Consider the following 55,749-nt stretch of genomic DNA (forward strand, 5'->3'; position numbering starts at 1 on the left):
GCGCCAGCGGTTTCTCCATCGAACGCCTGCAAAACCTGCAAGCAGAGCTACAAGCACTGCGCAGCCACCTGCAAAACAGCCTCACCTGACTCCACCCTCTCCCCCTGTAGGAGCTGCGGCACGCTGCGATCTGTTGACCTTGGTTTTTAAGATCAAAAGATCGCAGCGTGCCGCAGCTCCTACAAGTGTTTCAGCCAATCAACACGAATCATTTTTTAAATTTATCTTGCGCGCTAAATATTAGCGCGATATATTCACTTCGCACTTACTTAGCGCGCAAACAATTAGCGCAACACATCACACCCTACGAGGCTCTCACCATGCAAACTCTCTACACCGCAATCGCAACCTCCACTGGCGGCCGTGATGGTCGCGCGATCTCCAGCGACAACATCCTCGACGTCAAACTCGCCACCCCGAAAGAACTCGGCGGTGCTGGCGGCGCGGCGACCAACCCTGAGCAACTGTTTGCCGCCGGCTACTCGGCCTGCTTCATCGGCGCACTTAAATTTGTCGCCAGCCAGACCAAACGCAAAATCCCGGATGACGCGTCGATCACCGCCCACGTCGGCATTGGTCAGATCCCCGGCGGTTTTGGTCTGGACATCGATCTGCACATCAGCCTGCCAGGCCTGGAACAAGCCGACGCGCAATCGCTGGTCGACGCCGCGCACCAGGTCTGCCCGTACTCCAACGCCACCCGTGGCAATGTCGACGTCCGCTTGCACGTCACTGTGTAAACAAAGCAAAAGATCGCAGCCTGCGGCAGCTCCTACACCGATCCCTGTAGGAGCTGCCGCAGGCTGCGATCTTTTGATCTTTCTTTCAGGCACAAAAAAGCCCGACTCAATGGTCGGGCTTTTTCTTTCCGCAAAAACCGGTGCTTATTTAGCACGGCCTTTGTAGGAACCGCCTTCGCGGGTGTCGATTTCGATCTTGTCACCGATTTCGATGAAGTCAGCAACTTGCAGCTCAGTACCGTTAGCCAGTTTGGCTGGCTTCATGACTTTGCCGGAAGTGTCGCCACGAGCCGAACCTTCGGTGTAGTCAACTACGCGCACGATGGTGGTCGGCAGCTCTACGGACACCAGACGCTCTTCGAAGAAGATCGCTTCGCAAACATCGGTCATGCCTTCTTCAACGAAAGGCAGAACGGCTTCGATGTCTTCAGCGTTCAGCTCGTACATGGTGTAGTCAGTGGTGTCCATGAACGTGTAGGTGTCGCCGCTGATGAAGGACAGGGTCGCTTCTTTGCGGTCGAGGATTACGTCGTCCAGTTTGTCGTCAGCGCTGTAAACGATCTCGGTCTTGTAACCGGTCAGCAGGTTTTTCAGCTTGGTCTTCATGATCGCGCTGTTACGGCCCGACTTGGTGAATTCAGCTTTCTGAACCAGCCAAGGATCGTTTTCGAGACGGATCACGGTACCGGGTTTCAGTTCTTTACCAGTTTTCATTGCGAATATCCGAATTTGGATGGGATTTACAAAAATCTAGGCCGCGTATCATATCCAATTTAGGTAAAACTGTACCAGCGCTGCGGCAAGATCGGCCTGCAAGCCTTGTTCCAGACACCATTTTTGCGCATTTTCCTGCAGTTCTGGCCAGTGTTTGCGGCTTGCCAGCCAGTGTTCACCGATCGGCTGACCGGCACTCCACGCCCGCCACAGACCGTTCATCGCCTCAGCAGCGGCCGGCGACAAGCCTTTTGTGTAAAGCGCGAGGAAGGCGTCGAGCTTGTCCAGATGGATGTCTTCGTCCTGCTGATAGATGTGCCAGAGCATCGGCCGCCCCGCCCATTGCGCACGCACGAACGAATCTTCGCCACGCACTGCGTTGAAATCGCAACACCACAGCAGATGATCGTATTGATCCTGTCGGACGAACGGCAGCACTTGCACGGTCAACGACTGGCGCACATGAATCGCGCCGACACTCAGCGTTTCCACGTCCAGCCACTGGGCGACATCACCCAGCACGCGCCCTTCTGGCACCAACAGATGCGTCGGCTGACTGTCCGCCGCCAACACATCAAGCCAACTGGCCAGCCCTGCATTCTCGTAGGCAAACAGCGAGATCAGTTGCGCCCCCTCGGCGCGATCAATCCCCAGACCTTGCAGGAATGTTCGCTGCGCCTGAGCGTCCTGCTGAAATTGCCTTCGACGTTCCAGCAATCCGCGTTCACGCAGCAAACCGCCTGTCCCCGGCTGGAATCCCGGAAAAAAGAAGAACTTCTGCACGGTTTTGTATTTGACCGACGGCAGCCCGTGGCAACCGATCACCCAGTCTTCGGCGCTCAGATAGTCGAGGTTCATCCACAGCGGCGGCTTCTCGCGCTCGGCCATGGCGTCCATGTAATCACTCGGCAGCTGACAGGCAAACGCAGCGATCACCACATCGGCCGCCTCGGTGTGCAGCCACTCGCTCGGCCAGTGCCGCACCTCGACGCCTTGCTGAAATTGTTGCGCGACGTTGATATCAATCTCGGGACAGATACGCTCAAACGCACGCAGATCATCGACCCACAAGCGCACCGGCAAAGCATGCTCAGCGACCAATTGCCGAGCGAGACGCCAGGTCACGCCGATGTCGCCATAGTTGTCGACCACGGTGCAGAAAATATCCCAGCGGGGTTTCAGTTCCGACATTCAAGACTCCCGTTGGCAAAAGCTGCAATTGTCCGCATAAATCACCTCGCGCAGAAGAGCCGACGGCGATTAATCTTCGTGCGACAATCGCCGCTCGCCCGCAATCATCCGCCAGGAGGCAGCCATGCCCTACCGCCCAAACCCGCGTCGCCCCTTGCCTGTTCAGCTTAGTGCGTTGCGCCTGACCGGCAGCATTGCCTTGGGCATGTGGCTAGGCTTTCTCGCCATCGCGCTGACTTGCTGGGTGCTTTCCCGTTTTCTGTTCGCTGAACAATTGGCGCCGGTCGCTCAAGCCGTTCAGCAAGTCGCCAAACCACCTGCGGCGATTCCGGTTCAGCCGGACATTCCGCCGCAAAGCCAACTGTTCCAGCAGTACGAAGAAAACCTGCGCAAAAATGAACAGCAGGCTCGTCTGGATCAGGCGCGCAACAGCAGCCGCAATCAGTCGAACCCCAACTGCCAGTTCTGGCTGCAGCAAGATCAGACGGCTCCAAGCGAAAAATCCCGCGCCAACGTTTTGCAATTCTGCGATTGACCATGAACAAGCACACTGTCCACCAACTGATTCTCGACAAGCTGCGCATCGACCTCGACATCGCCGAACGTGCGGCGCAAACCGCCTACGAAACCGCGACCCACGAAGAGAACATCGCCGAAAACAAGTACGACACGCTGGGACTGGAGGCGTCGTATCTGGCGGCGGGTCAGGCGAAACGGGTCGAGGAAATTCGGCAGTCACTGGCGCTGTGCCAGAACTTGACGTTGCGTGCCTACGACGAAAATCGCGGCATCGAAGTCGGCGCCCTGCTCGGTCTGGAGGATGAAAAGGGTCGCGAGCAATGGCTGTTTCTGGCGCCGGATGCGGCAGGCCTGAAGGTCGACGTGGTCGGTCAGCCGATTACCGTCATCACGCCGCGCTCGCCGCTCGGCAAAAGTCTGCTGGGCAAGTGCGAAGGTGATGAGGTGGAGATTCTGGTGGCGGGCACCCGGCAACAGTTTGCTGTCACCGAGGTGCTCTGATTCAACGGATCAGTGAACCGGCAGTTCGACGCCGTCGAACAGTTCTTCCAGTTCCTGCTTGTTGTGGCACTGAATGGCTTTGGCCATCACTTCGCGGGTCAGGTGCGGCGCAAACTTCTCGATGAAGTCGCACATGAAACCACGCAGGAAGGTGCCGCGACGGAAACCGATCTTGGTGATGCTCGACTCGAACAGCTCGCTGGCGTCCAGCACTACCAGGTCGTTGTCGAGTTTAGTGTCGACCGCCATTTTCGCGACGATGCCCACGCCCAGCCCCAGACGTACGTAGGTTTTGATCACGTCGGCGTCGGCAGCGGTGAACACCACTTTCGGCGTCAGGCCGCGATGGCTGAAGGCTTCGTCGAGTTTCGAACGGCCGGTGAACCCGAACACGTAAGTCACGATCGGGTATTCGGCCAGTGCTTCCAGAGTCAGCTTCGGCAGCTTGGTCAGCGGGTGACCTTGCGGCACGACCACGCAGCGGTTCCAGCGGTAGCACGGCATCATCACCAGATCGCCGAACAGTTCCAGCGCTTCGGTGGCAATGGCGAAATCGACGGTGCCGTCAGCGGCCATTTCAGCGATCTGCATCGGCGAACCCTGGTGCATGTGCAATGCGACGTCAGGGTATTGCTTGATGAAATTGCTGATCACCGGCGGCAAGGCATAACGCGCCTGGGTGTGCGTGGTGGCGATCGACAGGGTGCCCTTCTTCTCGTTGGAGAATTCCTGAGCGATCTGCTTGATGCTTTCGACCTTGCGCAGAATCTCACCGGCGGTGGTGATGATGCGCTCGCCGGCCGGGGTGACGCGGGTCAGGTGCTTGCCGCTGCGGGCAAACACTTCAACGCCGAGTTCGTCTTCCAGCAGACGGATTTGTTTACTGATGCCCGGTTGCGAGGTGTAAAGGCTTTGGGCTGTAGCGGAAACGTTGAGGTCGTGGTGCGCCACTTCCCAGATGTAGCGCAATTGTTGAAGCTTCATATGTATCCCTCAAAGCAGATAGACGCCACGGGCATCAGCGACGGTATATAACTATATTAATGGTTTGAAGAATAAATCTAGAACTTTTTTGTCAAAGTGCCATTATTCTGCTTCAGCGATCCTCACTGCGCCGACGCTCAACCAGCGGCACCAGATAAACCGGCACCTTCGATAACTGCAGAACCCGCGCCGCCGTTCGCCCCAACGGCGTTTCCGCGCCCACCCCATGGCTATGACTGCCAACGATCAGCAAGTCGACAGAGAGTTTCTGCACCTGGTCGAGAATCACCTGTGACGGATCACCCTGCAGCACGCGCACCGCGCGAATGCGCTGCAAGTCTTGTTCGCCTTCATCGCCCAATTCTTCACGAAAGCTTTCCAGCACCCGCTGCTCGATATTGGCGATGACTGTTTTCAGACCTTGGCTATGAAATTCGTTCAATGCCTGCTCATCGAGATAGCTCTGCAACACCGATTCGGCGAACAGCCCCATCGGCTCCACCGCGTGCACCACGTACAGGTCAGCATTGAACGTTCGCGCCAACGCCAGGGCATGCTGCATCACTAACGGTGCGTACAGACCGAGGTCAGTGGCATACAGCATCGAACGAATCATATGACCTCCTCGCAAGCCAACATGGCGGAGATTTGATTCAGCTTAGCAGTGCCTTGGCGACTACGACGTGCGGCGCAACGTCTTGAACCGTTTGGGCTTTAGACCGCTGGTTCGTTGCTGATGCCGTGGGGGACATGGCCCGTGGCAACCACTTCGCGGGCCGCCTCGCAATGCCCGGCCTGATCGTCGAAAAACACGTCAGCGGCGAACGCTTCGAGGAACGCCGATTTGGTCAGACCGCCGAGGAACAGCGATTCGTCGAGACGAATATCCCACTCGCGCAACGTGCGAATGACCCGCTCGTGCGCCGGTGCCGAACGCGCGGTGACCAGCGCCGTGCGGATCGGGCAATCGTCATCGGGGAATTCGCGCTGGAGCAGATTGAGTGCGGCCAGAAAGCCTTTGAACGGGCCGCCACGCAACGGTTCGCGGGCTGATTCGCGTTCCTTGGCCTGAAACGCTTCCAGCCCGCCGGACTGATACACACGCTCCGACTCGTCGGAAAAAATCACCGCATCACCATCGAAGGCGATGCGCAATTCGTCGCTGGCGGCACGGCTGGCACCACCGGACAGAATGGTTGCCGCCGCAAAACCAGCGTCCAGCGCCGCACGCACATCTTCGGCATGGGTCGACAGAAACAAATCACAACCAAAGGCTTTCAGGTACGGATAAGGACTGCGCCCGCCGACAAACGCCGCGCGGGAAATCGCCAGCCCGTAATGGTGAATCGAGTTGAACACGCGCAGGCCAGTGTCGGCGCTGTTGCGCGACACCAGAATCACCTCGACCCGCGCGCGGCCGAGGCGACTGTTGAGTGCCAGGAGTTTTTCCACCAGCGGGAAGGCATCGCCGGGCGCGAGAATCTCGTCTTCGTGTTCGATCTGATATTGCCGATAGGCTTCGACGCCGCTCGACAGATACACCTTGTGGCTCTCGCTCAGGTCGAACAAGGCCCGCGACGAAATCGCCAGCACCAGTTTGTCATCGATGTTTTTGGCCATGCGTTCCCCGCCCCTTACAAAAACCGACCTAAACGTTGCGTCGGTCGATAAAGCTTAAATTGCGGTACAGCGCTTCGATTCGCGGCAAGTCACAGCCTGCCGCTTTCGCTGCCGCCAGTGGTCGAGCGTAGATCGCTTCGAGCTCCAGCGGACGCTTGTGTAAAAAATCGTGGTACATGCTCGGCCAGTAGTCGGGCATTTTCTCGGTCATCGTGAACAGGAAACCGGCGTAACCGGGCGGCATGTCGTGGCCGCAGGCTTTGGCGCCCTCAACCACTTCGGCCATCAATGCCTGGATGTGCGCGCGGCTGTCGGCATCGGCCATTAACGGCGTGGTGCCCGCGCCGAGCAATACCGAGAGACCGTTGTAAGGGATATTCCAGACCAGTTTCTGCCAGCGCGCCTGGTGCAGATTGGGCATCGCTTGCGAATCAAGACCGGCGGTACGGAACAGCTCGGCGCCCTGCTCGACGATCGCCATGCGCGCAACATCATCAATCGCCGAGCCGCTGTGATAACCGACGTTGACTGCGCCGAGCGCCTGATGCGTCACCAGACCCGGCCCCTCGCGATGCACGCAGATCAGACACAGACCACCGAGCAGATGCAACGAATCAGGCAACAGCGGGCGCAAACTGTCTTCAACGTCCAGACCGTTTTGCAGCAACAGCACTTTCGCATCCGGCTTGGCGGCTTGAATGATTGCCGGCGCCAGATCAGCGTTGCTGGTGGTTTTTGCGCCCACCAGCAGCCAGTCACACTTGGGCATGTCTTCAGCTGACGAATAGGCTTGCGCCGGGTTCAACGTCATCTGGCCATGCACCGCGCTGTTCACCTGCAAGCCGCGCTCGGCGACTGCCGAGAATTCGCTGCGCAACAAAAAGTGCACATCGAAACCGGCTCGCGCCAGCATCACACCGTAAAATCCCCCGATTGCGCCGGTACCAATAATCCCGATCACCGGCTTATTCACTGCCGCCATCATGGCAACTCCTCTGCAATTCGACCCAGCGCCTGCGCCAATGCTTCGTTGAGTGCATCGGCGGTCAGGCGTGCGTGCACCGCCCCAAAGAACTCGCCGTCGCGCACCACAAACAGCGCCGGCAAATGAAAGACCTGATAACGCTCGACCAAACCACCGTTGTCGCCGGCGTCGATCCAGCATAAGCGATCGGCCGCCAGCGCCATCCCCGGCAATACTTCGCGGGCATAGCGGCAACTCGCGCAGCCGACACTGGTGAAAATCACCAGGGAAACGCCGCTCATCGCCAGCAGCCGTTGGTCGGCGTCGAAATCGGTCAGTTCGGATTCGACCACTATACTGGGGGAAACAATGTCAAATGGCCGACACAGGGAGTCTGTGCTCATGGGACGTTTCATTCCTCATCCGGACGAGGTGCCGGTTGAATTAACCTTGCTCAAGCCTGAATGTATTTCCAGGCAACAGCTGCACACTATCAGCCTCGGCGGCATCGCTTGCAATTACCACCGTGCCTGGCGCCATGGCACGGCGCTGCAAGTGCGCATGCCGACGCTCAACACCGACATCTGTTATCCGGGCTACGTGGCGTGGTGTTTGCGGCGTAAAAAAGGTTATCTGGTGGGCATCGCCTTTACCGATGAGCAGACGCTGTTCAGCGCACGAATGGGTGAGCAGGTGTGTCAGATCGAGCGCTACTGCCGCATGAACGAAACCCACGATGATCTGCAGGAAATTCAGGCTGTGGCCCTGCAATGGGTCGAGCAACACGCCGATGAGTTCTCCCATGACAGCGTGCGCAAGGCTTTTGCGCAGCCAGCGCTGGACTAAAGCACCTTTTGCCCATTGTCGAGCAGGCGCTTTACGCGCTAAGGTTCCGCTCCCCGACGCGCTTAAATCTGCTGTGCTCCGCCGCGCGGGGATCGCTGGCGGCCGGCACCCGTGACCTGACGAGTAAACGATGGCTGATTTACCGATCAACGACCTAAACGTCGCCTCTAACGAGACCCTGATCACTCCTGATCAGCTCAAGCGTGATATCCCTCTGAGCGACGCCGCCCTGCGCACCGTCACCAAGGGCCGCGAAGTCATTCGCAACATTCTTGATGGCACCGACCACCGTCTGTTCGTAGTGATCGGCCCGTGCTCGATCCACGACATCAAGGCTGCTCACGAATACGCCGATCGCCTGAAGGTGCTGGCGGAAGAAGTCTCCGACACCCTGTATCTGGTCATGCGCGTGTATTTCGAGAAGCCGCGCACCACCGTCGGCTGGAAAGGCCTGATCAACGATCCGTATCTGGACGACTCGTTCAAGATTCAGGACGGCCTGCACATCGGTCGCCAGTTGCTGCTGGATCTGGCCGAAAAAGGCCTGCCAACCGCCACCGAAGCCCTCGACCCGATCTCCCCGCAATATTTGCAGGATCTGATCAGCTGGTCGGCCATCGGCGCTCGCACCACCGAATCGCAGACTCACCGTGAAATGGCTTCCGGCCTGTCCTCGGCGGTCGGCTTCAAGAACGGCACCGACGGCGGCCTGACCGTGGCGATCAACGCCTTGCAGTCGGTCTCCAGCCCGCACCGTTTCCTCGGTATCAACCAGGAAGGTGGCGTGTCGATCGTCACCACCAAAGGCAACGCCTACGGTCACGTCGTGCTGCGCGGTGGCAACGGCAAGCCGAACTACGATTCGGTCAGCGTTGCCCTGTGCGAGCAGGCGCTGAACAAAGCCAAGATCAAGCCGAACGTGATGGTCGATTGCAGCCACGCCAACTCCAACAAGGATCCGGCCCTGCAACCGCTGGTGATGGAAAACGTCGCCAACCAGATCCTTGAAGGCAACCAGTCGATCATCGGCCTGATGGTCGAGAGTCACCTGAACTGGGGCTGCCAGGCGATTCCGAAAGACCTCGCCGACCTGCAATACGGCGTGTCGATCACCGATGCCTGCATTGACTGGTCGGCCACCGAGACCACCCTGCGCAGCATGCACGCCAAGCTCAAAGACGTGCTGCCGAAACGCCAGCGCAACTGATCGACGTTTCGCAGGCATAAAAAAACGCCGGGCAATGCCCGGCGTTTTTGTGTGTGCGGTTCAGATCTTCGCGGCGCGGCGCTGGTGGCGCTCCATATAGCGCTCGACGTAGGAGCACGACGGAATCACCGTGTAGCCCATTTCTTCGGCGTACTGCAGCGCGCTTTCGGTCAGCGCTGCCGCTATGCCTCGGCCACGCAGGGCGTTGGGCACGAACGTGCGATAGATATCCAGGGTCTGTTTCCCCAGATCCATATAGGTCAGATAGGCACGATGACCGTCCACATTGGTCTCGAACTGATGACCAGCCTGGTCATGGTGGATGGACAACGCCTCGCTCATCACTACTCCTCGCGGGTCTTGAATTCTGACCCCTACCTTACCGATGTTTTTCCGGCGAAGGAACATCTACGCCACCCCGTGCCTGTTGGACACCGAGAAGAGCCACACCGATCTCGCGCAACCGAGCACCTGATAAATAGTAGGCACCATTGGCAAAAATGCTCAAGGTGCGCTCGTCATCAAGCCAGTTGACGGGGGTTGCTCCGATGGACGCAGGGGTGGCGTGGGAGAAGATCTTCCCGGGCCGCTCACCTGAACATTGCCGGATGTTGAGACTTAAGACGTGCAGCCTTTTTTAAAGTCACCTCACGAAACATAAAGATAGGTGATGCACCACGCAAAATCGCAATGAAAGTATGGACGAATTGATATAGACAGACTTTAGCCAAGACTGCAAAAACAACCATCACAACGGGAACTTTTTCCCATTAACTCGCTCAGCGCGGGGCTTGTAGCTGTTTATTTTTTAAACAGCGCAGTTAAAAGTTGCTCGAAAAAGAATCAACGCCTACAATTTTTTTTGCATCTTGCGCTACGTCAGTTTACTTACTACAAGTAATGGGTAGTATGTACGCCGGCTATTTCCTCAATCGGAGGAGACAGTCACTTAATTGAAAGTCCTTGAAGGGGAACACGATGAACAACGTTCTGAAATTCTCTGCTCTGGCTCTGGCCGCAGTTCTGGCTACCGGTTGCAGCAGCGCATCGAAAGAAACCGAAGCACGTCTGACCGCTACTGAAGACGCAGCTGCTCGCTCCCAGGCTCGTGCAGACGAAGCTTACCGTAAAGCTGATGAAGCTCTGGCTGCTGCTCAAAAAGCACAACAGACTGCTGACGAAGCTAACGAGCGTGCTCTGCGCATGCTGGACAAAGCTAGCCGCAAGTAATAGTCCTTCGGGATTGTTATCAAGCCGATCCGATGTCTGGATCGGCTTTTTTGTGCCTGGTACTTTTGTCCGGGCAATAAAAAACCCGCCGACGCTTTGGGCATCGACGGGTTCTTGATCGCCAGCTTACTGCTGCATATCGATCGGCGCACTCGAGACAATCGGTGCCGACGCACTCGGCGTGCCGATTTCTGTCGGCAGACCATCTTCAGCGGCGACCACGTCGCGCACTACATCCCAATTTACCCGCAGGTTACTGGTGACGTCTTCACGCTTGAGCATCGCATTGATGACCGCCGTGTGTTTGTCGACCACCGACGGGTTGCCCTTGTCGTCAATCGGCGTGTGCGCTTCCAGGTACACCTTGCCGCCACTGCTGCCGAACTTGTAGGCATCATTGATGATGCGCACCGACGTGCCGACCGGCACCATGCTGGCCATCTCCAGCACGTTGTTGTTGAACATGCGGAAGCAACCGTGGCTGGTACGCATGCCGATACCGAATTTCTTGTTCGAACCGTGAATCAGGTAACCCGGCGTGCCGAGGTTGAACTTGAACGGCCCCAACGGGTTGTCCGGGCCGGCCGGCACAACGTTCGGCAGCGGATCGCCATCAGCGGCGTGTTCAGCCTTGATCGACGCCGGAGGCGTCCAGGTCGGGTTCGGCGTCTTCGCGGTGATGGTGGTGTGCGCGATCGGCGAGCCCCAACCCTCACGGCCAATCCCCAGCGGGAACGTGTAAACCACGTTCTTGCCCTTCGGGAAGTAGTAGAGGCGGTACTCGGCGAGGTTGATCACGATGCCTTCGCGCGGGCCCGGCGGCAGGATGAAACGGGTCGGCAAGACGATTTCAGTGCCGGCGCCCGGCAACCAGGCATCGACGCCCGGGTTGGCCGCGACCATTTCCGAATAGCCCAGATCGTAGGTCGTGCCCAGATCGGCGAAGGTGTCTTCGTACTTGGCTTTGATCACCTGCACCTGACCGATGATGTCTTCACCGGGTGGTGGCAGGGGAAACTCCAATGCAGCAACGGGACCGGCCACACACAGGGCGGCAAGTGACAGGCAGCGGGTGACGGCAGGCAAGCGCGGCAACATCCGGAAAATCCTTCGCATGATCAACAAGGGTATAAGAGCGCGATTGTACACCGCACTTTGAAATTTCGGGGAGACCACCCTGCAGCAGGCGATGCAAGGTGCTTTGGGTGGGAGCGAGCCTGCTCGCGAAGGCGGTGTGTCAGTCGCCAGAAGTGTTGACTGACACGGCCTCTTCGCGAGCAAGCTCGGCTCCTACAAGATCAAAGCTCGAAACGCAGCTCCGGCCAGATCGGCGACGTGCCACGCTTCTGCGACTCCAGAATCGCCCGGCACAGCGAGCACAGACGCTGATCCTGAAACACCCGGCGATCAACACTCGACCAGCGCGGTTGCGCCGGCAGCAGGCTGCCACACAGGGTTCGATCAGCCGAGCCACCGAGTTCGAGCTGACGCGTCACCAAATGCACCCGCACTTCCTGGCAGGCGAACAGATCCAGCTGCTCGTCAGGCTCGATCAGTTGGTAGGCAAACAGGGACCAGGCAGAACGCGACATCTGGGGCTCCGAATAAGGGGGCGCCACATTAGCCGAAAGCCTGCCCTTAGAAAAGCCTCATAACAGCGGTTTTAGCGTCGGCCAGACATTTTCCAGCAACTTGCCCTGAGCCCCGACCGCCGGGTGTAATCCATCGGCCTGCATCAAGTCCGGATGACCGCCGACGCCGTCGAGGAAAAACGGCACCAGCGGGATTTTTTTATCGTCGGCGAGTTTGCCGTAGACCTCGGCAAAAGCATCGGTGTACCGCTTGCCGTAGTTGGGTGGCAGCTGCATGCCGAGCAACAATACCTTGGCGCCGCTCTGGCGCGAGCTGTCGATCATCGAGGCAAGATTTTGTTGCAATTGAGTTGGCGGCATTCCGCGCAAGCCATCATTGCCGCCCAGTTCGAGGATCACCAGTTCCGGCTTATGCTCTGCAAGCAGCGCCGGCAGGCGCGCCTGGCCTCCGGCACTGGTGTCACCACTGATCGAGGCATTGACGACTTTATCGTCGAAACCCTCCTGTTTGAGCCGTTGTTCGAGCAACGACACCCACCCCAAGCGGGTATCCAGCCCGAAACCGGCGCTGATACTATCGCCAACGATCAGGACAGTACCCGCCGCTGCGTTCTGGGCCATGCACATAACGGCCAGGCCAGCACTCAAAAACCACACACGCATCGGATTCTCCATGGGCTCAAGCATTCTCACCGCGAAGAACCTCAGCAAAGTGGTTCCCAGCGCGGAAGGTGAACTGACTATCCTGCACGAACTCAGCCTGGAACTGAACAAGGGCGACAGCCTGGCCATCGTTGGCGCGTCCGGTTCCGGCAAATCCACCCTCCTCGGCCTGCTCGCCGGCCTCGACCTGCCGAGCAGCGGCGAAGTCATCCTCGCCGGGCAAAGCCTGAGCAATCTCGATGAAGACCAGCGCGCACGCATTCGTGCCGAGCACGTTGGCTTCGTATTTCAGTCGTTTCAATTGCTCGACAGCCTCAATGCGCTGGAAAACGTCATGCTGCCGCTGGAACTCGACGGCCGCAAAGACGCGCGTGAGCGTGCGAGCGAATTGCTCCAGCGCGTCGGCCTTGGCCAGCGCCTGACCCACTCGCCGCGCCAGCTCTCGGGTGGCGAGCAACAGCGTGTGGCAATTGCCCGAGCGTTTGCCGCCGAGCCTGATGTGCTGTTCGCCGACGAACCCACCGGCAACCTCGACAGCCACACCGGCGAGCGCATCAGCGACTTGCTCTTCGAGTTGAACAAGGAACGCGGCACCACCCTGGTGCTGGTGACCCACGACGAACGCCTGGCCCATCGCTGCCGGCGCCTGATCCGTCTTGAAGCCGGGCTGTTGGTCGCCCCTCTGGAGCCTTGATGGCACGTTTGCCGCTGTTGCGTCTGTTCAGTCTCGCCATTCGCCAATTAATGCGCGATGCCCGCGCCGGCGAATTGCGCGTGTTGTTCTTTGCATTGGTGGTGGCCGTGGCGGCCAGTACCGCCATCGGCTACTTCGGCGCACGTTTGAACGGCGCGATGATGTTGCGCGCCACCGAGTTTCTCGGCGCCGATCTGGTGCTTGAAGGCAGCTCACCGGCCCGCGAGGAGCAAATCAAAAGCGGCACCGAGTTGCGCCTGAATCATGCGCAAGTGGTGGAGTTCTCCAGCGTCATCGCCACCGATAACGGCATTCAGTTGTCGAGCATCAAAGCCGTCGATCGCGCCTATCCATTACGCGGTGAACTGAAAAGTGCACCGGCACCCTTCGCGCCTGAAGACATCGGTGGCGAACCGCAGCCCGGCGAAGCCTGGGTCGAAGCACGCTTGCTGACCGCACTGGATCTGAAGATCGGCGACAGCATCGACGTCGGCATGAAGACGTTGAAGCTGACCCGCATCCTGACTTACGAACCGGATCGCGCCGGCAACTTTTATAGCCTGACCCCACGGGTCCTGATCAACCTCGACGACCTCGCCGCCACCGGCGTGGTGCAACCGGGCAGCCGGGTGAGTTATCGCGAACTGTGGCGCGGCGAACCGCAGGCGCTGGAAACCTATCGGCAACTGATCAAACCGGGCATTGCGGCCAATCAGCGCATTCAGGATGCCCGCGACGGTAACCGGCAAATTGGTGGCGCGCTAGGCAAGGCTGAACGTTATCTGAACATGGCCAGCCTGGTCGCAGTGCTGTTGGCCGGCGTTGCAGTGGCATTGTCGGCGAACCGTTTTGCCAGTCGCCGTTTCGATGCCAGCGCGTTACTGCGCTGCCTCGGACTGTCGCGCCGGGAAACCATGCTGCTGTTCAGTATTCAACTGACCGTACTTGGCTTGCTCGCTGCCCTCAGCGGTGCGCTGCTCGGTTGGCTGGCGCAGTTGGGCTTGTTCGCGCTGCTGCATGATTTGTTGCCGAGCGATGTACCTGCGGGCGGATTGTTTCCGGCGATTGCCGGGATCGGCACCGGGCTCGTAGCCTTGGCCGGTTTCGCCCTGCCGCCGCTCGCAGCACTGGGTCGCGTACCGCCGCTGCGAGTTCTGCGTCGCGACATGCTGCCGATTCCGTCGAGCACCTGGATGGTTTATGGCGTGGCACTCGGCGCGCTCGGCTTGATCATGTGGCGCTTGAGTCTGGATCTGCTGCTGACATTTGCCTTGCTCGGCGGCGGTGTGGTTGCCGCGCTGGTGCTTGGCGGCTTGCTGCTCTTACTGCTGAAAAGTCTGCGCCGGATGCTCGCCCGCGCTTCGTTGCCGTGGCGCCTGGGTCTGGGGCAGTTGCTGCGTCATCCCTTGGCCGCCGCCGGTCAATCGCTGGCCTTCGGTTTGATCCTGTTGTCGATGGCGTTGATCGCGCTACTGCGTGGCGAACTGCTCGACACTTGGCAAAACCAGTTGCCGAAAAATGCCCCTAACTACTTTGCCCTGAACATTCTGCCCGCCGATAAACAGGCGTTCAGCGATCACCTGATAAACGTGTCAGCCCAAGCGGCGCCGCTTTATCCGGTAGTGCCGGGCCGACTGATCAGCATCAACGGCGATCCGGTACAGCAGATCGTCAGCAAGGATTCGGCGGGGGATCGTGCGATACAACGCGACCTGAGCCTGACCTGGGCTGCCGATTTGCCCACCGGTAACAAAATCACCGCAGGGTCATGGTGGAGCGGACAACCGTCGGACGACGTACCCGGTGTGTCGGTCGAAGGTAAAGTCGCAGAGAGCCTGAAACTGAAGCTTGGCGATCATCTGGTGTTCACTGTCGGCGGGGTCAATCGTGAAGCGAAGGTCACCAGCCTGCGCGAGATCAACTGGGATAACTTCCAGCCGAACTTCTTCATGATCTTCCAGCCGGGCACCTTGAAAGATCTGCCAGCGACCTACCTGACCAGCTTCTATCTGGCGCCGGGTCATGATCAGCAGATTGTCGAGCTGTCGCGCGCCTTCCCGGCGGTGACCATCCTGCAGGTCGAAGCCCTGCTCGAACAGCTGCGCAGCATCCTCGCCCAAGTTACCTTGGCCGTGGAATATGTGTTGTTGTTTGTTTTGGCGGCCGGGATGGCGGTGTTGTTTTCCGGCCTGCAAGCGACGCTGGATGAACGTATTCGCCAAGGCGCGTTGTTGCGTGCGCTGGGCGCGGAACGGCAATTGCTGATCAAGGCGCGGCGCATCGAGTTCGGTTTGCTCGGCGCGGTCAGCGGTTTGCTCGCGGCCATCGGTTCGGAAGTGGTGAGTCTGGTGCTCTATCGCTACGCCTTCGACCTGCCGTGGCATCCGCATCCATGGTTGTTGGTGCTGCCATTGATAGGCGCGGCGCTGATCGGTGGCGCCGGTGTGTTCGGTACGCGCCGGGCGCTCAACGCAAGTCCACTGACAGTGTTGCGCGAGGGTTGATAGACTCCAGCGGACTTAACCACAAGAAGTTGCCATGAGTCGTTACCGCCCTCCCCGCCCCGCTGGCACCGCGCTGATCACCCCCGAAGGTGAAGCGCGGATGCGTGCCGAATTTCATGAGCTGTGGCATGTGCGTCGCCCGCAGGTGACTCAGTCCGTCAGCGAGGCTGCGGCGCAAGGTGATCGCTCTGAAAACGCCGAATACACCTACGGCAAAAAGATGCTGCGCGAGATCGACAGCCGCGTGCGCTTTCTGACCAAACGTCTGGAAGCACTCAAGGTGGTCAGCGAAAAACCCAGCGACCCGAACAAGGTTTACTTCGGTGCGTGGGTCACGATCGAGGACGAAGACGGCAAGCAATCGCGTTACCGCATCGTCGGCCCCGATGAACTGGATCTGAAACTCGGTTTGATCAGCATCGATTCGCCACTGGCCCGCGCCTTGATCGGCAAGGCGCTGGACGCAGAGGTGCGCGTGCAAACGCCGACCGGAGAACAGTTCGTCTACATCGTGGCGATCGAATATCTCTGAAAAGTCAGCGGCGGGTGATCAGGCCTTGCCGCGCAACGCGGGTCAGTTGCTTGATCATTTCCGGCGCGTCTTCCGCGCTTGGCGCCTGAATCACTGCCAGATCAAAACTGTCACTGGCAAACCGCGCCAGCGACTCGCCGTCTTCGACAAACTGGATCAGGAATGCGGCAGGGCCGCCGCTGCGGCGTGGCCAACCATCGAGATAACGCAACAGCGTCGGCTGATGTTTGCCGCCAAGCAGGATTTTCGGGTTGCGTTGAGTGATATGCGCGGTGATCGGCGCGGGACGTGCAGGAGGGCGTAGTGCATTCATTGGTCGTGTCTCTGCCTCAAAAGTCTGCATGGCAGGTGAGAGGCAACACCGAACCAGCGCTTTAGCGGTATTTCGAAGCCCTGTTCTGGCTTCTGACGGCAACTGTTGAAGTCACCTGGCGCCCCGCAAGTAGCTGTTTAAATCGGCGCATAAACACATGCTAGATAACGTGACCGTACAGTGTCAAGAATCAGCAGCTATAAGCGACATCACCACTGCAAGGTGATGCGGCTTTCGAATTCGCGCTCCTCGCCAGTGACCGGGTCGATGAAGCGCAGGCCCTGCGCCAACAGTTTCAACGGATTGGCGTAGTCATCTTCAACGTCTTTCAACACATCCGGGTAAAACGGATCGTTGCAGATGCTCGCGCCCAATGCGCTCATGTGCACACGCAGTTGATGTTTTTTGCCGGTGACCGGGTACAGGCCATAGCGCCACAGATCGCCGTTCTTCTCGCGAACTTCGACCGCCGTTTCCGTGTTGCTGACGCCCGGCCCTTCCTGCATGCGGAAAAACGGCTCGCCATCGACCAGACGACTTTTGTGCACCAACGGGAAATTCAGCTCAGGCAGCGCTGGCGCGATGGCTTCGTAGCGCTTGTCGATCTGCCGGGTCGGGAACAGTGACTGATACGCCGAGCGCGTTTGCGGATTAGCCGAGAAGATCACCAGCCCGGCGGTGTGCCGGTCGATGCGGTGCAGCGGCACCAGATGAGGATTGTCCAGACGCCGAATCAAGCGTCGCAGCAACGTCTGTTCGACGTACTCGCCAGCCGGGGTCACTGGCAGGAAATGCGGTTTGTCCGCCACCACCAAGTGTTCGTCGGCGTAGAGAATCGACTCGACCACCGGGATCGGTTTCTCGTCCGGCACTTCACGGAAGTAGTGAATGCGCAGACCTTCCTTGTATGGCAGATCCACCGAGATCGGCTGACCATTACCGTCGAGCACCCGACCACGGGCGATACGATCCAGCCACTGCTCACGGCCGATGGCCCGGAAGTGCTCGCACAAACAATCAAGCACCGTCGACCAGGAACCCGGTGGCAGATACAGGGTGCTGGCCTGATTGTGTGCAGCGGAAAATGGAGATATGGACATACGAAAATTCTAACCCTCAGTGCAGGCCGGCATTATCCAACACTGAGGGAAACGAACCTAGCGCAGAATCCTCACGCCGGAATCGACTTGAGCGCCGCCGCCTCAGTGAACTCCTTGAGCCAGCGCAACACCTCGACCGCCTCCCAGCGACCCGGGTCATACAAGGCGTAGAGCAAGCCCTGATAACCGACTACGTCGAGTTGCTTGTGATAACCGGCACGCTGAAACAGCGCCTCGATCTCGGCAAAGCACGTATTGAAATGGACTTTATTGAAGGGCGTCTTGCCTTCCGTGACCAAGCCGTCGAGGCGCAATTCGGCGACGGCCTCGCGCACCACGTCAACCGACATCCGGTTCACGCTGTTCTTCAACTGTTCGACATTGACCACGGTTCATCCCTCTGACGTCCGGCTCACCTGCTCACACCCTGCAAAAAACACAGAAAGCAGCAGGCCAACCCAATTACTGTATGAACATACAGTAACCGAATATTTGGCAAACTGCCAAGGAATGGATGCGCGGTCGCGACCGGCGGGGAGGATGCAGAAAACCGACTATTGAAGGAACGCTACAACCTGATCAGCATTGAACGGCCAGCCCAACTCCGCGCCGGTGTCGACGCGGCGCAGCACTGGAATGCGCAGGCTGTAAGCCTCGAACCACGACTCGTCGTCAGCAATGTCGACCAGTTCAACCAGCAAACCGTGCTCGACAAAAGGCATCAGCTCGGCTTCGGCCAATTCGCACAAATGGCATCCAAGGGTGCCGAACAGCTGACATTCAGGAGGCATGATGGGCTCGACCACAAAAAGAGTGCGCCTATTCTAGGCCGCAGCGCAAAACCCGTCGACCCACCGCCGCCCAAAGGCTTGAGCCTTTCCGACAGCGCTTGCGCGCAAAACCCTGATGCAAATCAGTCCGCATAAATCGCAATTACGTAATCCTCCCGCTCTTTTTGCCTCTACGCTTGAACAGCCAGAGCCTGACATCGGAGTGTCTAGTGTTTGCCAACCTGTTGATCATCCTCGCCTCGTCCCTCGTGGTGATTGCCCTGTTCCGCCGTCTGCGATTGCCGCCGGTGCTGGGTTACCTATTCGTGGGTTTGCTGGTCGGGCCGAGTGCGTTCGACTGGGTCAACGAGAGTGAGCATCTGCCGGACGTGGCTGAATTGGGCGTGGTGTTCCTGCTGTTTTCGCTCGGGCTGGAATTTTCTCTGTCGAAGATGATTGCGTTGCGCCAAGTGGTATTCCGGCTGGGCAGTCAGCAGGTGCTGATCAGCACCGCGCTTCTGGGTCTGATCCTGATTTTGCTGGGCATGCCGGTGACGCCCGCTTTGTTGCTCGGCGCCGGGCTGTCGTTGTCGTCCACGGCGATTGTCACCAAGGAACTCGGCAGTCTCGGCGAAGTGTTCAGCAGCCACGGCCAGAATGCGGTCGGCGTGTTGCTGTTTCAGGACGTGGTGGCGGTTTTGCTGCTGACGCTGGTGCCGGTGTTCGCCGGCAGCAGCGCACAGGCCTGGTACTGGGCCCTGCCGCTGACGCTGGCGAAAACCGTGGTGCTGTTTGTCGGTCTGCTGCTCGCCAGTCGCTGGTTGCTGCCACGGCTGTTTCATGAAGTGGCCGCTTCGCGCTCGGCCGAGTTGTTCGTGCTGCTGGCGCTGGTGATTGTGCTGCTGACGGCATGGCTGACGCACTTGCTTGGTTTGTCCCCTGCCCTCGGCGCGTTTCTCGCCGGCATGTTGCTCGGCGAGAGTCATTACCGGCATCAGATCGAAGCCGATATCCGGCCATTCCGCGACATCTTGCTCGGGGTGTTTTTCGTCAGCATCGGCATGCTGATCGACCTGCAACTGTTTGTCAGCGATGGCTTGCTGATTCTCGGGCTCACGGTCGGTTTGATGGTGATCAAGGGGATCGTCGTCGCGCTGCTGGTGAAGTGGCGCGGTAGCGATAGCGAAACCGCGTGGCGCAGCGGTCTCGCCTTGGCCCAGGGCGGCGAGTTCTGCTTCGCGCTGATGGCGCAGATGCAGCAAAGCAGTCTGCTGCCGGAAAGGCTCGGCGCCTTGCTGCTGGCGGCGACGTTCTGCTCGATGGTGCTGACGCCGCTGCTGTTACGCGCCGCACCACGCATCGCCGCCGCCCTGCACCGCAAGCCAAATCAGGAAGCGCAGATCGAAGAAATCAGCGCGCTCAACGCTGACCTCGACAAGCACGTGGTGATCTGTGGCTACGGTCGTGTCGGCCAATCCATCGGCCGCTTCATGCGCAACGCCGGACAACCGTTCATTGCTTTGGACAATGATCCGGTTCGCGTTCAGGAAGCGGCCTCTGGCGAGAGCGATGTGCATTATGGCGATTCCGCGCGCGGTGATCTGCTCACCGCCGTCGGCCTGTTGCGCGCCCGCTTATTGGTGATCGCCGTCGATCAAAGCGATGTCGCCCTGGGCATTCTTAAAGAAGCGCGCCGACTCAACACGCACATACCGATTCTGGTGCGCACCCGCGACGACAGCCAATGGAGTGAACTGAAAGCCGCCGGCGCCACCGAAGTGGTGCCGGAGCTGCTGGAGTCGAGCCTGATGCTCGCCTCACACGCGTTGATCATGCTCGGTCTGCCCGCACATCAGGTGCAGGAACAGGTCGATCAGGTGCGCATCGACCGCTATCGCCTGTTGCACGGTTTCTATCCCGGTGCCGACGATGAAGAAGCCTAGTCCTGACTCACCGCGCCAATCTTGTGCAGCGACAGATCGGCGCCGTAATACTCTTGTTCCTGACTCAGGCGCAGCCCATGCAAGGCCTTGATCGCGCCGTACACGACAAAGCCACCGATCAGTGCCACCGCAACGCCGAGCGCGCTGCCGAGCAACTGGCTGATCAGGCTGACGCCGCCGAGTCCACCGAGCGCGGTCTGGCCGAAGATGCCACAGGCAATCCCGCCCCATACGCCACACAAACCATGCAACGGCCACACACCCAACACGTCGTCGATACGCCATTTCACCTGCGCGGCGGTAAAGCACCAGACAAACAGTGCACCGGCAATCGCGCCGGTGACCAATGCGCCCACCGGGTGCATCAAGTCGGAACCGGCGCAGATCGCCACCAACCCGGCCAAGGGGCCGTTGTGCAGGAAGCCCGGGTCATTGCGACCGACGATCAACGCCGCCATGGTGCCGCCAACCATCGCCATCAACGAGTTGACTGCCACCAGCCCACTGACGCCTTGCAGCGTCTGCGCGCTCATCACGTTGAAGCCGAACCAGCCGACAATCAGAATCCACGAACCCAGCGCCAGGAACGGAATGCTCGACGGTGCAAACGCCACCAAGCGTCCATCGCGATAACGTCCATTGCGCGGGCCGAGCAACAACACCGCCGCCAGCGCCAGCCAGCCGCCCATCGCATGCACCACCACGGAACCGGCGAAGTCATGGAACGGCGCGCCGAACTGCGCCGTCAGCCACGCTTGCAGGCCATAGTTACCGTTCCAGATCATCCCTTCGAAAAACGGATAGATGAACGCCACGATCAGTGCCGTCGCGCACAACTGCGGAACGAAGCGCGCGCGCTCGGCAATGCCACCGGAAATGATCGCCGGGATCGCCGCCGCGAAGGTCAGCAGGAAGAAAAACTTCACCAAGCCATAACCGTGATCAGCGTTGAGTACCGCCGCCGGTTGCATGAAGGTCACGCCGTAAGAGAGCCAATAGCCTATAAAGAAATAGGCCAGGGTCGAGACGGCGAAATCGCTGAGGATTTTCGCCAAGGCGTTGACCTGGTTTTTCTGGCGAACCGTACCGACTTCCAGAAAGGCGAAACCGGCGTGCATCGCCAGCACCATCACTGCACCGATCAAAATGAACAAGGTGTTGGAACTGTGCACCAGGGTGTCCACAGCGCTTTGCAGATTTTCCATAAGCAGGCAGACCTAAAGGCGAAAAAGGCACCAAAGCGGTTCATGCGGGCATTTCATGCACCAAGTTGCGACCACGCAGTCACTGAAGGGATTTGTCCAGTGAACTGCTTTGGCGCACGAGGTCGATGTCCTGACACGTACCGGGATTATTTGAGTTAAGGTTTTCCAGCGCGCACGCCCGGCAACAGCGCACAGCGACCGGGCCACGCACCACGAGATAGCAAAAGTTGTACCAGTCATTTGTACTGAACCTTCGCGCAAGGCTCATACTCGAACGCATCAGAAAGCCAACTACGGAGATCCACCCATGGCCAGCATCAAGGCAAAGACTGCTCAAGAAATCCTGATGAACGACTTCCAGACACTGGTCGCCGACACCGAACGGTTGCTCGAGCACACCGCCACCCTGGCCGGCGATCAGGCAGATGAACTGCGTGAGCAGATCCACGACAGCCTGTTGCGCGCCCGCGAGACCCTGAAGCTGACCGAAGACACCCTGCGCGAACGCGGTCAGGCTGCGGTTTCCGCTACCGAAGACTACGTGTCGGCCAACCCTTGGCAATCGGTGGGGATCGCCGCTGGCGTCGGCTTCCTCATTGGCCTGCTGGCCACTCGGCGCTGATCATGTCGATCGGTGAATCCGGCCCGACAGCGGGCACCGCCTCCTCCACGCGGCGTCTGGGCGCCGCCGTTCTCGGTCTGCTGCACAGCCATGTCGAATTGTTCGGCATCGAATTGCAGGAGCAGAAATCACGTACCGTCAGCCTGTTGCTGTTCGCAGGCTTGGCGCTGGTCTTTGCCCTGTTGTTGCTGGTGGGTTTATCGACGTTGGTGATGATCATCTTCTGGGACACCTATCGTCTTGCCGCGATCATTGGCCTGTGCGTCTTTTACACCCTGGCCTCGATCTTCTGCGGGCTACGCCTGAAGGCCGCGATCTTCGATGAGTCCTCACCCTTCCACGGCACGCTCGAAGAGCTGGCCAACGACCGGGAGCGCCTATTGCCATGAGCCTGCCTCAACTTCCGCACAATGGTTCGCGACGGGAAATGCGCAAGGCACTGATCCGTCTGCGCATGGAAATGCACCGTCAGGAAATCCGCCACGAAACCGCACAAGTGCTGCAACCCCTGCAGCGCATGCGCGGCATGACGCAAAATCTGCAAGGCGGCTTCGGCATCAAACACGCCCCGTTATGGGGTGTGGCGGCGGTAACGCTGCTGGGTTTCATCACCGGCAAAGGCGCGAAAAGCGGCGGCGTCGGTGGTCTGACCCGTCTGATCCGTCTCGGCACCAGCCTTGGGCCATTGATCAGACTGGTCATGCAAAGCTCTGGCAAACGCTGAACTGACGCATCTGGCTACATTCTTGCAACACCGGCGGGATGAACCTCTTATCCAGAGGTTCAATCCTGCACGCCTACCCGGTCGGCAGGGTTCAACCAGAACAAGAACGACTAAGGAGGCCCCGTGATCGACGGGCAACCGCTCGCCTGCTTTCAGCCTTTTATCGATACTGCCACCGGACGCATTGCCGGCGTTGAAGCATTGGGCCGCCTGCGTCAGGCTGATGGACAACTGAATTCGGTCGGGCCGCTTTTCGCCGACCCGCGCGTGCCGGCCATCGGCCTGCGCCGCCTCGACCGGCAGATCCGTGACAACGCCTTGAGCCGTCTGCATGAAGCGCCGGCAGACTGGTTTCTCAGTCTGAACATGTCGCCACGCTGGATCAGTCGTCTGCGCCCCGACCAAGCCTTGCCCAGCCTCAAACAACTGGCCCGGCATGGCGTCGATCCGCAGCGCATCGTTTTCGAAATAACCGAATTGGGCGGCAATAGCCAACGCCTGGCCGAAGTGGTCGCGCGCTATCGTCAGGCCGGAGCGCGAATCGCCATTGATGACTTTGGCGCGGGCTATTCGCAGCTTGATCGAGTGCTGGCCTTGCAGCCAGACATCCTCAAACTCGACATGCGCCTGTTCCAGGCGGCCGCGTTGGGCGGGCCCAGCAGTGACGTGGTCAAAGCGCTGGCACAGATGGCAGAAAAGACCGGCTGCTGGATCATCGCCGAAGGTGTCGAGACCGAAGCGCAGCTGAATTTTGCCTTGGAGTGCGGCTCGCGCTACGTGCAAGGTTTTCTGTTCGCACGTGCCCAGCAAGACTTCTTCCCCGCCGATGCGTTTGTGCAACGCTTCGCTGAACTTCGCCAACGCTATGTCCGGCAGAAACTCAACGAACGCGGGCGATTGATGCAGATGCGCCAGCAACTCAGCGAGCTGATGATGATCCTGCAAACCTGGGCTCAAGCACGCGCGCCCTTGGCTGCATTGCCGCAACTGGATGCCTTTCCGTGGCTGCTGCGGTTTTACCAATGCGACCGCCACGGCACACAACTGACGCCCAATCTGGAATGGCGGCAGAACGGCTGGTTCGCCGACAACCGCTATCTGGGGCACAACTGGTCGTGGCGCCCGTACTTCTATCATCTGCTCGCCGAAGGCTGGGAAGAACGCCGTCTGACCCTGTCGAACACCTACCGCGATGCCACCAGCAACCAGTACTGCCTCACCGCCGGACAGTTTTTCGACAATGGTGAACGACTGCTGCTGATCGATATTGATGCGGCGGGACTGTAGTTCCGCTTGCAGGCACGGGGCTGAACCGGGAAGCTAGGGCATCAGTTATCCAGACGGAGAGAATCAGCCTTGGATTGGCAGACCCTGCTCAACCGCGAACGCCTCGGAAAGCCGCTGCACAGCCCGCAAGAACTCGGCCGCAGCCCTTTTCACAAAGACCATGACCGCATTATTTTCTCCGGCGCGTTTCGTCGCCTGGGCCGCAAGACGCAAGTGCACCCGGTCACCAGTAACGATCACATTCACACGCGCCTGACCCACTCGCTGGAAGTCAGTTGTGTCGGCCGCTCGCTGGGCATGCGCGTCGGCGAAACCTTGCGCAGTGCTTTGCCGGAATGGTGCGACCCCGCTGACCTCGGTATGGTCGTGCAATCGGCGTGTCTGGCTCACGACATTGGTAACCCGCCGTTTGGCCATTCCGGCGAAGATGCGATTCGCCACTGGTTCCAACAGGCCGCCGGACGTGGCTGGCTCGATGGCATGAGCGAGGCCGAGCGCGGAGACTTCCTCAATTTCGAAGGCAACGCCCAGGGTTTCCGCGTGCTCACGCAACTGGAATACCACCAGTTCGACGGTGGTACGCGTCTGACCTACGCCACCCTCGGCACCTACCTGAAATACCCGTGGACTGCGCGTCACGCCGATTCCCTCGGTTACAAAAAGCACAAGTTCGGCTGCTACCAGAGCGAATTGCCGCTGCTCGAGCAGATCGCTCATAAGCTAGGTCTGCCGCAAATCGAAGACCAGCGCTGGGCGCGTCATCCATTGGTGTATCTGATGGAAGCCGCCGACGACATCTGCTACGCGCTGATCGACCTCGAAGACGGCCTCGAGATGGAGCTACTGGAGTACGCCGAGGTCGAATCGCTGCTGCTCGGTCTGGTCGGTGACGACCTGCCGGAAACCTATCGCCAGCTCGGCCCGCAGGATTCACGTCGGCGCAAACTGGCTATCCTGCGCGGCAAAGCCATCGAACACCTGACAAACGCGGCGGCGCGAGCCTTCGTCGAACAGCAAGACGCCCTCCTCGCTGGCACCTTGCACGGCGATCTGGTGGAACACATGCACGGTCCGGCCAAACGTTGCGTGTTGAACGCCAAGGACATTGCGCGCAAAAAGATCTTTCAGGACAAGCGCAAAACCCTGCATGAAATCGGCGCGTACACCACGCTGGAAATCCTCCTCAACTCGTTCTGTGGCGCGGCGCTGGAACAACACAATGGCCGCACGCCGTCGTTCAAAAGCCGCCGCATCCTCGACTTGTTGGGCAATAACGCGCCGGATCCACAGGCGTCGTTACACAGCTCGTTTCTGCGCATGATCGATTTCATCGCCGGCATGACCGACAGCTACGCCAGCGACATGGCACTGGAAATGACCGGGCGCTCCAGTCATTGATCCGTTTGCACCCGACCGGCGCCGGTCGGGTGTAATCATTATCGAAGGTCTCTGCTAGCTATGATGCACCCTCTTTTGCGGCGCAATTCAAACAAATATTAAACACACTATAAAACCCCAGTTGCGACCCGCACTTGCAAAACACTCTGCGCAAACCCGTGACATTTGAAACAGCCCTTCCTTACGTCAAACCTAATCACCCGTAGTCCCATTCCCAAGTAATTGTAGGAATTATCCTATAACGCACCTAGAGCCATGTCCGCTCATACGAGCGTTCATACATCTGAGCTAAGGTGCGCGCTTTATTCGTGCTTGTATGGGATTTGATTATGAAGTCCAGAGGCTACGTCAGATTTCAGCCATTACGGTCAAAAACCCCGTAATTGCTGGGATATTTTCAACTTAACGATCTCAACATACCCCTTTTTTTCATTGTTCGCTAGAAAATTATGGGGTACTTTTGGGGTATCCACCGCATCCAAGCCCTTCGGATACCCCATGCACAAAATCACTAACCCACCCCTCCGACGCCAAGCCGACAGCGATGAAAACATCGCACTCATAATCAAGGAACTGCAGAAGCCCGGCAAATACTCCGAGGGAACTATCCGAGGTCTCTACCTGCAAGCAAGCCGCACTTCCCAGCTCTGGAGATTCAAGTTTCTACTGGACGGGAAAGAGGGCCTGTTCGCCATCGGTGCCTACCCGGACATATCGATCGCCAAAGCGCGAGAACTTGCACAGGAAGCGCGCACCGCTGTTGCCAGTGGCATCGCACCAAAGCGCGCCCGAGCGATCAAGGAAGAAGCGCAACGCATTCAGGAAGACTGGATCTTTTCCAAGGTCGCCGAGCAGTGGCTCGAATTCAATGCAGGCTTGGCACCGAAGACCCTGTCCGGCCACCGCGGAGCGTTGAAGAACCACCTGTACCCCGTCGTGGGCAACATGCCGGTGGCCGACATCACCGTCAGCCAGGTGAAGACAATCCTGGATCGCCTCGCCCACTCCCCCACCATGGCCCGCTACTCCCTGACCTTACTGCGCATGATCCTCGACCACGCCATGAACCACGAACTGGTCGACAAGAACGTGGCCGTGGGGCGAAGCGGACTGCTGAAGAAACACAAGACGGTGCACCGCGCCGCCCTTGAATCCCCGGTAGACCTTACCGAGTTCCTGCGCCGGCTGAACAACTTTGTTGCGTACAACGACAGCGTGATTTCAGCACTGTGGATGCTGGTACTGCTGCCGGTGCGCCCCGCCGAACTCGCCGCGATGAAGTGGGAACAGATCGACCTCGACAAGGCCGAATGGCGCTTCGTGGTGCCCAAGACCGGCCAACCCCTGATTGTCCCCTTGCCGACTCAAGCTGTCGGGCAATTGCGTGCACTTCAGGAACACAGCCGAACACTCAACAAGAAAGCAGTACCCAACACCTCTCCCTTCGGCAACACCGCCGCAAGCGAACAAGTCGAACCGCCGACCTGGGTGTTTCCTTCCGCATCGAAGTTCGGCGTGCCCATCTCCGCCGACACGCTACTGGTGCGCATACGCACAGGGCTTGGCTACGAGCGCGGCACCATCACCAGCCACGGCTTCCGCTCGACATTCCGCACCCTAGGACATGAGATTTTGAAACTCGACCCGATCGTCCTTGAACTGTGCCTGGGGCACCGCATGCCTGGGGCGCTGGGAGCCACCTACGCACGGGCACAGTTGCTGGATCAGCGGCGCGAAGCGATGCAGAAGTGGGCGGACTATATCGAGAGGCTATGGACAGAGGTCACTGGCTTGGCTTGAGTGTCGTAAATGACAGAGACGTAAGAGTGAATGCGGCAAAACTGGCTTTAGAGTCAGGAAAATAGCATAGCTTAGATCGATCTAAGAAATTAACTCTTAGGACTTTTTAGCACAAGGTGTGGAATTTTATTACCTGAGAGACTCCGATTATTAGGCTGCTGGCACAGGTGATAAAAATTTGGGAGGCTTGGAATAGAGGCTCTGGCACAGGGGGAATTATCCCTTTTATTACCTTTATTACTCTTAGTAGTAGTAGAAGTAAAAAGAAGTGAATGTACAGGTTTGTACAGGCTGTATATACGCCATAAAAGGCTAAAAGCGCTGGAATGCGTTTCAGGTAATAAAGGTCATAACGACTTTTGTGCTTACCGCTCTATTCCGGTGCTTTCAGCAAGTTATTAGCTCTGTATTACCCTAATACGGAGCTAATAGACGTTACCGGCTGGAAGAATAGACAGCCTGGGCCCTGATCAAAGATCACGCCGCGACTCACTCGGGAGCGTAATTCACCGCCCAGTGCATCGCGCAGAGACGCTTGATGGTCGACTCACTGACACCGAAATGTGTAGCTGTTTCCTTGATGCTCGCCGAGTTATCCCTGCGCCAGTCAGTCACCGTTCCACTATCAACGCTAGGCTTTCGACCCAGTGGTCGCCCTTCTGAGCGAGCGCGCTCGATCCCCGCCATCTGCCGAGCCTTGATATTCGATCGCTCTAGCTCAGCGACAGCTGAAAGCATGGTAAGCATCGCCTTACCTATGGGCTTTGAGAGGTCGAACCCCTCACGCTGACTAATGATGCTGACGCCTTTGCCCTGCAACATCTCCACTGTGCTCAGCACGTCCAGCGTGTCGCGACCCAAGCGATCCACAGCACTCACCAGCAGCACGTCGCCCTGACGGGCAAAGTCTGCAAGCGCTCTAAACCCTGGCCGCTCCAGCGCTTTCACAGCGCCCGACACACCGGAATCTTCGAACCATTTCTCGATGTTATAGGTGCTCCCGAGCGAATGTCGTTGCGCCTCTACAGACTGACCATCACTCGATACCCGTACATACCCTAGAAGCGCCATGCCCCTTCTCCCCGTGCTTTGTGGCTGGGTAGCTCACAATCTATAGCTCATATATAAATACCTAGCTCATAATAAATCAACACATTTGAGCCACCCTGAAACGCATACCCGACAGGTGGCTCATAAGGTGTACCTTTTGAGCCAGGCAAAATAGAGCACCCTCTTCAGATAACATGGTGCATCGCGCACAACAATTCATTGGTCGATGTCGTCAGGTCTGGCAGGAGACACGGCTGCTGGCTGGGCACCTAAAGGAAGGGTTGGGTGAGATATCAAGGGGGCGGGTGTGGGGGTAGAGTCCTTTTCGCGCCGCTCATTACACACAACAAGAGGAGACCGACGAAAGTTTCTTCCTGCAATCCTAAACCGTGAGAACTGAATTTTTCCCCCAAAAAATTCCCCCGTATTTTCATGGACTTAAGTCACTATTTTCCCTCCCCCAGCACGCAAGCCAGAAAATCTTTATCACTCTTTCATTATTTAGTCAATAGATATATTCATCCGTTCGTCGCGCGAAGCTATCGTGACGCCATCGTCGCCGATAAAATGACAAACATCGGAAAAAAGTTCGACCATTCGGGGGATTGGAAGAATGTTCAGCCAGCCGCTAGACCACACTCAAACCGCAGCGATTACGCTGAGCCAGCTCGCGGCTATTACAGGGCGAGACCCTTCCTACTTCAGCCTTCATAAAGACGAGCTGCCCGAACCTGTGCTGGTGCATGCCGGTACTCACGGACGCCCACAGAACGCCTACAGCCTCGAGCAAATTGCTGAACTGATTATCCAGCGCACTGGGCACCTGGACGATTCGGTCGTGAGGCTGCGTCTGGCTCTCTCCGGTCATCGCCCTCCCATAGAAAGGGATCGCGCCGCCATGCTCAAACTGAAGAACCTCAGCCTGTTCAGCATGTACGAAGTCGCCGGTGAATTAATGGTCTTGCCGAACGACCTTAGCGAGTTGTCGCCGAACCTCCAGGCGATAGTTCGCACCGCAATCGCCCAAGAACACGCCAATACCCGAGCGCGTCGCTGCGCTCGTCGTGAACTACACCGCTCCACCACTCCAGAAGGAAGCCAGCCATGACGTTTCTCGAAGCATTGCTCGACTACTACGACCCGACCAACCCGGCGCCTGTCGATCAGGAACTGGCCGCGGCTTCAGAGCGCACCATCTCCAGCGTGCTGAATTCGGTGGAAATAGCCGAGGCACAAGCCGCAGACATTACCTACATGGCCGGCTACGACCGCGTCATGGCAGAACTCACGGCTGAACGAGCCGGTGCTCATACATTGCATTAGTAACCGGGCGTTGCCCGACTGGGGGTTAGTTACATGGCGACCATCATGGAAATGCTCAACCAAGGGATCGGCGGACTGAACACCCCGATGGGGCAACTAGGTACGCAGCTGCTTGCCAATGCAGGCCCGCAACAGGGCAATCCCAGCGGCGGTGCTCGCCTCGGCCAAGCCTTGGCAGGCATGAGCGAAATGCAGCGGGCTCAGGCCCTTCAGCAGTACCGCGCCCAGCAGATTCAGTTGGCTGAGCAACAGCAACAGATGACCCTGCATCAGGCCCGCGCGAAGCAGGAGGCCGCGCAGCGCCAGCAGCATGCATTTGCAGACCCAAACCTGCAGGCACAGTTGGGGCCAATGGCGAAACAGCTTGCAGCGCTCGGCATTGACCCTGAAATAATCTTGAAAGCCAACAGCAGCGACGCCCTGCAGCAGCACCGCGCTGCGCAATTGCAGCAACAATCCAACCAGTTTGCCCAGCAGCAAGCCCGCCTGAGTGCAGGTGGCGGTAGTGGTGGGCAGCCGTCCGGGACGAAAACGCCCACGCCGCGCATGACACTCGATGAGCCATTGGGTGACGGCATGGTTCAGCGGCACAAGTTCGATGCCAGCACCGGCTCCTATGTGCCCTTCGGCCGGCCTTTCCGGCAGTTCGCCCCAACCAAATCAGATCCGATGCAGGCGCTGATGGGCGAAGTCATGCCCGACGATAACGCCGGAACGGGGACTGCTGTGCCTGGCCTTCCAGGCGCAGGCGCTTCTGCAATGCAGCCACCGGCCCGTCAAGGCGCGGAGCTGCTCACATACGGTGGCGCGAACCCAATGGCATCCAAGTCCGGGACTGCTCCAAGCCTGGCCAAGCCGACTACGAAGGCCGAATACGATGCACTGCCAGCGGGCTCACAGTACATCGACCCAACGTCTGGGCGTGTCGTTACGAAGAAAGGGCGGTAAACGATCATGGCCCTCAGCGCGTTCGGTGACGAGATCGACGACGAACCGGCAGCAATGCCGAGCCCCGCTGTGCCGCAAGCCCAAACTGCGCCCAAGGCGGTGTCGGCCTTTGGTGATCCACTCGACGATGACGACCAGTCGCCGGGCATTATCGACCAAGCTGAACAGTGGATCGACAAGTCCCCACTCGGCACGATTGGTCGTGATCTGGCTCGTGGTGGTGTGAGTACTGGCGACGCCTTGGCGGGCATCGCAGGTCTTCTGTCGGGAGGCAGGATTCCAAAGGCGCTTGGCTACGACTCAAGCGGCATCCGCCAACGCATCAACGCTCAGGATTCGCCAGAACAACAAGCTGCTCGCCAGCAGATGGATCAGGCTCAAGGCATTAGCGGGACTTTCCAGGCCTTGCGTGACAACCCCAGCCTGATCGGTCACATGGCTGTAGAGAGCGTCCCTTCCATGATTGGAGGTGGGCTGGCAGGGCGCGGGATTGCAATTGGATTGAAGGCGGCGGGTGTCGGTGCTGGCACTGCTGGCATAGTGGGTGCGGGGGCCGGCGAAGGAATTGTAGCGGCCGGGCAGCAAGCGGAGCAGACACGCCAGGCCACTGGCACGTTGACGCCCGGTCAATCCGGTCTCGCATTACTGTCAGGCGGTTTGACCGGATTGCTTGGCGCTGCAGGCGCCCGCATTGGGCGTAAGCTGGGCGTCGCAGATATCGACGCCCAAATGGCCGGCGCCAACGGTGCGGATGTGGCTAAAGGAATGGTCAATCGCGTACTCGTCGGCACGGGCATTGAATCGCTTGAAGAGCTTTCCCAGTCTGGCCAGCAGCAGATTCTGACCAACTTGGCCACAGACAGACCAGTGCTGGAGGGCGTGGATAAACAGATGGTACTCGGTGGCGCCGTCGGCGGTGCAATGGGCGGTGCCGCCTCTCTGCGTCGGCCAGTCGTACCGATGCCCATGCCAGCGCAACAGCAACAAGGCCTGCCACAAACCACCGATGCGCCGATACCAACAGCAGGCCAGGCAGCAAACGCATCGCCAGCCGTACCATCGGACTTGAACTCCCAAGTCGTCGCAGCTACGCAACTGCAGCAGGCACCTAAATCGACACCATTCGCTGGTAGCGTAGATATGAACCCGGTGCTCGATAATCTTGGCGTACAAGGCGAGCAGCGTTCGCGGACACTTGATCTCCTGCGTCCAGCAGAGGCGGACATTGAGGCGCGTCGGCGCGGCGTCGTCACGCTCGAAGAACAGCGCAGACTCGCTCGACTGATTGGCATTGAGGGCTCAGACGGAAAGATCGACAACGTGTTCTCACGCAAGATCGGCAAGGCTTTCAATGCGGAAGAAATAATCGCATTGACGGACACCGTCAGCGACCGCCTGAAATCTGTGCTCGAACAGCAGTCGCAGATCACCAGCGGCCAAGCCAACGATATACAGCGTGCAGAGTTCGTACAAAACATAGCGGATCTGCAAAACACTTTCGGCGCGCTTGCAGGCGCCCGCGCAGAATCGGGCCGGGCACTTGCAGCGCAGCGCCGTCAGGTATTCGACTATCGCCAAGCGCAACACATTCTCGAAGGTATAGGCGGTGTCCAAGGAGCCGATGATCTAGCGCTTGCCTTGAACAAAGCAGTCCAGAGTGGCGGTGTTGCCAATGCGTCCAAGCTGATCGCCAGTCGCAAACCAGGCCTGTTCGATTACTATTACCGTGCGGCGCTGCTGAGTGGTGTCCGCACTCACGCCGTTAACATCCTCAGCAATACGATGACGCTTGGCAACGAAATGATTGAGCGCGGTATTGCTGCCGGGATCGGCGGGATGAAGCGCCTGGCCACAGGCAGTAAGTCAGGCGAGACGTTATTTGCGGAACCACTGGATCTGCTGATCGGTTCGGCCAAAGGAATGAACAAAGCAGGCGTAGCCGCGTACGATGCTTTCAAGTCTGGCGAGTCACCTATGCTGGGCGTCGGCAAGGCTGAATCCGGAGTCGGTATCAGGCCTACACAGGGCATCGCCGAAAAAGCGTTTTCGCTGCCGTACCGCGCTTTAGGGGCCGAAGACGCTTGGTTTGCAACGCTCAACTATGAAGGCGAACTGCGAACGCTTGCGCGCCACCAAGCTATGGCCGACAGGAAGTCCGGTGCAATTCCTCAGAACACCAAACTGAGTCAGCGAATCGAACAACTGGTGCAGAATCCAACGTCCGAGATGATCGAAAAGGCGGGCGAGCATGCCCGCACCAACACCTTCAATAACAAGGCCGGCGCGTTCGCTCAAGCGATCATGTCTGCGAAAGCCAAAGCGCCTTGGCTGAACATCATCGTGCCGTTTGTGCGCACCCCGGCGAACATCGTGAAGTTCGGCCTGAAGCGCACCCCGCTCGCCCCGGCTTTCGCAGATGTGCGGGCCGACATCAAGGCCGGAGGCACCAAACAGGAGCGCGCTATCGCCAGGGTGCTTTGGGGCACCAGCGTAATGATCGGTGCCGGGGCGCTGGCGCAGGCGGGATACATAACCGGCGCAGGCCCTGAAGACAAGGAAGAGAAGGCGGCGCTGATGGCCACAGGGTGGCGCCCGTACAGCATCAAGGCCGGCGACACTTACCACGAATATTCTCGGCTCGACCCATTTGCACAATGGCTCAGCATGGCTGCCGACTTGGCGACCACCGACTACCAGCACAAGGATGCAGGCGACATCGCCGCCGGCCTGCTCGGCAGCTTCGCCAACGCCACGATCAACAAGACCTATATGCAGGGTCTGTCGAACTTCAGTGAATTCCTCAGCGACCCGAAACGCAACGGCAGCTGGTATCTCCAGCAGCAGGCCGGCACCTTGGCGCAGCCGTTCACACTGCTGAGTAACATCGCCAGCGAAAACGATCCATACGGCCGTGAAACGAATTCTGTGCTGGATGCGATCAAGTATCGGGTACCGGGCCTGCGCCAGGATTTGCCGGTCAAGCTCGATCACTTTGGCGCCCCTGTTCCGAACCGTACCTACCCAGGCGGCCCGCTCTCCATCGCTGCACCTATCGCACAGTCGAAAGAGACAGCCGACCCTGTGCGCCTGGAAGCCGCCCGGATTGGTTGGGCGCCGGGCAAGACGCAAGACCATTTCACAATCAAGAAACAGCGCTACAACCTCAGCGACGATCAGATGAGTGAATTCAACGAGCTGGCTGGAAAACTGACCAGCAAGACGATGCTACGCGCCATGCGCTCGAAGGGTTGGGCTGCGTTGGGCGACGACGAAAAGCGCGACTTTCTGGATGCCGAACTGAAGAAGGCCCGCACCGCTGTGCGTGTTGCCTTCGTCCCATACCTGGCCAACGGCAACCGCCGCGCCGTCGATAACTTGCGCCGGCTGACCGGGCAACAGGAGGGTAAATGAGCACCAATCAGCAAGCGATCGAGGCCGCTGACACCGTGACAAAGGCGCGGGCTGACCTCGACGAACTGCTCCGTATCGAGCGACTGCTTGAAACCGAGCTACCCGCTGCTCGCGCTGCGCTTCAGGCAGCAGAAAAGAAGCTTCGCCAGGCCACTCGTCCAGACAAAAACGCTGCGCGCGAAGCCGAATTGAATCTGCTTCGCGCCAAGATCGCCAACGCCAGACAGTCCGAGGAACACGCTCATGTTTGACTTCAAACGGCTTGAACAACTTCGCCAAGAGGCAGAGCTCAACGGCATCAACTTCACCCGTGGGCACATCCGTGAGGCTCAAGGTGGCGGTTACACCGTGACCTTCGACGAACCATTGTTCGACTGTTCCCCTGTGCTTGCGTACGACGATGTGCCGACAGAGCGTGGTGCACGTACTGCAGGCAACGCTGAAGGTGAACTGCTGACCGGTTTGCTGCTGATCCAGCGTGCCGAGCGCCAGAAGTTACGAATTGGACGGTGCTTCGGACTGAGCGGAGAGCAGATCAGTCGTCGACCATTAACTGCTGCCGAGGTTGACGAATACCTGGCTGATCTCGAACACAGAAAGCAAGTCAGCAAGTTGCAAAAAGAACTGGCACAGGTATTGGAATCCAACGCCGCGAGCGCTGCTAACACAGCCGGTGTCGACGATCTGAAGGGGCGTTATGGTTTGGCTGGGAAGGCCCTACCGAAGCCACCTAAATCAACCCCGAGCGCCAAGATCCAGCGTGCGCCATCCCGTTCCGGAGCGAAGTCATGAGTGAAGAATTCGATATCAGCCAGACGATGGCCGCAGAACTCACCGATACGGTAGGTATGCCTGACGTGATCGACTCCGGCGACGAGTTGCCGGAAGGTCTCGACGCCGCCGTCGCGGAATTCGATCTGCATGCCGCTGAAAAGGATCTGGCGTTGCCTACTGACCTTGACGACACCCGCCAAGGCGCACTGGATCGTGAATCTGAGCAGGACGCCATTCGTCAAGGCAAACGCAAGGTGCCCATCGCTGCACTGCACGAAGAGCGCAGCAAGCGTCAGGCGCTCGAGCTGCAGCTACAGGTTCAAGCCCAGCAGTTTCAACAACTCCAGACCCAATGGCAGGCCACACAGCAGGCACAGCAGCAAGCTGCCGAACAAGCGGCCATTCCGGACTTTGATGAAGATCCTCGCGGGTACATCGAGGCCAAGGAACGTCAGTTTGCTCAGGCGCTTAATGAGTTGCAGAACGGCCCCGCTCAACAGCAACAGCAGATCCAAACGGCACACGCGCAGTTGCAGCGAGAAGTCGATGCAATGGCCCCTGTGCTTGTCGAAGTCGAGTCAAGCTTTATGGCTAAGCACCCGGACTACACCGAAGCTTTCAATCATGTGCAGCAGGATGTCGAGGCGAAGCTCCGGCAAATGCACCCTCAAGCCGATCCTGCACAGTTTGGCCTGCTGCGGAGCGCAGCGTTGGTGGCTTTCACGAAGCAGTGCCAGGCCAATGGCGTAAACCCTTGTGAGCACATCTACCAGCGAGCACAGCAGATGGGTTTCAAAGCTGCGAGCCGTGCACCCCGTAGAGAGCCCCCAACCAGCCTGTCCAATGCACACGGTAGTGCTCGCGCCCCAGATGAAAAGAGCGGTGTCTCCGCGTCTGAAATCAGCAGCATGAGCGAGGCCGAGTTCGACAAGTTCTGGGCAGGCATGAAGCGCGGCTCGGCCATTGGGCCGGCGTTTTGAGGAGGGCGTGCCATGGGCGAACTGAGCGGCTACAAGACACGCAGGCGACCCGCCACCACGGCGACAGCACTTGAAGCCATGCTGCGTGACTTCCAGGCTGACGCCGAAGAGCGCGGCAGCGAAGCCACGAAGCAACGGCGGCGGCTCCTGCTGCGTGGCTTCCGTGCCGGGCTGTGGGTGATGGTCGATCGCCCAGACCTAAACGAGGTTGCACAGGCACTGCGGGCTGAGCTGTTCGGGCACCGCTTGCCGGTAGCGCCTGGCGAAGAAAACGAACTGTGCCAATCCGGCACCGATACAGAGGAAGATAGCCATGATTGATAAACGCGATGGCGTGAGCAAAAAGCCAGTGAAGACGCAGGAGTACTTCCCGCAGAGTAACCCTGACCGACCACCCAAGGCCGTACCAGGGAAGAGCGGCGGTAAGAAAGGCAATTGACGGGCGCGCCGCACAAACGAAAGAGGGCGTCTCGGGTAGCACCCTCTATTCGCTGTGCGCTCTCATCCTCTTAAAAGGATAACGCTGCCCTCACGGGCGCGCTCATGCCGCCCCTGTATAGCGTCCAACTTTCCCGCCATAGTATTTTTATGGATACATGGTTCCATAGTGGTTGCTTCGATAATACTCGCCATGCCGAGCGTCGAGTGCTGAATTACTGCTTTAGCTTTGCTGGCATTTTCTTTCATTTGACGAAGATCGTAGTGGACAACCTGTTCTTCGAAGCGCTCCTTGATCAATTTATATTTCGGGACGAGCACTTCAAGAACGGCGTTTCCGTATTCTACGGCCTCTTCTCGCGTGGGTATTTTACCTTTGTGGATCACGGCGTTTCTGAGCTTGGTCATGCTTTGAGGCAATAACGAAGCTGGCTCGTTGCAATAAGTCGCCCATAGAAAAATGAAAGCTCCTAGTTGACGCTCCGACTGACTGGATACTTCTTTCCATGTGACGAGGAAGAGGTCATCAGATCCAGAGGATTTTCCTAGAAAAATCCGAACTGCATACTCATAGAAACGTTCGAGACTGGACGTGAAGGACGAGATCGCCTCCCGGTAATAGCCATCCAGAATCGCATGTGCGCCAATGTCGAATAAGACTTCGAATTTATTCGATTGAAGTACCGTTACCGTGGTATGCCCGAACGCACAGGTAATCTCATAGCACCCATCATCTCTGTACTCGACGAGGTCGATCTCGTCAGCAAAGTGGCCTGGTTCCTGTGAGCATTGCAAACATGGAATAAGCAACCGCATCGTTTTTCCCTTGAGTGGATGACATCTGTGGGCAATACAGTGACGCTACCTATTTGCCATGCTCGTGTACACAAAACACTTTCAGTCACCTCTGTGCTGAAGGCAAAGCTTGGCGATGCCTTGTTTAATGTGCCCGGCGTTCTCCCCAATCGCGTCGAGGGCACCACGCACGTTCTCGCCGACTTCGGTGCGCCCCTGGTTTTCGACCAGCAACGTCAGCCGATTGCCATAGAGCCGCTCGAGGGGGTCAGGCGGAGAGCATTGGGGTGCGACCATGGTTTCGACTCCGTTCGGGGTTGCAGTGAAAGACACAGCAGGCTTATGAAATTTTCGGTTGCTCAGTATCTAGGTATTTTTTGAGAATCTCGCGAGTCATGGAAAGCATTTTCCATCGGATAAGGAAGTCAGTATATTTTGCCTCTACCCAGTTCCCATGGCGCACAGGGTCAGCATAGTCTTTGATGGTTTGCTGAATCTCCACTTTGTTCGTACCCAGTGCTGTGTGCATTTCTTTCCAGCCCGCATCTTTGTCATTCTTAAAAGCGAACGATGACTGGATACTTTCAACTGCCCGATAGCAATAGGTAGCGCAATCGCCTACTTCGTTAATTGCTTGGAGGTAATCGCGCAGTGCCAAGCGAAAAAACACATCTCTCCCTGCCAGTCGGAACGCGCGGTTGAAAACTTCGGTGTGGGTGCTGAAACCCAGCGTTTCTGTGGGTTGGAGCGGATTGCTCGGCCGCACCCCGAAGACATGAGGTGTGCCATTCTCTTCTGTAACCTGAATGAGATCCGCCAAGTATCCTGAACCGTGCGCGAAACCAAGAGCTCCTACAGCAATCAGTGCCATGTCTTCAGCGAAAACTTTGGCAGTGGCCCAGCCGTCAATATCAGGTAGGGTAAGGTTGATGGTGAGTTGGGACGCATCGCAGCTAATCCCAACACTGCCGCCATCCGACATCTTCATACCGATGTGCCCGAATGAAGTGTTCGCCCGCTCCGGCTGAACGCGTCCGGTGACCACATATTTCATTGCTTCCACTCCGTCCTAGGAAACTGGGAGCGTAGCATCTGCAATGTGGTTCAGTGTTCGTTGTAATCAGGCTAAGCGCAGATGTCGTCTGCACGGCGAGCGCGCGTTAGATGCCGCGCCCGAGTCAATCGAGCCAGTCAATACTCACCGTCTTGACCTTTGAACGGCGGCATACCCTCTGGGGCGATGCCGTCTTTGATGTAGTCAGTCCATACGGTGTCAGGCCGTTGATCCCACCAGTCGGGGTTGTCGGAGCACCAGCACTTGCGGTTTGGATTGGTGGAGGGTCTGCCCTCCTTGTCTGGCTTGAAAAGTTGCTTGAAACCCAGCTTTGAGAGCATGGCCGGGAGTGTCTGGGGACTGATCCCATAGGCCTTCATGGTTGATTCATAGGTGGGGATCGCCGCCAGTTGAATGAAGATGCTCTGACAGCGGACGATCTGTTTGGCAAAGGGCCCTTCACGCCCCGCCACACGTTCTTCAAGCCAGTTGATGCCATGCCCCCTCGCGGCCTTCTGCATCGCCCGTGCAGCTTCCGTCTGAGGCACTGGCGCGTACGGATCCCAGTCTTTTGGAAACGTCCATGTCTGCAGCACCTGTGCTAATGCCGGTGCACCTGGCCCGTCGATCCAGTCAATCAAGTCTTTGTAGTATTGGTCGCTTTGGCGCTCGGCCAGACAGCGCAGCACGGCGATCCGCCCATCCTTTTCCATCAACGGCAGCGCGTCTGCGTGGTTGGACGTGATGATGTAGTGAGCGATGTTCTTGATCTCTTTCGACGCGACACCCTTGCCTTCAAATTGCATCGTTGGTTCGGAGATCGTGTTCTTGAATTCCTCCACCGCATCCTTGTCCTTAGGGCCGATCCGTACTTCGTTGATGAAGATGATCCGCTTGTGAAGGATGCTGTCGTTGAACTTGGACGTCAGGATCTTGCTGCTGCCGCTGGTCAGTACCAACGGGGCACCGAAAACTTTTGAGAGAAGTCGGCCGAGGAGGTTTTTGCCCACCCTGCCCTGTTGCGAATACAGCAGCACCGCTGTGGGCATTTTGATTTCAGGCGTCTGATAGAGCTGCGCCAGCCAGCACAGGAAGAACGTCACGCCCACCACGTCGCCACCAGCCAAGTACATCAAGTGATTCGTCAGAATCGTAACGCTGTCTGCAGTTGCTGACGGGTTGGGTTCAGCCATGGTGATTTTCAACTGGTGCCAGCGATTGAACACGTCCGGGCAATCGTCGGCGTCTTGAAACGCGGCCTTGCTCGTAGGCTCCATCACGATGCGACGTACCACACGCCGGTCAGGCTCGTTCCATTGCCACCAGATGTCCCCGGCTGGCGCCTGTTTCCACGTCGTGTTGCCGTCCTTGTCGGCAGCCAGTATCTGGACACCACCATAGTGTTTGGCGCAGTGCTGGCGCATGCCTTCCTTGCAGAACGTATCGCCGCTTTCGATGTGATACGCAACGACCTTGCCTCCGGATGTCAGCAGTACAAAATCCTCGCTGATATAGCGAAGGATCTCGCGGGATTCGTGGTCAATATCTCCCGCCTTAGGTTGCCGATCAGAGGGCTGTGACGCCACCTGCTGACTCTGGCCAACAGGCGCAACTTGTAGGTTGGCGGCGTTCGTGCCGAAAGGTGCCTCTAGATTTGGTACGGGGCCTTCCGGGACATCATCTTCTGCCTGCTGGAGGCTATCCTCACGCGCGGTTCTGGCCTGCTTGGCTGCTGACTGGATCGATTGCACGCATACGGTATCGCCGCGTCGCTGTGCATCCTCCATGGCCTGTTTGGCGCGTACTGCGAGCGCGTCCTGCTCTTCTCCATCGTCGGCAGCCAACGCCGAGTCAAAAGCGGAGAGCCACGTCTCGGCATCCCATACCACAGCTTCATTGGCTGCTGGCTGTGAACCCTCCGCGAAGGCTATGGCGGACGTGGTAGCTGTGGCAGTGATTGATTGTTCGGCCATTGTCAGCACAGAGGGCGCTACGTTTCGCTTGGCCTGAAACTGTGCGGCGAGGTCGAAGATCGACGGCGGCAGTCGAAGACTTGCGGAGGCAGTCGAGCTATAATTACTCATCAGGAAATACCCCTTAACCCCTTCGAGTTCGCGCTCCTTGGGGTTTTCTTTTGTCCGTAGAAAATTCAGGCAGGCTGACTGGCACCGTTAAAGGCAGCCAACGAACTGGGCTCTGGCCGCGCCGCTGCGCGTGCAAGGATCCAAGCATCCACCTCACTCTTCAACCAGGCCACACGTCCGGCGTAACCTCCGGCGCGCGTCATGCCGATCTCCACGGGTGCCGGAAAGTGCCCGGCGCTCACCCAGTTGTCCAGCGTGTTGCGACTGACGCCGATCGCCCGCATCAGGTCGTCCGGATGCAGAAAGATGTCGACGGTCTTGGCGATTTCTCTGGCTCTGGCTCTGCTCATTTCGGGACGCTCCTGCCGGGGTAGCTTTCGGGGTAGATCATCGCGCGGCCAGCAGTAGGAGCCTTGTTTTAGAGCGCCTGTTTGCACCTGTGCCGCAGTTGATTATGAACTCCGTTTTTATTGTCGACGATCACCCGGTCATCCGTCTTGCCGTTCGCATGCTGCTGGAACATGAAGGCTATAAGGTCGTCGGCGAAACCGATAATGGGGTCGATGCCATGCAAATGGTGCGCGAGTGCATGCCTGACTTGATCATCCTCGACATCAGCATCCCCAAGCTCGACGGGCTCGAAGTGCTGGCCCGCTTCAACGCCATGGGTTCCTGCCTGAAAACCCTGGTGCTCACCGCCCAGTGCCCGACCTTGTTCGGCATTCGCTGCATGCAGTCCGGCGCTTCGGGTTACGTGTGCAAGCAGGAAGACTTGAGTGAACTGGTCAGTGCAATCAAGGCAGTACTTTCCGGTTACAACTATTTCCCGAGTCAGGCATTGAATCCTGTACGTAGCGATGACATTCGTTATGCTGAACTTGAATTATTCAAATCGGTCAACGACCGCGAACTCATGGTGTTACAACTATTTGCCCAGGGCCGTACTAACAAGGAAATCGCCAAAGGCATGTTTCTCAGCAATAAAACCGTAAGCACTTACAAAAAACGCTTAATGCAAAAACTCAAAGCCAAATCCCTTGTTGAACTAATCGAAATGGCCAAACGTAACGCACTCGTGTGAGAGCCCGCATGCCCAGTCGTTTAAAGGACTATTTAATAGCGTTGAGTGCAAGCCTGTTGCTGAGCTCAAACGTGTTCGCCATGGTTGGCGAATCACCGGTGTATGCCTTATTCAGTCGCACGACCGGCGAATCGTTATCGGTCACCTTCGAGGCGTCGCAACGACAGTGGTTGCACACCCGCAGCGAACTGGTGCTGGGCACCTCGGCACCGGATTACCCGCCGTTCGACATGACCGTCAGTGGCCGCGATTATGAAGGTCTGACTGCCGACTACGCCGGTTTCCTCAGCGAAGCCACCGGACTGCCGATCCGCATTCAACGATTCCCCTCGCGGGATGCCGCTATTCGCGCGTTGCTGGATGGCCAGGTCGATCTGCTCGGAACGGCGAACGGCTACGAAGCCGGCAACGCCAATCTGGCTCTGTCCGAGCCCTACGCGGTCGACCAGCCGGTGCTGGTGACGCGCGAAGGCGAAACCCGCTCCCTGAGCGAAGGCTTGGCCGGCCTGCGTTTGAGTATGGTTTATCACTATCTGCCGCTGGCCGAGGTCAAGGCGCTGTACCCCAAAGCGCTGATCACCTGCTATCCGTCGTACCAGAACGCAATTAACGCGGTGGCATTCGACCAGGCCGATGTCTTTCTCGGCGACACCCTGTCGACGCACTACATGATCAACAAGGGTTACCTCAACAACGTGCGCATGGCCAACTTCGGCAAACAGGAAGCCCAAGGGTTCAGCTTCGCCGTGCGCCGCAATAATCCGCAGTTGCTGGACGTCATCAACACGGTACTCAAAGCGGTGCCGCGCAGTGTGCGCGAGAACATCGCCAAACGCTGGAGCGCCGGCAGCGACATGTTGCTGACCGATCAGAAACTGCAACTGACCCGCCGCGAAGAGGCCTGGCTCAAGCAGCATCCCGTGGTCAGCGTGCTGGTCAACGAGGCTTACGCGCCGCTGACGTTCTTCGACGGCGATGGCAATTTTCGCGGCATCAGCGCCGACCTGCTGGAGCTGATCCGTCTGCGTACCGGCCTGCGTTTCGACATCCGCCGCAGCCGCAATGATGCCGAAATGGTCAAACAGATCGACAACCACCAGGCCGACCTCATCGCCGCGCTTCTGCCGACCGCCGAGCGCGAAGAGACCCTGACTTTCAGTCGCCCTTATCTGGAAAACTCTTACGTCCTGCTGACCCGCAAGAGTGCGGGCAGCCCGACCAATCTGGGCCAGCTCAAAGACAAACCGATCGCGATTGCGCAAGGCAATCCAATGGTCGAGTACCTGCGCCGCGAATTTCCACGCATCCAGTTGATCGAGACACCGGACACCTTCAGCGCGGTTTCGCTGCTGGCCGAAGGTCATGTTGAAGGCGCGGTGAATTCTCTGGTGATCGCCAACTACTTCATCTCTTCGCGGATTTTCGAGCGGGCGCTGCAGATCACCACCACCATCGGCACCGGTCAGGCTGCCTTTTCTCTGGCCACGGCGCGCGACAATACCGAGCTGAGTTCGATCATCAACAAAGCACTGCTGAGCATCGCCCCCGAAGAACTGGGTGTGATCAATGGTCGCTGGCGCGGCTACACCTCGGCTTCGCAGAACACCTGGCGCAATTATCAACGCCTGTTCTATCAAGTCATCGGTGCTGCCGGCGTGGTTCTGCTGTTGTTGCTGGCGTGGAACGCTTATATGCGCCGCCAGATCAACCAGCGCAAAGCCGCTGAACGGGCGCTCAACGACCAGTTCGAATTCATGCGTTCATTGGTCAACGGCACGCCGCATCCGATCTACGTGCGTGACCGGCAAGGACTGTTGCAAAGCTGCAATGACAGCTACCTCGAAGCCTTCAACGCCAAACGAGAAGACGTGATCGGCAAAAGCGTCATGCAGGGCACGCTGAGCAACGCCTTCGAAGCCCAGGCATTCCAGGCGGATTATCAGCGAGTCATCGCCCAAGGCAAGCCGCTGGTGCTCGACCGTCCCCTGCACATCGGCAATCGGCGGCTGACGATCTATCACTGGATCCTGCCCTATCGTGACTCTAGCGCAGACGTGCAAGGCATCATCGGCGGCTGGATCGACATCAGCGAACGCCGCCAGCTGTTCGAGGAACTGCGCACGGCCAAAGAGCAGGCCGATGATGCGAATCGTGCGAAAAGTACCTTTCTGGCGACGATGAGCCATGAGATCCGCACGCCAATGAATGCGGTCATCGGCATGCTCGAACTGACGCTCAAACGCATGGATCAGCAGCACCCCGATCGCTCATCGATCGACACCGCCTACCATTCGGCCAAGGATCTGCTGGGTCTGATCGGCGATATTCTGGATATCGCGCGAATCGAATCCGGGCGCCTGAGCCTGAGCCCGGAACGGGTCAACCTGGTCGAAACGGTGGCGTCCGTTACGCGCATCTTCGATGGTCTGGCGCGGCAAAAAAACCTGTCACTGCACATGACGTTCAACCCGCCGCAACTGGCGGTCGACGTGCAACTGGATCCGCTGCGGTTCAAGCAAGTGCTGTCCAACCTGATCAGCAACGCGATCAAGTTCACCGAGCATGGCCAAATCAGGATCACTCTCGATCTGATGAAAACCGACGATCCGGCGCGCTCACTCATGCAACTGACCGTACAAGACAGTGGCGTCGGCATCAGCGCCGAAGATCAGCAGCGTCTGTTCGAGCCTTTTGCCCAAGCGGAGAACAGCGCTCAGCAAGCCCGCAGCGGCGCGGGTCTGGGTCTGGTGATCAGTCGCAGCCTGTGCGAAATGATGGGTGGAAAACTGCAGTTGAGCAGCCATCCCGGGATCGGCACTCAGGTGTGTATTTCCCTGCCATTGGAAACATTCCCCGCCGAAGTGATCACCCGCAAAGCCGAGCCGCCGATCAAGGCATCACTCGCCCCACTCAACGTATTGGTGGTGGATGATCACCCGGCCAATCGTCTGCTGATGTGTCAGCAACTGGAGTTTCTGGGGCACCAGTGCAGCCTCGCCGAAAACGGCAGCAGCGGACTGGACATGTGGAAAGCAGGTCAATTCGATCTGGTGATCGCCGACTGCAACATGCCGTTGATGAACGGCTATGACCTGACCCGCGCGATACGCCTGCATGAGCAGCAGAACCACAGCCCGCCGTGCACGGTGCTGGGTTTCACCGCGAATGCTCAACCCGAGGAAATCCTGCGCTGTAAACAGGCCGGGATGGACGACTGCCTGTTCAAACCCTTGAGCCTGAGCCAACTGAGCCACTGGGTGGACGGCATCACCCCGGCACCCCAAGCGCCGGCATTCAACCTGCAAAGCCTGAACTTGCTGACCGGCGGCAACCCTGCACAGGGCCGGCGATTGTTGGCCGAGTTGCTCAAAAGCAGCCGCCTCGACCGTGAAGAATTACTCGCGCTGTCGCCGCAGAACGACTGCCAGGCATTGGCGCTGGTCGCCCACAAGATCAAAGGCGCGGCACGCATTGCACAGGCTTCGCGAGTGATCGAATGCTGCGACGCACTGGAACAAGCCTGCAACCAGGCAATGTCGGCAGACGAGATTGCGCGGCGCTGTGCGGCGAGCAATCAGGTGATGCTCGAACTGGAGCAGGCGTTGCAGCAACAATTGGCATTGGCCGACCAAGGCAAAATGACTGTGCCTTAACTATGCTTGGGCGCTGAGCAGTGAGTTAAACCTTTTGGAGAGCCAGAAATGCCCAGCCCACTGCGCCCGGAACAACGCCGGTTCCCTCTGCATGTGCACATCAGCGTCATGTTTACGTTTCTATTGCTGCTTACCGGTGTGATCCTGGGACTGTTCAATTACCGACAGACCACGCAGATCATCCTCTCGAGCAGCGAAAAACTGTTCAACCGCATCGAACAGGATGTACGCGTCGACCTGCACGCCACCTATCAGCCAATTCGCCATCTGCTCAGCCTGCTGGCAGACAACCCAGCCACACAGGCCTTGGCGCTGGATCAGCGCCTGCCTTTGCTCAGGCCATTCAGCCAGTCACTGACGGACAATCCGGATCTGGCCTCGCTGTATCTGGGTTATGCAAACGGTGACTTCTTCATGGTGCGACCGTTGCGCAATGGTGCTTTGAAAACCCTGCTCAAAGCACCGGAGGCCGCAGCGTTTCAGGTCTGGAGCATTGAGCACGGTGCCGATGGCCCGCCACGGTCGCAATCGCTGTTCTTTGATCAATCGCTCACGCCGATCACCCGGCAGGACAACCCCGAAGACCTTTATGACCCGCGTACCCGCGCCTGGTTTACCAGCGCCCGACAGCAGGCCGAGCAAATCACCACCGAACCCTACGTATTTTTCTCCACCCACAATGTCGGCACCACCCTCGCCCGGCGCAGTGGCGAAAACGCCGTAATCGGCGCCGACCTGACGCTGGAAGCGCTGTCCGCGACCCTGACCAAACACGTGGTCACCCCGGCCACCGAAATCGCCTTGTTCGATGCCGACGGCAATGCCGTGGCCTACCCCGACAGCAGCCGTCTGATCGTCGACGATCGCACCGCACGGCTGGCCAAGGTGACTGATCTCAGTCCGCAATTGCATGCGTTGCTGTCCGGCGCGCACAAAGGCAATCGCCTGGAATCCGAAGGTCGCCAATGGATCGTCGCCCGCAGCAGCATGCAGGAAGGTGGGCCGCGCGGTCTGCAATTGGCCTTGCTGGTGCCAGAGGACGAGTTGCTGGTCGACGCCTATCGCATGCGCTGGCAAGGTGCGCTGATTACCCTCGCGACGTTATTGCTGTGCCTGCCGCTGGGCTGGTTGATCTCACGAATTCTGGTCAAACCCCTGCACGCGCTGGTCAAGGAGGCCGACGCGATCCGCAGTTTCGATTTCAATTTCCCCCTGACCCGACGCTCACCGGTGCTGGAAGTCGATCAGTTGAGTGTGTCGATGGCGCGAATGAAAGACACGCTGGCGAGTTTCTTCCGCATCACCGACAGCCTTTGTGCCGAAACCCGATTCGCGCCGCTGTTACAGCGAGTGCTGTTCGAAACCGTGCAGATCGCCCAGGCTCAGGCAGGCTTGATCTACCTGCGCGAAAGCGACGGTAATCGAATGGAACCTTACGGGATGGTCATCGACGGCACCGCGCAAACCCTCGAAGATTTCGATATTCAGGGCCACGACCTGCAGGCACATCAAGGTCCGGCATGGTTTCAAGAGCTGGCACACGCCGACAACGTGGTGAGCAACCTGGGTTTCGAACAGGCCGGCGACCTGCAAAAAGTCTTGCTCGCGATGGCTTCGCCGCGCGTGCACCTGATCGGCATTCGCCTGCGCAACCGCCACAACGAAACCATCGGCCTGCTGATCTTGCTGGTGAACGACAGCGGCACGTCCGCCGACCTGGAAAAACTGCGACCGGATCGCATCGCCTTTCTCCAGGCCGTGTCCGGCGCCGCCGCGGTGAGCATCGAAAGCCAACGGTTGCAGGCCAAGCAGAAACAACTGCTGGACGCCTTCATTCAATTGCTGGCCGGCGCCATCGACGCAAAAAGTCCCTACACCGGCGGCCATTGCCAGCGCGTGCCGGAACTGACTCTGATGCTCGCTCATGCGGCGGCAGCCAGTCACGCCCCAGCCTTCAAGGCCTATCAACCCAGCGAAGATGAATGGGAGGCGCTGCACATTGCCGCGTGGCTGCACGATTGCGGCAAGGTCACGACGCCTGAATACGTGGTCGACAAGGCCACCAAACTGGAGACCATCAACGACCGTATCCATGAGATTCGCACGCGCTTTGAGGTGCTCAAACGCGATGCGTGGATCAGCTACTGGCAAGCACTGGCCATGGGCGGAAACGAAGCACAGCTCAGCGTTTTGCGCGACACCACGTTGTTGGCACTCGATGAAGATTTCGCCTTCGTCGCCCGCTGTAATCTGGGCAGTGAGGCGATGGCCGAAGCGGATCTGCAACGACTGAATGAGCTGGGCCAGCGCACATGGATGCGCACACTCGACGATCGTTTGGGGGTGTCATGGGAAGAAAACCGTCGCCAGTCGCGAACCTCGGCGCCGACTCTGCCAGTGCGGGAAAAACTGCTTGCGGACAAGCCCGAACACTTGCTCGAACGCGCCGACAGTGAGCTGATTCCGGAAGACAATCCGTGGGGTTTCAAACTCGACGTGCCGCGCTACAAATACAACCGCGGCGAGTTGTACAACCTGAGCATCACCCGCGGCACGCTGACCCGCGAAGAGCGTTACATCATCAACCATCACATGGTGCAGACGATCCTGATGCTCAGCCACCTGCCCTTCCCCGGGCATCTGGACAGCGTCGCGGAAATCGCCGGCGGCCATCATGAAAAAATGGACGGCACCGGTTATCCGAAACGTCTGAAACGCGAAGAAATGAGCCTGCCGGCACGGATGATGGCGATTGCCGATATTTTCGAGGCACTGACGGCGGCAGATAGGCCTTACAAAAAGGCCAAATCCTTGAGCGAGGCGCTGAATATCATGGCGACGATGAGCCACGAGTCGCACATTGATCCTGAGCTGTTCGGCCTGTTCATCAACGAAGGCGTGTATTTGCAGTACGCCACGCGCTTTCTTGATCCGCAGCAGATCGATGCGGTGGATCCCGCCAGCCTGCTCCGCAAGGCTGGCGTCAGCGCATGATCAGCAGTCGGTCAGGCGCAGGAAAATCGCCGCCAGTTGCTCGATGCCAGCCTGATCGTCAGCGCCAAAACGCGCCAGCTTCGGGCTGTCGAGGTCAAGCACGCCAATCAGGCGGCCGTCCTTGACCAACGGCACGACCAGTTCACTGTTCGACGCGCTGTCGCAAGCGATATGGCCGGGAAACGCGTGAACGTCTTCAACTCGCTGCGTCTGCAAGGTTGTTGCCGCCGCGCCGCAGACACCGCGACCAAACGGAATGCGCACGCAAGCGATCTGCCCTTGAAACGGGCCGAGCACCAGCTCTTCGTTGCGGTTGAGGTAGAAACCCGCCCAGTTCAGGTCATCGAGCTGGTTAAACAGGAACGCCGAAAACTGCGCGGCGTTGGCGATGAAATCGCGTTCGTCCGCCAGCAGCGATTCCAGTTGCGCGGCCAACATGCCATAGCCTTCGAGACCCTGGCCGCTTTGTTGCAAATCAATCATGCCTTGTGCTCCAACAATTTCAGTCCCACCCAGTAGCGGGCGAATTGGTACGCGCAACGTCCGTTGCGATTGCCGCGGCCAGTGGCCCAACGCACGGCGAGGATGTCCAGCTCTTCGTCGCGCTGCCAGCTCAGATTGGCCTTGGCTGCCAACTGGCCGATCCAGTGTTCAACGACGTCGAGGAAGTGTTCTTGGGTGAATGGGTAGAACGACAGCCACAGGCCAAAGCGATCCGACAGAGCAATCTTGTCCTCCACCGCTTCGCTTGGGTGCAACTCACCGTCGACGCGTTTCCAGTTTTCGTTGTCGCTTTCCTTCTCCGGCACCAGGTGGCGACGGTTCGATGTGGCGTACAACAAGACATTGTCCGGCGCCTGTTCCAGCGAGCCGTCCAGCACGCTTTTCAACACGCGGTAATCGCCTTCGCCGGACTCGAACGACAAGTCATCGCAGAACAACACAAAGCGCTGTGGCAGTTTGCCGATCTGCTCGACCACGCGCGGCAGGTCGGCCAGATGATCGCGCTCGATCTCGATCAAACGCAGGCCGGCTGGGGCGTGTTCCGCCAGCAATGCGCGCACCAGCGAGGATTTACCAGTGCCACGCGAGCCCCACAACAAGGCGTGGTTGGCCGGCATGCCGTCGAGGAATTGCTCGGTATTGCGGCCCAGTTGTTCGAGCTGACGGTCGACGCCGATCAGGTCGGACAGACGCATGTCGAGGCTGACTTCCAGCGGCAGCAAATAACCGCTGCGCCCGTCACGCTGCCAGCGCGCGGCCAGGCAAGTGTTCCAGTCGATCACCGGACGCGGTGCCGGCAACAACGGTTCGATCCGCGCCAGAACCGACTCGGCGCGTTCAAGAAAAGCATTCAATCGGGAATCCACGTCTTTTCCTCGGGCTCGTTCACAGTGATGATGGCGATCCAGCCACGACACACAGACTTAAAGTCCCGCACCCAGCCTTGTTACAAGGCGATTCGGGAACCTCGGTATCCATACATGATCGACTATGCTTGAGCAGCGAAGGGAAACGGAAGTGGTTCAACACCCCATGGATATCAAATTCACCCAACGGCTGTCGTACAAGCAAGCCAAGCTTACTGTGCTGGTCGGGTTCATTCTGGGCACGCTGCTCAGCCTGCTGCAAATCGGCATCGATTATGCCAGTGAAGACGCTTCCATCAACCGTGAAATCCTGTCTTTGCTGGAAATCAGCCACAATCCGGCGTCTCGCATCGCTTACAACATCGACGCCGAACTGGCCCAGGAACTCACCCTCGGCCTGCTGCGTTCGCCGGCCATCATTTCCGCGCAACTGACCGATAACAACGATACGGTACTGGCCAGCGTCAAACGTCCCGAGCTGCAAAGCGGCTACCGGATGATCAGCGACGCCCTGTTCGGCGCCAAACGCCAGTTCGAAGACCGCCTCTACCTCGACCACCTGCCCACCGAATCGCTAGGGGTGCTGAGCCTTGAAGTCGACACCTATGCCTTTGGCAGCCGCTTTCTGCGCCGGGCGGAAATCACCTTGCTCAACGGTTTCGCCCGCAGCCTGATTCTTACCGGCATTCTGCTCGCGCTGTTCTATGTGATGCTGACCAAGCCATTGGTGCGGGTGATCCGCGAACTCAGCAGTCGCGACCCGCGCAGCGCAGAACCGACAACTCTGGAATGCCCCGCCGGGCATGCCAATGACGAAATTGGCGTGCTGGTCAAAGTCGCCAATCAGCAATTCGAAAACATCGCCACGGAAATTCAGCAGCGCCGCAACGCGGAAAACCGCCTGACCGATTACCTCAGCCAACTGGAAACCATCGTTTCCTCGCGCACCGCTGAACTCAAAGCGATCAACACGCGGCTCAGCCAATCCAATCAGGAGCTCGAAGTCGCCCGCAGCACCGCGTTGGACATGGCCGAGGCACGCTCGGCATTTCTGGCCAACATGAGCCATGAAATCCGCACGCCGCTCAACGGCTTGCTGGGGATGATCGCGCTATCGCTGGACGGCCCGCTGAATGCCGAACAGCAACAACAACTGGCGATCGCCCACGACTCGGGCAAAGTGCTGGTGGAATTGCTCAACGATATTCTCGATCTGTCGAAATTCGATGCCGGGCAACTGGAGCTCGAACACATTCCGTTCGACCTCGGTGCGCTGGTCGAGGACACCGCCAATCTGCTCTCACAGAATGCTGCGCCGAGCGTCGAGCTGACCTGCCTGATTGATCCGCACTTCCCCGCCCTGGTACTCGGCGATCCGACCCGGGTTCGGCAGATCGTCAGCAACCTGCTGTCGAACGCGTTGAAGTTCACCCGTTTCGGTCGCGTCGATGTGCGCTTGTCGGCCTATAAGGATGGCGTGCGCATCGAAGTCTGTGACACCGGGATTGGCATCGCGCAGGAAGCGCAGGTGAAAATCTTCCAGCCGTTTACTCAGGCTGGCGCTGGCATCACTCGGCAATATGGCGGCACCGGGCTGGGTCTGGCATTGACCTACAACCTGTGCGAAGCCATGCAGGGCCGTCTGACGATCAGTTCGGAAGCCGGTTTCGGCAGCCAGTTCTGCGCCGAATTGCCGCTGCCCAGCCATACCCGCGCGATCGCTCCGGCACCGCTGCACGGCAAAGTCCTCGCCATCACCGCTGGCAGCAGTGGCCTGGCGGAACTGCTGAAAAGTTTGCTGCCGGGCTGGGGCATCGAATACGACCAGTGCACGATTGATGATTCATTGCTGGGCCGCACGCCTGACGTATTGATCACCGATTGCCCGGAATGCCTGTTCGGCCTGCGCCCCACCATTGAGGCGCCGATTTTACTGGTCACCGCTTATGGCAGTTTTCTGCCCAGCGAAGAAGCCGCGGCGCTGGCGCCACTGCAGCAGCAGGCGCGACCGCTGGCTCGCAACGCGCTGTATCAGAATCTGCGCAGAACCTTGCAAGCGGACATCACCGACGTCGGTGACACACCTCTTGAGGCTGCACCCTCGCTTCGACGCGCTCGGGTTCTGTTGGTCGAGGACAACCCGGTCAATCAACTGGTGGCCAAAGGCATGCTCGGCAAGCTTGGCTGCGAAGTGGTGGTCGCGGCTCACGGTGCCGAGGCGTTGGATCAACTGGAATTCCATGATTTCGACATGGTGCTGATGGACTGCAACATGCCGGTGATGGACGGTTACGAAGCAAGTCGGCAGATTCGTCAAAGCGGGCGTTGGCCACAATTGCCGATCGTCGCCCTGACCGCCAACGCCATGTCCGAAGAGCGAGAACGCTGCCGCGCGGCGGGCATGAGCGACTATCTGGCCAAACCGTTTCGCCGCGAAGAACTGGCAGCGCTGCTTGATCAATGGGTGCCAGTTACGCCAAAGCCTTGATCTGCCCGAGCAAGTGATCGAGGCCGTTGCGCAATTCGTTGAGCCGATCAAGATCCACGCCGCTGTCGCACAACAATTTTGCTTTGAGCGGCCCGACCTGCTCGCGCAATGCTTGCCCGGCGGCGGTCAGGCTCAAATGCACCTCACGCTCATCGCGGGCCGAACGCTGGCGCTGCACCCATTGCATTTGCTCCAGACGCTTGAGCAACGGCGTCAGCGTCCCGGAATCCAGTGCCAGACGTTCGCCCAGCGCTTTCACCGTCGGTTGCTCCGGGGCGCTTTCCTGCCATTCCCACAACACCAGCATCACCAGATATTGCGGGTAGGTCAGACCGAGTTGATCGAGCATCGGCTTGTAGGCGCGAATCACTGCGCGGGATGCGGCGTACAGCTTGAAACACAACTGGTTGTCGAGCTGCATCGAATCGACGGACAGGCTGTTCATTTCAGCAGCGCTTCGATCTCGCCGTTCAGATCCTGTGGTTTGGTGGTCGGGGCGAAACGCTTGACCAGTTGACCATCCTTGCCGATCAGGAACTTGGTGAAATTCCACTTGATGCCCTGCGAACCCAGCAGACCCGGCGCGCGCTTTTTCAATTGCACGAACAGCGGATGCGCATCAGCACCGTTGACGTCGATCTTCTTGAACAGCGGGAAACTCACGCCGAAATTCAGCTCGCAGAACTCACTGATCGCGCCTTCATTGCCCGGCTCCTGCTTGCCGAACTGATTGCACGGAAAGCCCAGCACCACTAGGCCCTGATCCTTGTAGGTCTGCCACAGTTCTTCGAGGCCTTTGTATTGCGGGGTGAAACCGCACTTGCTCGCCGTGTTGACCACCAGCACCGCTTTACCGGCGTAGTCGGCGAGGGTCTTTTGCTCACCCTTGATGGTTGTGCACGGGATATTCAGCAGGTTGTCGCTCATGGGTCGGGCTCCGCAGGAAGTGGCAAAGGGCAAACATAGCGAGCAATTAAATTGTGTGCAATTTAATTTATCGGATTACACCCCTGTAGGAGCTGCCGAAGGCTGCGATCTTTTGACGTTGTTTTTTAAAGCAAGATCAAAAGATCGCAGCCTTCGGCAGCTCCTACAGGGGTTTTATCGTGAAGTTACTCGCGTGGTTCGAGGTTCAGGCACACCGAATTGATGCAATACCGCAGACCGGTCGGCGGCGGGCCGTCCGGGAACACGTGGCCCAGGTGCGCGTCGCAGCGAGCGCATTTCACTTCAGTGCGAATCATGCCGTGAGTGGTGTCACGTATTTCGGTCATCGCGCTTTCGCCGATGGGCGCGTAGAAGCTCGGCCAGCCGCAGCCGGAGTCGAATTTGGTCTTGGAATCGAACAGTGGCTCATTGCAGCACACGCAATGATAAACACCGTCGGTTTTGGTCGCATTGTACTTGCCGGAGAACGGTCGTTCGGTCGCACTGAGACGGCAAACGTTGTACTGCTCGGGGTCGAGCATCTCACGCCATTCTTCCAGGGTTTTTTCCAACTTTTCCATCATCACACCTCAGCGGCTGAAAAAGCCCGATCTGTACCTTTTCCACGGATCGAGCGGCACGTATGATTGCGCCTCATTTGATGCCAGTCTGGCAGCCGCGTTACATGCACTCAAACGGATTTTTTGCAGCGTCACGTTCCGGCACCCGGTTGGCATGCAAACGCAGGAATCCCAGTACGGTAGTTCATACAGCGTCTGGATCGTTCATTTTCGGGATCACATCGCCATGCAGTTCAGCAAATCGAACAAGCTCGCCAACGTCTGCTACGACATTCGCGGCCCGGTGCTCAAGCACGCCAAACGTCTGGAAGAGGAAGGCCAGCGCATCCTCAAGCTGAATATCGGCAACCCGGCACCGTTTGGTTTCGAGGCGCCGGACGAAATTCTTCAGGATGTGATCCGCAACCTGCCAACCGCGCAAGGCTACAGCGATTCCAAAGGCCTGTTCAGCGCGCGCAAAGCGGTGATGCAGTACTACCAGCAAAAGCAGGTTGAAGGTGTCGGCATCGAAGACATCTACCTGGGCAACGGCGTGTCCGAGCTGATCGTGATGTCGCTGCAGGCGCTGCTCAACAACGGCGACGAAGTGCTGGTGCCGGCCCCGGACTATCCGCTGTGGACGGCGGCCGTGAGCCTGGCGGGTGGTAACGCCGTGCATTACCTGTGCGACGAAGGCGCCGACTGGTTCCCGGATCTGGCCGACATCAAGGCCAAAATCACCCCGAACACCAAAGCGATGGTGATCATCAACCCGAACAACCCGACCGGCGCGGTGTATTCCAAGGAAGTGTTGCTGGGCATGCTGGAAATCGCCCGCGCACACAACCTGGTGGTGTTCTCCGACGAAATCTACGACAAGATTCTGTATGACGACGCGGTGCACATCTGCACCGCTTCGCTGGCCCCGGATCTGCTGTGCCTGACCTTCAATGGTCTGTCGAAGTCCTACCGCGTGGCCGGGTTCCGCTCGGGCTGGATCGCCATCTCCGGGCCGAAACACAACGCGCAGAGCTACATCGAAGGCATCGACATGCTGGCGAACATGCGTCTGTGCGCCAACGTGCCGAGCCAGCACGCGATTCAGACCGCACTCGGCGGCTATCAGAGCATCAATGATCTGGTGCTGCCGCAAGGGCGTCTGCTGGAACAACGCAACCGTACGTGGGAATTGCTCAACGACATTCCGGGCGTGAGTTGCGTCAAGCCGATGGGCGCGCTGTACGCGTTCCCGAAAATCGATCCGAAAGTCTGTCCGATCCATAACGACGAAAAATTCGTCCTCGACCTGCTGCTCTCCGAGAAGCTGCTGGTGGTGCAAGGCACGGCGTTCAACTGGCCGTGGCCGGATCACTTCCGCGTGGTCACCCTGCCGCGCGTCGATGATCTGGAAATGGCCATCGGCCGCATCGGCAACTTCCTCAAGTCCTACCGCCAGTAATAGGCCAGCAGTGCGCAACGCCCCGAACGTTGCGCACTGTCTGATTCGGCAACACTTCTGCGCCCCACCCTTTGCGTACGCCTTCTACACTTGCGACTCGTACCGATCACGTGCGTCTGACGTAGTCGCGACGGGTCGCGGCTGTTTGTCATCCCTGTCGGTTTACGTTGTGGGAAATGAACCTTGCACCGAAGAATTCACTGTAGGACACAGTTTGAAATAGTCACTCAGTTGAATAGCCCGCTGCAGCACCTTATATACCCCGCAGTACGCTACATCTTTAGCTTGAGGAGATTTCTACAACCATGATGCGCATCCTGCTGTTTTTGGCCACTAACCTGGCGGTCGTGCTGATAGCCAGCATCACCCTGAGCCTGTTCGGCTTCAACGGGTTCATGGCGGCCAACGGGGTTGATCTCAACCTTAGTCAGCTGCTGGTTTTCTGTGCGGTCTTTGGTTTTGCCGGTTCGCTGTTCTCGCTGTTCATCTCCAAGTGGATGGCGAAGATGAGCACCAGCACCCAGATCATCAGCCAGCCACGCACCCGGCATGAGCAATGGCTGCTGCAAACCGTCGAGCAATTGTCCCGCGAAGCCGGGATTAAGATGCCCGAAGTCGGTATTTTCCCGGCCTACGAGGCGAACGCCTTCGCCACCGGCTGGAACAAGAACGACGCGCTGGTCGCGGTCAGTCAGGG

The 55,749-nt window shown here is 58.5% G+C and carries 58 protein-coding genes and 1 pseudogene (1 of these 59 only partly in view); 32 read left to right on the top strand and 27 right to left on the bottom strand.

All coding sequences use genetic code 11. The features are described 5' to 3' along the window. Both AD669_RS28810 and AD669_RS18245 read left to right on the top strand, forming a co-directional pair. Window positions 1-89 (top strand): annotated as a pseudogene (locus AD669_RS28810) (MarR family transcriptional regulator); the annotation flags it as partial. Window positions 90-320: 231 nt separating this feature from the next. Then, entirely contained in the window at window positions 321-740 is a 420-nt protein-coding gene (locus AD669_RS18245; RefSeq protein WP_034155242.1) for an organic hydroperoxide resistance protein, read from the top strand. A 144-nt stretch (window positions 741-884) separates the two neighbouring features. On the opposite strand, the gene AD669_RS18250 is transcribed toward AD669_RS18245, so the two are convergent. Both AD669_RS18250 and earP read right to left on the bottom strand, forming a co-directional pair. Beyond that, on the bottom strand, window positions 885-1,454 hold the full coding sequence (locus tag AD669_RS18250; protein ID WP_007908599.1) for an elongation factor P: 570 nt from the start codon (window positions 1,452-1,454) through the stop codon (window positions 885-887). A 48-nt stretch (window positions 1,455-1,502) separates the two neighbouring features. Beyond that, complete coding sequence (earP, locus tag AD669_RS18255; protein WP_053122283.1) at window positions 1,503-2,645, bottom strand: elongation factor P maturation arginine rhamnosyltransferase EarP; 1,143 nt, start codon at window positions 2,643-2,645, stop codon at window positions 1,503-1,505. A 124-nt stretch (window positions 2,646-2,769) separates the two neighbouring features. On the opposite strand from earP, the gene AD669_RS18260 reads away from it, so the two are divergent. Together AD669_RS18260 and AD669_RS18265 are read left to right on the top strand one after the other, a co-directional pair. Continuing rightward, on the top strand, window positions 2,770-3,180 hold the full coding sequence (locus AD669_RS18260; RefSeq protein WP_053122285.1) for a hypothetical protein: 411 nt from the start codon (window positions 2,770-2,772) through the stop codon (window positions 3,178-3,180). A gap of 2 nt (window positions 3,181-3,182) precedes the next feature. Beyond that, a complete protein-coding gene (locus tag AD669_RS18265; RefSeq protein ID WP_053122286.1) occupies window positions 3,183-3,665 on the top strand; it encodes a GreA/GreB family elongation factor in 483 nt (160 codons plus the stop codon). Between the two features lie 9 nt (window positions 3,666-3,674). Here AD669_RS18265 and cysB read toward each other — a convergent pair whose 3' ends face one another. The 5 genes from cysB to AD669_RS18290 all read right to left on the bottom strand — a co-directional run bounded on the left by cysB (window position 3,675) and on the right by AD669_RS18290 (window position 7,637). Beyond that, the gene (gene cysB, locus AD669_RS18270) at window positions 3,675-4,649 is read right to left on the bottom strand and encodes an HTH-type transcriptional regulator CysB (RefSeq protein ID WP_007908591.1); all 975 of its coding nucleotides are present in this window, start codon (window positions 4,647-4,649) and stop codon (window positions 3,675-3,677) included. Window positions 4,650-4,761: 112 nt separating this feature from the next. Continuing rightward, on the bottom strand, window positions 4,762-5,265 hold the full coding sequence (locus AD669_RS18275; RefSeq protein WP_053122288.1) for a universal stress protein: 504 nt from the start codon (window positions 5,263-5,265) through the stop codon (window positions 4,762-4,764). 98 nt (window positions 5,266-5,363) lie between these two features. Then, window positions 5,364-6,269, bottom strand: coding sequence for a 5'-nucleotidase (locus tag AD669_RS18280; RefSeq protein ID WP_053122291.1), 906 nt, complete (start codon window positions 6,267-6,269; stop codon window positions 5,364-5,366). Between the two features lie 28 nt (window positions 6,270-6,297). Further along, window positions 6,298-7,254, bottom strand: a complete 957-nt coding sequence (locus tag AD669_RS18285) for a putative 2-dehydropantoate 2-reductase (protein ID WP_053122292.1) — start codon at window positions 7,252-7,254, stop codon at window positions 6,298-6,300. Then, window positions 7,251-7,637 (bottom strand): co-chaperone YbbN, encoded by a 387-nt coding sequence (locus AD669_RS18290; RefSeq protein WP_053122294.1) that lies wholly within the window; start codon window positions 7,635-7,637, stop codon window positions 7,251-7,253. The genes AD669_RS18285 and AD669_RS18290 overlap by 4 nt, the downstream gene beginning before the upstream one ends. Here AD669_RS18290 and AD669_RS18295 point away from each other — a divergent pair. Both AD669_RS18295 and AD669_RS18300 read left to right on the top strand, forming a co-directional pair. Continuing rightward, entirely contained in the window at window positions 7,636-8,079 is a 444-nt protein-coding gene (locus AD669_RS18295) for a PilZ domain-containing protein (RefSeq protein ID WP_053122296.1), read from the top strand. The genes AD669_RS18290 and AD669_RS18295 overlap by 2 nt on opposite strands. Before the next feature lie 130 nt (window positions 8,080-8,209). Continuing rightward, window positions 8,210-9,286 (top strand): 3-deoxy-7-phosphoheptulonate synthase, encoded by a 1,077-nt coding sequence (locus tag AD669_RS18300; protein ID WP_053122298.1) that lies wholly within the window; start codon window positions 8,210-8,212, stop codon window positions 9,284-9,286. Between the two features lie 60 nt (window positions 9,287-9,346). Here the strand turns inward: AD669_RS18300 and AD669_RS18305 are convergent, their stop codons facing one another. Then, the gene (locus AD669_RS18305) at window positions 9,347-9,628 is read right to left on the bottom strand and encodes a GNAT family N-acetyltransferase (protein WP_003226804.1); all 282 of its coding nucleotides are present in this window, start codon (window positions 9,626-9,628) and stop codon (window positions 9,347-9,349) included. 636 nt (window positions 9,629-10,264) lie between these two features. Here AD669_RS18305 and oprI point away from each other — a divergent pair. Further along, on the top strand, window positions 10,265-10,516 hold the full coding sequence (gene oprI, locus AD669_RS18310) for an outer membrane lipoprotei OprI (RefSeq protein WP_003199355.1): 252 nt from the start codon (window positions 10,265-10,267) through the stop codon (window positions 10,514-10,516). Between the two features lie 126 nt (window positions 10,517-10,642). Here oprI and AD669_RS18315 read toward each other — a convergent pair whose 3' ends face one another. The 3 genes from AD669_RS18315 to AD669_RS18325 form a co-directional block, all read right to left on the bottom strand. Continuing rightward, a complete protein-coding gene (locus AD669_RS18315) occupies window positions 10,643-11,614 on the bottom strand; it encodes a L,D-transpeptidase family protein (RefSeq protein ID WP_053122301.1) in 972 nt (323 codons plus the stop codon). A gap of 200 nt (window positions 11,615-11,814) precedes the next feature. Further along, on the bottom strand, window positions 11,815-12,108 hold the full coding sequence (locus AD669_RS18320; RefSeq protein ID WP_007908575.1) for a hypothetical protein: 294 nt from the start codon (window positions 12,106-12,108) through the stop codon (window positions 11,815-11,817). A 57-nt stretch (window positions 12,109-12,165) separates the two neighbouring features. Next, complete coding sequence (locus AD669_RS18325) at window positions 12,166-12,771, bottom strand: arylesterase (RefSeq protein WP_053122303.1); 606 nt, start codon at window positions 12,769-12,771, stop codon at window positions 12,166-12,168. A 10-nt stretch (window positions 12,772-12,781) separates the two neighbouring features. On the opposite strand from AD669_RS18325, the gene AD669_RS18330 reads away from it, so the two are divergent. The 3 genes from AD669_RS18330 to greB are packed head-to-tail and all read left to right on the top strand — an operon-like array spanning window position 12,782 to window position 16,501. After that, a complete protein-coding gene (locus tag AD669_RS18330) occupies window positions 12,782-13,465 on the top strand; it encodes an ABC transporter ATP-binding protein (protein ID WP_053122305.1) in 684 nt (227 codons plus the stop codon). Further along, a complete protein-coding gene (locus tag AD669_RS18335) occupies window positions 13,465-15,969 on the top strand; it encodes an ABC transporter permease (protein ID WP_053122306.1) in 2,505 nt (834 codons plus the stop codon). Before AD669_RS18330 ends, AD669_RS18335 begins: the two co-directional genes overlap by 1 nt. A gap of 34 nt (window positions 15,970-16,003) precedes the next feature. Further along, window positions 16,004-16,501 (top strand): transcription elongation factor GreB, encoded by a 498-nt coding sequence (greB, locus tag AD669_RS18340; RefSeq protein WP_053122307.1) that lies wholly within the window; start codon window positions 16,004-16,006, stop codon window positions 16,499-16,501. A gap of 4 nt (window positions 16,502-16,505) precedes the next feature. Here greB and AD669_RS18345 read toward each other — a convergent pair whose 3' ends face one another. The 4 genes from AD669_RS18345 to AD669_RS18360 all read right to left on the bottom strand — a co-directional run bounded on the left by AD669_RS18345 (window position 16,506) and on the right by AD669_RS18360 (window position 18,705). Beyond that, the gene (locus AD669_RS18345) at window positions 16,506-16,814 is read right to left on the bottom strand and encodes a hypothetical protein (RefSeq protein ID WP_003226820.1); all 309 of its coding nucleotides are present in this window, start codon (window positions 16,812-16,814) and stop codon (window positions 16,506-16,508) included. 209 nt (window positions 16,815-17,023) lie between these two features. Continuing rightward, window positions 17,024-17,914, bottom strand: coding sequence for a pseudouridine synthase (locus AD669_RS18350; protein WP_053122308.1), 891 nt, complete (start codon window positions 17,912-17,914; stop codon window positions 17,024-17,026). Between the two features lie 71 nt (window positions 17,915-17,985). Then, window positions 17,986-18,303: a transcriptional regulator gene (locus tag AD669_RS18355; protein WP_053122309.1), complete on the bottom strand. Its 318-nt coding sequence runs from the start codon at window positions 18,301-18,303 to the stop codon at window positions 17,986-17,988. A 165-nt stretch (window positions 18,304-18,468) separates the two neighbouring features. After that, on the bottom strand, window positions 18,469-18,705 hold the full coding sequence (locus tag AD669_RS18360; RefSeq protein ID WP_053122310.1) for a glutaredoxin family protein: 237 nt from the start codon (window positions 18,703-18,705) through the stop codon (window positions 18,469-18,471). A 209-nt stretch (window positions 18,706-18,914) separates the two neighbouring features. Between AD669_RS18360 and AD669_RS18365 the strand changes: the two genes are divergently transcribed. Next, window positions 18,915-20,627: a monovalent cation:proton antiporter-2 (CPA2) family protein gene (locus AD669_RS18365; protein ID WP_053122311.1), complete on the top strand. Its 1,713-nt coding sequence runs from the start codon at window positions 18,915-18,917 to the stop codon at window positions 20,625-20,627. Here the strand turns inward: AD669_RS18365 and AD669_RS18370 are convergent. Further along, window positions 20,624-21,832 carry an ammonium transporter gene (locus AD669_RS18370; RefSeq protein ID WP_053122313.1) on the bottom strand — a complete coding sequence of 403 codons (1,209 nt, stop codon included), beginning with the start codon at window positions 21,830-21,832 and terminating at the stop codon, window positions 20,624-20,626. The genes AD669_RS18365 and AD669_RS18370 overlap by 4 nt on opposite strands. Window positions 21,833-22,139: 307 nt before the next feature. Here AD669_RS18370 and AD669_RS18375 point away from each other — a divergent pair, with 307 nt between their 5' ends. The 6 genes from AD669_RS18375 (at window position 22,140) to AD669_RS18400 (ending at window position 27,663) form a co-directional block, all read left to right on the top strand. Then, window positions 22,140-22,454: a YqjD family protein gene (locus AD669_RS18375; RefSeq protein WP_053122315.1), complete on the top strand. Its 315-nt coding sequence runs from the start codon at window positions 22,140-22,142 to the stop codon at window positions 22,452-22,454. 2 nt (window positions 22,455-22,456) lie between these two features. Further along, window positions 22,457-22,843, top strand: a complete 387-nt coding sequence (locus tag AD669_RS18380) for a phage holin family protein (protein ID WP_008079909.1) — start codon at window positions 22,457-22,459, stop codon at window positions 22,841-22,843. Next, on the top strand, window positions 22,840-23,178 hold the full coding sequence (locus AD669_RS18385; RefSeq protein ID WP_053122317.1) for a hypothetical protein: 339 nt from the start codon (window positions 22,840-22,842) through the stop codon (window positions 23,176-23,178). Before AD669_RS18380 ends, AD669_RS18385 begins: the two co-directional genes overlap by 4 nt. A 123-nt stretch (window positions 23,179-23,301) precedes the next feature. Then, the gene (locus AD669_RS18390) at window positions 23,302-24,465 is read left to right on the top strand and encodes an EAL domain-containing protein (RefSeq protein WP_053122319.1); all 1,164 of its coding nucleotides are present in this window, start codon (window positions 23,302-23,304) and stop codon (window positions 24,463-24,465) included. 69 nt (window positions 24,466-24,534) lie between these two features. After that, window positions 24,535-25,863, top strand: a complete 1,329-nt coding sequence (locus tag AD669_RS18395; protein WP_053122321.1) for a deoxyguanosinetriphosphate triphosphohydrolase — start codon at window positions 24,535-24,537, stop codon at window positions 25,861-25,863. 498 nt (window positions 25,864-26,361) lie between these two features. Further along, window positions 26,362-27,663 carry a site-specific integrase gene (locus AD669_RS18400; protein WP_053122323.1) on the top strand — a complete coding sequence of 434 codons (1,302 nt, stop codon included), beginning with the start codon at window positions 26,362-26,364 and terminating at the stop codon, window positions 27,661-27,663. Window positions 27,664-28,152: 489 nt separating this feature from the next. Here AD669_RS18400 and AD669_RS18405 read toward each other — a convergent pair whose 3' ends face one another. Beyond that, window positions 28,153-28,734 carry a recombinase family protein gene (locus AD669_RS18405; RefSeq protein WP_053122325.1) on the bottom strand — a complete coding sequence of 194 codons (582 nt, stop codon included), beginning with the start codon at window positions 28,732-28,734 and terminating at the stop codon, window positions 28,153-28,155. A 592-nt stretch (window positions 28,735-29,326) separates the two neighbouring features. Here AD669_RS18405 and AD669_RS18410 point away from each other — a divergent pair. From AD669_RS18410 to AD669_RS28815, 9 genes are read left to right on the top strand one after another with little or no spacing between them, the layout of a single operon-like run. Next, the gene (locus AD669_RS18410) at window positions 29,327-29,821 is read left to right on the top strand and encodes a hypothetical protein (protein WP_053122327.1); all 495 of its coding nucleotides are present in this window, start codon (window positions 29,327-29,329) and stop codon (window positions 29,819-29,821) included. Continuing rightward, window positions 29,818-30,036 (top strand): hypothetical protein, encoded by a 219-nt coding sequence (locus AD669_RS18415; RefSeq protein ID WP_053122329.1) that lies wholly within the window; start codon window positions 29,818-29,820, stop codon window positions 30,034-30,036. Before AD669_RS18410 ends, AD669_RS18415 begins: the two co-directional genes overlap by 4 nt. Before the next feature lie 33 nt (window positions 30,037-30,069). Continuing rightward, window positions 30,070-30,984, top strand: a complete 915-nt coding sequence (locus tag AD669_RS28485) for a hypothetical protein (protein WP_156316173.1) — start codon at window positions 30,070-30,072, stop codon at window positions 30,982-30,984. Between the two features lie 6 nt (window positions 30,985-30,990). Beyond that, a complete protein-coding gene (locus tag AD669_RS18430) occupies window positions 30,991-34,395 on the top strand; it encodes a hypothetical protein (protein WP_053122335.1) in 3,405 nt (1,134 codons plus the stop codon). Next, on the top strand, window positions 34,392-34,646 hold the full coding sequence (locus tag AD669_RS18435) for a hypothetical protein (RefSeq protein WP_053122337.1): 255 nt from the start codon (window positions 34,392-34,394) through the stop codon (window positions 34,644-34,646). The genes AD669_RS18430 and AD669_RS18435 overlap by 4 nt, the downstream gene beginning before the upstream one ends. Next, complete coding sequence (locus AD669_RS18440; protein WP_053122339.1) at window positions 34,639-35,187, top strand: hypothetical protein; 549 nt, start codon at window positions 34,639-34,641, stop codon at window positions 35,185-35,187. Before AD669_RS18435 ends, AD669_RS18440 begins: the two co-directional genes overlap by 8 nt. Next, window positions 35,184-36,149 (top strand): hypothetical protein, encoded by a 966-nt coding sequence (locus tag AD669_RS18445; protein WP_053122341.1) that lies wholly within the window; start codon window positions 35,184-35,186, stop codon window positions 36,147-36,149. The genes AD669_RS18440 and AD669_RS18445 overlap by 4 nt, the downstream gene beginning before the upstream one ends. A gap of 12 nt (window positions 36,150-36,161) precedes the next feature. Further along, complete coding sequence (locus AD669_RS18450) at window positions 36,162-36,470, top strand: hypothetical protein (RefSeq protein WP_053122344.1); 309 nt, start codon at window positions 36,162-36,164, stop codon at window positions 36,468-36,470. Next, window positions 36,463-36,588 (top strand): hypothetical protein, encoded by a 126-nt coding sequence (locus tag AD669_RS28815; protein WP_256218882.1) that lies wholly within the window; start codon window positions 36,463-36,465, stop codon window positions 36,586-36,588. Before AD669_RS18450 ends, AD669_RS28815 begins: the two co-directional genes overlap by 8 nt. A gap of 62 nt (window positions 36,589-36,650) precedes the next feature. On the opposite strand, the gene AD669_RS18455 is transcribed toward AD669_RS28815, so the two are convergent. From AD669_RS18455 to AD669_RS18475, 5 genes are all read right to left on the bottom strand, one after another. Further along, window positions 36,651-37,403 carry a hypothetical protein gene (locus AD669_RS18455; protein WP_053122346.1) on the bottom strand — a complete coding sequence of 251 codons (753 nt, stop codon included), beginning with the start codon at window positions 37,401-37,403 and terminating at the stop codon, window positions 36,651-36,653. A gap of 81 nt (window positions 37,404-37,484) precedes the next feature. Then, complete coding sequence (locus AD669_RS18460) at window positions 37,485-37,679, bottom strand: hypothetical protein (protein WP_053122348.1); 195 nt, start codon at window positions 37,677-37,679, stop codon at window positions 37,485-37,487. A gap of 43 nt (window positions 37,680-37,722) precedes the next feature. Further along, window positions 37,723-38,436: a hypothetical protein gene (locus AD669_RS18465; protein ID WP_053122350.1), complete on the bottom strand. Its 714-nt coding sequence runs from the start codon at window positions 38,434-38,436 to the stop codon at window positions 37,723-37,725. A gap of 137 nt (window positions 38,437-38,573) precedes the next feature. Continuing rightward, window positions 38,574-40,520: a primase-helicase family protein gene (locus AD669_RS18470; protein WP_053122353.1), complete on the bottom strand. Its 1,947-nt coding sequence runs from the start codon at window positions 40,518-40,520 to the stop codon at window positions 38,574-38,576. A gap of 65 nt (window positions 40,521-40,585) precedes the next feature. Beyond that, entirely contained in the window at window positions 40,586-40,870 is a 285-nt protein-coding gene (locus tag AD669_RS18475) for an AlpA family transcriptional regulator (protein ID WP_053122356.1), read from the bottom strand. Window positions 40,871-40,974: 104 nt separating this feature from the next. On the opposite strand from AD669_RS18475, the gene AD669_RS18480 reads away from it, so the two are divergent. From AD669_RS18480 to AD669_RS18490, 3 genes are read left to right on the top strand one after another with little or no spacing between them, the layout of a single operon-like run. Then, a complete protein-coding gene (locus tag AD669_RS18480; RefSeq protein WP_053122385.1) occupies window positions 40,975-41,601 on the top strand; it encodes a response regulator transcription factor in 627 nt (208 codons plus the stop codon). A gap of 8 nt (window positions 41,602-41,609) precedes the next feature. Beyond that, window positions 41,610-45,254, top strand: a complete 3,645-nt coding sequence (locus tag AD669_RS18485) for a transporter substrate-binding domain-containing protein (protein ID WP_053122358.1) — start codon at window positions 41,610-41,612, stop codon at window positions 45,252-45,254. 48 nt (window positions 45,255-45,302) lie between these two features. After that, a complete protein-coding gene (locus AD669_RS18490) occupies window positions 45,303-48,248 on the top strand; it encodes an HD domain-containing phosphohydrolase (protein WP_053122360.1) in 2,946 nt (981 codons plus the stop codon). On the opposite strand, the gene AD669_RS18495 is transcribed toward AD669_RS18490, so the two are convergent. Further along, window positions 48,249-48,731, bottom strand: coding sequence for a GAF domain-containing protein (locus tag AD669_RS18495; protein ID WP_053122361.1), 483 nt, complete (start codon window positions 48,729-48,731; stop codon window positions 48,249-48,251). It lies immediately after the preceding gene. After that, window positions 48,728-49,618 (bottom strand): ATP-binding protein, encoded by an 891-nt coding sequence (locus AD669_RS18500; protein WP_053122363.1) that lies wholly within the window; start codon window positions 49,616-49,618, stop codon window positions 48,728-48,730. Before AD669_RS18500 ends, AD669_RS18495 begins: the two co-directional genes overlap by 4 nt. A gap of 166 nt (window positions 49,619-49,784) precedes the next feature. Between AD669_RS18500 and AD669_RS18505 the strand changes: the two genes are divergently transcribed. Next, a complete protein-coding gene (locus AD669_RS18505; RefSeq protein ID WP_053122365.1) occupies window positions 49,785-52,106 on the top strand; it encodes a response regulator in 2,322 nt (773 codons plus the stop codon). On the opposite strand, the gene AD669_RS18510 is transcribed toward AD669_RS18505, so the two are convergent. The 3 genes from AD669_RS18510 to msrB all read right to left on the bottom strand — a co-directional run bounded on the left by AD669_RS18510 (window position 52,090) and on the right by msrB (window position 53,614). Continuing rightward, on the bottom strand, window positions 52,090-52,551 hold the full coding sequence (locus tag AD669_RS18510; protein WP_053122367.1) for a MarR family winged helix-turn-helix transcriptional regulator: 462 nt from the start codon (window positions 52,549-52,551) through the stop codon (window positions 52,090-52,092). The two genes, AD669_RS18505 and AD669_RS18510, sit on opposite strands and share 17 nt — an antisense overlap. Continuing rightward, window positions 52,548-53,033: a glutathione peroxidase gene (locus AD669_RS18515; protein WP_053122369.1), complete on the bottom strand. Its 486-nt coding sequence runs from the start codon at window positions 53,031-53,033 to the stop codon at window positions 52,548-52,550. Before AD669_RS18515 ends, AD669_RS18510 begins: the two co-directional genes overlap by 4 nt. 185 nt (window positions 53,034-53,218) lie before the next feature. After that, window positions 53,219-53,614, bottom strand: a complete 396-nt coding sequence (gene msrB, locus AD669_RS18520) for a peptide-methionine (R)-S-oxide reductase MsrB (protein WP_053122371.1) — start codon at window positions 53,612-53,614, stop codon at window positions 53,219-53,221. Between the two features lie 226 nt (window positions 53,615-53,840). On the opposite strand from msrB, the gene AD669_RS18525 reads away from it, so the two are divergent. After that, on the top strand, window positions 53,841-55,052 hold the full coding sequence (locus AD669_RS18525) for a pyridoxal phosphate-dependent aminotransferase (protein ID WP_016770856.1): 1,212 nt from the start codon (window positions 53,841-53,843) through the stop codon (window positions 55,050-55,052). Window positions 55,053-55,357: 305 nt separating this feature from the next. Next, window positions 55,358-55,749 carry the start of a protease HtpX gene (gene htpX / locus AD669_RS18530; RefSeq protein WP_053122372.1) on the top strand. Its footprint extends 496 nt past the window's final position, so the window shows 392 of its 888 coding nt (coding positions 1-392); the start codon lies at window positions 55,358-55,360; its stop codon lies off the right edge, out of view.

Source organism: Pseudomonas sp. P1.31 (genome assembly GCF_001269815.1).
Taxonomy (GTDB): Bacteria; Pseudomonadota; Gammaproteobacteria; order Pseudomonadales; family Pseudomonadaceae; genus Aquipseudomonas; species Aquipseudomonas rustica.

Excerpts from the sequence above, each read along its gene's own strand:
- AD669_RS18285 (WP_053122292.1), bottom strand. The coding sequence starts at position 7,254 with ATGATGGCGGCAGTGAATAAGCCGGTGATCGGGATTATTGGTACCGGC.
- AD669_RS18525 (WP_016770856.1), top strand. The coding sequence starts at position 53,841 with ATGCAGTTCAGCAAATCGAACAAGCTCGCCAACGTCTGCTACGACATT.
- AD669_RS18495 (WP_053122361.1), bottom strand. The coding sequence starts at position 48,731 with ATGATTGATTTGCAACAAAGCGGCCAGGGTCTCGAAGGCTATGGCATG.
- AD669_RS18460 (WP_053122348.1), bottom strand. The coding sequence starts at position 37,679 with ATGGTCGCACCCCAATGCTCTCCGCCTGACCCCCTCGAGCGGCTCTAT.
- AD669_RS18480 (WP_053122385.1), top strand. The coding sequence starts at position 40,975 with ATGAACTCCGTTTTTATTGTCGACGATCACCCGGTCATCCGTCTTGCC.
- AD669_RS28815 (WP_256218882.1), top strand. The coding sequence starts at position 36,463 with ATGATTGATAAACGCGATGGCGTGAGCAAAAAGCCAGTGAAGACGCAG.
- AD669_RS18345 (WP_003226820.1), bottom strand. The coding sequence starts at position 16,814 with ATGAATGCACTACGCCCTCCTGCACGTCCCGCGCCGATCACCGCGCAT.
- AD669_RS18505 (WP_053122365.1), top strand. The coding sequence starts at position 49,785 with ATGGATATCAAATTCACCCAACGGCTGTCGTACAAGCAAGCCAAGCTT.
- AD669_RS18515 (WP_053122369.1), bottom strand. The coding sequence starts at position 53,033 with ATGAGCGACAACCTGCTGAATATCCCGTGCACAACCATCAAGGGTGAG.
- AD669_RS18305 (WP_003226804.1), bottom strand. The coding sequence starts at position 9,628 with ATGAGCGAGGCGTTGTCCATCCACCATGACCAGGCTGGTCATCAGTTC.
- AD669_RS18335 (WP_053122306.1), top strand. The coding sequence starts at position 13,465 with ATGGCACGTTTGCCGCTGTTGCGTCTGTTCAGTCTCGCCATTCGCCAA.
- AD669_RS18280 (WP_053122291.1), bottom strand. The coding sequence starts at position 6,269 with ATGGCCAAAAACATCGATGACAAACTGGTGCTGGCGATTTCGTCGCGG.
- AD669_RS18430 (WP_053122335.1), top strand. The coding sequence starts at position 30,991 with ATGGCCCTCAGCGCGTTCGGTGACGAGATCGACGACGAACCGGCAGCA.
- greB (WP_053122307.1), top strand. The coding sequence starts at position 16,004 with ATGAGTCGTTACCGCCCTCCCCGCCCCGCTGGCACCGCGCTGATCACC.
- AD669_RS28485 (WP_156316173.1), top strand. The coding sequence starts at position 30,070 with ATGGCGACCATCATGGAAATGCTCAACCAAGGGATCGGCGGACTGAAC.
- AD669_RS18450 (WP_053122344.1), top strand. The coding sequence starts at position 36,162 with ATGGGCGAACTGAGCGGCTACAAGACACGCAGGCGACCCGCCACCACG.
- AD669_RS18350 (WP_053122308.1), bottom strand. The coding sequence starts at position 17,914 with ATGTCCATATCTCCATTTTCCGCTGCACACAATCAGGCCAGCACCCTG.
- AD669_RS18485 (WP_053122358.1), top strand. The coding sequence starts at position 41,610 with ATGCCCAGTCGTTTAAAGGACTATTTAATAGCGTTGAGTGCAAGCCTG.
- AD669_RS18445 (WP_053122341.1), top strand. The coding sequence starts at position 35,184 with ATGAGTGAAGAATTCGATATCAGCCAGACGATGGCCGCAGAACTCACC.
- AD669_RS18465 (WP_053122350.1), bottom strand. The coding sequence starts at position 38,436 with ATGAAATATGTGGTCACCGGACGCGTTCAGCCGGAGCGGGCGAACACT.
- AD669_RS18415 (WP_053122329.1), top strand. The coding sequence starts at position 29,818 with ATGACGTTTCTCGAAGCATTGCTCGACTACTACGACCCGACCAACCCG.
- AD669_RS18510 (WP_053122367.1), bottom strand. The coding sequence starts at position 52,551 with ATGAACAGCCTGTCCGTCGATTCGATGCAGCTCGACAACCAGTTGTGT.
- msrB (WP_053122371.1), bottom strand. The coding sequence starts at position 53,614 with ATGGAAAAGTTGGAAAAAACCCTGGAAGAATGGCGTGAGATGCTCGAC.
- AD669_RS18360 (WP_053122310.1), bottom strand. The coding sequence starts at position 18,705 with ATGCCTCCTGAATGTCAGCTGTTCGGCACCCTTGGATGCCATTTGTGC.
- AD669_RS18385 (WP_053122317.1), top strand. The coding sequence starts at position 22,840 with ATGAGCCTGCCTCAACTTCCGCACAATGGTTCGCGACGGGAAATGCGC.
- AD669_RS18295 (WP_053122296.1), top strand. The coding sequence starts at position 7,636 with ATGGGACGTTTCATTCCTCATCCGGACGAGGTGCCGGTTGAATTAACC.
- AD669_RS18375 (WP_053122315.1), top strand. The coding sequence starts at position 22,140 with ATGGCCAGCATCAAGGCAAAGACTGCTCAAGAAATCCTGATGAACGAC.
- AD669_RS18440 (WP_053122339.1), top strand. The coding sequence starts at position 34,639 with ATGTTTGACTTCAAACGGCTTGAACAACTTCGCCAAGAGGCAGAGCTC.
- AD669_RS18400 (WP_053122323.1), top strand. The coding sequence starts at position 26,362 with ATGCACAAAATCACTAACCCACCCCTCCGACGCCAAGCCGACAGCGAT.
- AD669_RS18410 (WP_053122327.1), top strand. The coding sequence starts at position 29,327 with ATGTTCAGCCAGCCGCTAGACCACACTCAAACCGCAGCGATTACGCTG.
- AD669_RS18380 (WP_008079909.1), top strand. The coding sequence starts at position 22,457 with ATGTCGATCGGTGAATCCGGCCCGACAGCGGGCACCGCCTCCTCCACG.
- AD669_RS18320 (WP_007908575.1), bottom strand. The coding sequence starts at position 12,108 with ATGTCGCGTTCTGCCTGGTCCCTGTTTGCCTACCAACTGATCGAGCCT.
- earP (WP_053122283.1), bottom strand. The coding sequence starts at position 2,645 with ATGTCGGAACTGAAACCCCGCTGGGATATTTTCTGCACCGTGGTCGAC.
- AD669_RS18370 (WP_053122313.1), bottom strand. The coding sequence starts at position 21,832 with ATGGAAAATCTGCAAAGCGCTGTGGACACCCTGGTGCACAGTTCCAAC.
- AD669_RS18405 (WP_053122325.1), bottom strand. The coding sequence starts at position 28,734 with ATGGCGCTTCTAGGGTATGTACGGGTATCGAGTGATGGTCAGTCTGTA.
- AD669_RS18245 (WP_034155242.1), top strand. The coding sequence starts at position 321 with ATGCAAACTCTCTACACCGCAATCGCAACCTCCACTGGCGGCCGTGAT.
- AD669_RS18330 (WP_053122305.1), top strand. The coding sequence starts at position 12,782 with ATGGGCTCAAGCATTCTCACCGCGAAGAACCTCAGCAAAGTGGTTCCC.
- AD669_RS18300 (WP_053122298.1), top strand. The coding sequence starts at position 8,210 with ATGGCTGATTTACCGATCAACGACCTAAACGTCGCCTCTAACGAGACC.
- AD669_RS18260 (WP_053122285.1), top strand. The coding sequence starts at position 2,770 with ATGCCCTACCGCCCAAACCCGCGTCGCCCCTTGCCTGTTCAGCTTAGT.
- AD669_RS18435 (WP_053122337.1), top strand. The coding sequence starts at position 34,392 with ATGAGCACCAATCAGCAAGCGATCGAGGCCGCTGACACCGTGACAAAG.
- AD669_RS18250 (WP_007908599.1), bottom strand. The coding sequence starts at position 1,454 with ATGAAAACTGGTAAAGAACTGAAACCCGGTACCGTGATCCGTCTCGAA.
- AD669_RS18470 (WP_053122353.1), bottom strand. The coding sequence starts at position 40,520 with ATGAGTAATTATAGCTCGACTGCCTCCGCAAGTCTTCGACTGCCGCCG.
- oprI (WP_003199355.1), top strand. The coding sequence starts at position 10,265 with ATGAACAACGTTCTGAAATTCTCTGCTCTGGCTCTGGCCGCAGTTCTG.
- cysB (WP_007908591.1), bottom strand. The coding sequence starts at position 4,649 with ATGAAGCTTCAACAATTGCGCTACATCTGGGAAGTGGCGCACCACGAC.
- AD669_RS18475 (WP_053122356.1), bottom strand. The coding sequence starts at position 40,870 with ATGAGCAGAGCCAGAGCCAGAGAAATCGCCAAGACCGTCGACATCTTT.
- AD669_RS18490 (WP_053122360.1), top strand. The coding sequence starts at position 45,303 with ATGCCCAGCCCACTGCGCCCGGAACAACGCCGGTTCCCTCTGCATGTG.
- AD669_RS18275 (WP_053122288.1), bottom strand. The coding sequence starts at position 5,265 with ATGATTCGTTCGATGCTGTATGCCACTGACCTCGGTCTGTACGCACCG.
- AD669_RS18265 (WP_053122286.1), top strand. The coding sequence starts at position 3,183 with ATGAACAAGCACACTGTCCACCAACTGATTCTCGACAAGCTGCGCATC.
- AD669_RS18290 (WP_053122294.1), bottom strand. The coding sequence starts at position 7,637 with ATGAGCACAGACTCCCTGTGTCGGCCATTTGACATTGTTTCCCCCAGT.
- AD669_RS18455 (WP_053122346.1), bottom strand. The coding sequence starts at position 37,403 with ATGCGGTTGCTTATTCCATGTTTGCAATGCTCACAGGAACCAGGCCAC.
- AD669_RS18315 (WP_053122301.1), bottom strand. The coding sequence starts at position 11,614 with ATGTTGCCGCGCTTGCCTGCCGTCACCCGCTGCCTGTCACTTGCCGCC.
- AD669_RS18325 (WP_053122303.1), bottom strand. The coding sequence starts at position 12,771 with ATGCGTGTGTGGTTTTTGAGTGCTGGCCTGGCCGTTATGTGCATGGCC.